Genomic DNA, 47,297 nt, shown 5'->3' with positions numbered 1-47,297 from the left:
AAAACCAAAGACCAAAAAGCGCTCAAAGAAAGCATCTAAACCAAAACGCAAATCGGCTAAAAAATCTAGAAGATAAACAAATCGCTTCTTTGCATGTTATGATTAATATGCATTGTAGGTTTAAGCTAAATATTGTCTGATGAAAAGATATCTGTAGAAATTTCTGAATTACCGAATCTTTCTAATCCTCAATTAATATGTGGATTACCTGGAAGCGGTTATGTAGGCAAGCTTGCAGTTGATTATTTGATTGACAAGCTACAGGCAAAACAATTTGCAAATATCTACTCTTCATCATTTCCACCACAAGTTTCCATTCGAGAAGATGGCACTCTTGATCTTGTAAAGAATACACTTTATTCTGCAAAAATTAATTCTCAAGAGTTAATCTTTCTTACAGGTGATGCACAGCCAGTATCTGCACAAGGTGAATATGCATTAACTGATGAAATAATTAACCTATGCAAAAAGCTTAATGTAAAAAAAATTTTTACACTAGCAGCATACATTACAGGAAAGTTTTCCAAATCTCCCAAGGTGTATGGCACTAGCACTTCTAGTGATATAATAAAACAGTTCTCAGAATATGATGTCTCTACAATGAATAGAGGAAACATCACTGGAATGAATGGTGTAATAATTGGAATTGCAAAAAGATCCTCTATCCCTGGAATTTGTCTTTTAGGGGAGACATCTGGATACGTAATTGATGCCAATGCATCTAAAGCAGTTTTAGAATCGCTTAGTAAGATTTTGAATATTACAATTGATATGTCTGAGCTAGAACAACGTGCAAAAGATACAGAAGAAATAATCAAAACCCTCCAGGCTCAGGCCGCTTCAAAGGGCAGTCAAGAACAGATTCCGCAGTTTCGGCCTTCTGATGACAAGAGCCTAGGCTACATAAGCTAAAAATGAAAAAACGCGGAATTGTAATCGGAATAATTGGGATTCTAATTTCGACAGCTTCATTTTCTATGGTTTTCTCATTTTTCCCACAATCTCAGACCGGTCTTGATGGTAACTTTATTCTGCCAGAACTTTTAGAAGACATGTTTGATGATGTCTCTGTAGAGACTGAAATCATGGCAGGACAGTCTTCTGTCTTTTCATTTTCAACTTCTGATTCTGATGTTCCTCTTCTTTGGGGTGTGCAAATAATTGATTACAAAGAAGATGATAATCTATCTATTGAGATATCAAACATATTTGGAGATTCACTTGGAGTCTTTGAGCAGCAGGGACCTGTACTCTTTGAGATCTTTTTAGCTCCTAGCAGTGAGGTGTACAATTTTGAGATTACAAACCAGGGTTCTAGGGCAGTTCTTGCTGTAATGATGTTTGCAGAAGACCCTGATAATTCAGAAGCATTTTCTAATCCTAATTCTCCATTAATGACCACATTAGTACCATTAGCAATTGCTGGAATAATTCTGATAATTGGAATAATTGTGGTAATAGCTGGCGCTATAATCACAGCATTTGATTGGAAAAAAGGACAGGATGAATCTAGATATCTCTAAGAGATAACTTCCATCTGACCAAATTTGCCTTTGGTTAGAGAAACTTCGCCTTTGAAGGAATTTGTGTAACCATTAGTAATCTTTAGCTTATTACCATCGTTTACTTTGGCAATGTCATCTCCCCACAATGTGAGTTTGATCTCTCCACCTTCAGCATCAACTAGATAAGCATCACAAACATCAATTGTTCCGCCTGCTTTCTTGTTTACTGTTCTTGGTTCGCCTTTTCGTTCTACGGTTCCTTCGATGTTTACACCGCTTCTCATGTTCTTTGCTTGTTCAGCAGTTACAGTACTCATAAAATCCAGTTTCTGCGAGGCAATTATAAAGTTTTTTTTGGAATCATAATTGATGTGTTACATATCCATTCTAAAACTCATTAAAATTTGTAAAATCTGAGTTTTTTACAAAAACGTAATTGAAAAATACAGGCTTTATGAGATCCTCATTGCAGGGGTATCGAAGCCCGGTCAACCGAGAAGGACTCAAGATCATGACAATAGGAAATCCTTTCCTTTAGGGGTTCGTGGGTTCAAATCCCACCTCCTGCACCATAATTTTCATTAATAAAAAATACCGAATATGTGAAAATTTCGTCTTATGCGACTAGAATCTTGACCTTAGAAGTAGAATGTCTTGATATCTCAGAATGCATCTTTGCATGAACCTCGTCTTTGAAAGTTAGATTGCATCTAAAACACTTCCAGGCTGACTCAGTCATGGGTATATATGTGCAATTTTACTTATAAAGATATTGCATGATTCATCCATTTTTTTCAATTTCGTGATCAGAAGATCTAAAAAGTTGAATTTATTTGAAAAATTATTATTTTTTTGAAATTTTTTCATGCCTAAATGCACTATTCCAAGGGTTTAGATGCAAAGATTGCCCACATAGTAGAAAATGGATGACTTTTTTGAAACAATTGGTGAGTTTTCCTACCTTGGAATCCTGTTTTTATTAATTGCATTAAATGCGGCTCCATTACTTATGCCGCCAACCTGGATTGTCTTATCATCATTTTATCTACTGGACCCTAACCTTGATCCAATAATTCTGGCCTTGATTGGGGCGACTGGTGCAACTATAGGAAGATTCATCCTAAAACAGATTACTGGCATGTTTAGAAGGTTTGTAGGAAAAGATCAAAAGTCCAACCTTGATGCCATTGGGGACTATCTCAACAAAAAAAGATACGGCTACACCATAGCATCTTTTCTGTTTGCAGCAACTCCACTTCCTAGTAACATGTTATTTGTTGCATATGGATTGATGCGAGCAAAAAGTATTGGATTGTACATTGGGTTTTGGTGCGGTCGTGCAATATCGTACTATATCATGATACTGTTCAGTAATATTGCACTAACACCATTTTTACAAATGTTTGAAGAAAGATACATTGGAATTCTTTTAGCAGATGCTGTTGGTGTTGGTGTGGTGATTTTATTTGCATCCATTAACTGGCAGATATTAATAACTCAAAGAAAACTAAAATTTGTCAGACCAAAACTTTGGAGATTTTAATTTGAATACACTTGATAGTTTAAAAAAAGAAGTACAAAAAAGAATGGTAAATGATTCTGCACATGACTTTGATCACATAATGCGAGTTTACAAAAATGCAGAGAAACTATGCGAAAAAGAAAAAGTCAATACTCAACTGGTACTATGTGCCGTACTGTTGCATGATGTAGTGTCCTACCCAAAATCTGATAAACGTTCTAAAACTTCCTCAATAAAAAGTGCACAGAAAGCAGAACAAATTCTCAAAAAATATAATTTTAATTTAGGAGAAATCAAAATTATCTCAGATGCAATAAGGGACCACAGTTTTTCACGCAACAAAGTACCAGAGACCATGGAAGGAAAAGTTTTGCAAGATGCAGATAGATTGGATGCTGTTGGAGCCATTGGTATTGCTAGAGTGTTTGCAGTGGGTGGTTCAGAAAAGCGACCCATCTATAACAACGAGGATCCATTCTGCTCCAAAAGAACTCCAAATGACCAAGAGTGGACACTGGATCATTTTTACAAAAAACTACTAAAACTCGAAAAAATGATGAACACAAAATCTGCAAAAATTGAAGCTAAACGACGAACCAAAATTCTCAAGAATTATCTTACTGAACTAAAAAAAGAGATTTAGTCATTATCAATTACTATGATTAGGCATGCCACAGATTACTGGGTATTGCGATATATTCCATAATATATGGTAATTCATGTCAACAATTCAAGTTTACAGAACACCAAAATTGGATTCAAACAACACACACGAATTCAATAAATCTGGACAAAATTACCCAAAATTTTGTGCATATGACATGATTGGTCTTGGATGGATAATGGAGGATGCTTCTTTTGATTAAGAATTTCATCAGTAATATCACTCGAACATTAAAAAAAGAAGGTCATCTTCAATACAATTCTGACCTACTAGAATCTTACAAATAGATTATCCATAATCAACATATCTGTCGTATCTTTTTTCTACTTCTTTATTTTCACCTTTCATAATTTTATCAATCTCAATTTTTGTTCTATTCTGAATGTATTTTTTCATTTCTTGAAACTTTTCATCATTTGGCAATTTCAGGAAAAGTGGTTCTAATTCATTAAAGTATTCTACAACCTTTTTGTGATATTCTTCCCTAGTAGGATTTTTTATTCCGTTTAGACGAAAAAAGATTACTGCCCAACTTGAGCCAACAACATGTGGCAGTAAATCAAACGCACGCTCAATCTCAAAGCGTTGTTCGTCCCTCATTTGGATTCTTGCAAAAATTTTGCAGCTTGTTTAGCAAAATATGTTACCATCATATCAGCACCTGCACGCTTTATAGAGTAAAGAATTTCGTGGATTATCTCTTTTTCAGGAACCCATCCTTGTATGGCTGCACCCTTGACTAATGCATATTCTCCTGATACGCTATAGGCTGATACGGGAACATTGAATCTTTTTTTAGTTTCTGCAATTAAATCAAGATACGCTAAAGCAGGTTTTATCATTACTATGTCTACTCCTTCATTGATGTCTGTTTCAACTTCACGTAATGCTTCTCTGGCATTAGTATATGGAACTTGGTATGATCTTCTATCGCCAAATTTAGGTGCACACTCTGCAGCATCTCTAAATGGGGAATAAAATGATGATCTATGTTTTGCTGAATGAGACATAATCCCTACATTGGTAAAACCTGCATCATCTAATGCAGCTCTAATTGCAAATACCTGTCCATCCATCATCGCTGATGGGGAAACAACATCTACTCCTGCCTTTGCTTGACTAACTGCAATATTTGCTAATGTTGCAATGCTCGAATCATTGTCAATTGAATTTCCTTTAACATGTCCACAATGACCTGATGTAGTATACTGGCATAAGCAAACATCTGCCATGATAACAATTTTTTCGCCATAATTTTTTCTTATTTGTGTAATTGCTTTTTGCACAATTGCATTTTCCCCTAGTGCACCTGTACCTGCATCGTCTTTCTTTGATGGGATTCCAAATAACATTATTGCAGGTATATTTAGATCAGAGATAGTTCCAACTTCGTCTATAACATCATCCAATGGCAATCTTTCAATATCTGGCATAGAATCTACTTTTATTCTACTTTTTAGATTCTCCTGAACAAATACCGGACATATGAAATCACTTGGCGTTAATATTGTCTCTTGCATCAAATCTCTCATTTTTTCAGTATTGCGTAATCTTCTTAGACGTCTGGTTGGAAATGACATACTAGAAACCCAATCCATTTGTTTCTTATACTTTACTTAATTCTTTTTTCGCCTTTGTAATTCTTCTAAGTATTTTTTATCTGACTGAAACAGAGTTTTTCCATTTTGAATGGTAGTTCGTATGTGCTCTAATCTTCCTAAATCCCCCAATCCTGATTTAATGAGTTGATTAACTGTGTCTAGGGTATCATCATTAGGTTCTTTTGTTGATTTTGGAATGTCGGATTCATCATTTTTTATAGTTTTATTATTTTCAGATTCATCTTCCTCAATCTTCTCTTCAACACTTTCTAGCTTCTCTTCAATTTCTGCATCTACTTCCTCAATCTTCTCTTCAATATCTTTTTGTTTTTCTTGAATTTTTTCAACATGTACTTTTATTTTTTTATCAATTTGCTCTTCAATTATCTCTTCTACTTTTTCTTCCACAGCTGGAATGATTCTTCGCTTAACTAGAAAAATGACTCTTAATATCCATTCTAACACGACAACCAAAATTATGAATTCAATTACTCTGCTAACAAAGAGGGGAAACTCTTGAAATCTCTTTTCAATATCTTCAACAGAAAAGAAATTTGTGGTATCTGAAAAGAATGCTGAACTAGTTAGAAAAACACCGAGTAGTGCAAAAGGTAGTAATTTTCCAACGTCTTTTGCAAGATCCTCTTTGTAGTATGATGTAATCCTGGTTGATGCAATTACTGATATTGCGATTAATAGGACTACTCCCATAGGCATATCTTTTGCTAAAATAAACATGAACATGGAATATATCAAAAACCAAACGTAGATGATTATTGGAAAGAGAAATACATATGATGCCACAAAAGCTGTTACTTTAAGGGGAGAAATCCTATCATTCCTGTTATATTTTTCAAAATCAATTTTGATAATTTCTCTTCTTGCAATAAATCGATAGAAATGCCATACGAAAATGGCATATACTACCATTCCAATTATGTACAGTCCAAGATCAATTACTGTAGAACCCGAAGCCAAGTTAGTAGTTATTTCATCAATATATTTTTCAGGAGAGTCAAAATCAATTTTGATTCCCTCATCTATCAAGTCACTCCAACTCTTTTTTTCATGAATTTCCTGCCCGTATGCTGTACTTACCCCCATCCCAAAAACAAAAAGTAATAGGAGAATTTTTATCATAATGAACCTAATGTAGTTTTTTAGAATTTAAGGAATGTTGTAGCATGATGCTATTTTGCATTATGAATAACTCTTTGTGGAAATGGAATCTCAATTCCAGCTTGATCTAATGCATTCTTTAAGACCTTAAGCAAACCTGGAACTACTTCTAGCAAATCATCCCTTGGGAACCAAACTTGGACTTTAATATTTACACTGTTGTCCCCCAACTCTGTCACAAAAAATTGTGGCCCTGGTTCAATCAATGCATACTGAACTTTCGCAGCTATGGCCTCCTTCATTACATTGATTGCTTTCTCGATATCATCATTATATGATATGCCAACTAAAACGTCAGTTCTTCTAATTTCTGAAAGTGCAAATGTTCTCAGTTCCGATGTAAATACTGTCTGGTTGGGAACTCTTACTAGGGTTCCATCAAATAACTGGATTTTTGTTGAAAAAATACCTATGTCTATGACTTTTCCAAGCAGATTTGAGCCTTGAATTTCAACATTTTCTTTAATTTTGATAGGTTTTTCAATTAATAGAAAAATTCCCGATACTAGGTTTGATACCACTGATTGAGTTGCAAAACCAATTACAACACCAAAAATTCCACCGGCAACAACTAGACCCGAAAGATCTATACCTTGACTTGTCGTAACTCCTAAAAGAGTAATTACAATAATTCCATAATACAAGAATTTGGTCATGTTTTTAGCAGTATGAACTGGCATTGTGGGGGCAAATTTCTTCTGAAAGATCATCCGAACAATTCTGGCAACTATGACACCGACTGCTACTGCTATTGCAGAGATCAAAATTTGCCAGACTGTGATTCCAGAATCCATAATGTCTGTGCTTAAAAATTCAAACATTGTTAATCAAACCCCTTATCCATAACAAAACTTGCTGATGAGTCAGTTCCTGCATCTGATACTTGCCAATCTTCTCCAGCTGTCTCAAAAACCGTTTTCATCAATTCCATATTTTCCCCACTGATGTCTGAATATACTCTGGCAGTTAGATCATCAATGTGGACTTCTGTTGATTTTTGTTTATAGTATACCTTATGTGCTGTTATGGGAAAAACAAACTTGCCTATTTTTACGCCTTGTTTTAATTCATTTTTTATAGTAATCCTCATCTTTGCCCAAACATATGGTTCCGGATATTTATCATAAATTTGTGAAACCTTCGAGTACATGCATAAATTCCCGCCATCCGGGACCCCATACAGTCCAAATCTTGAATGCATCGGTTCACATGTAATTACATCTAGCATATCTGCAGACAATTCTGATTTGATAAAAATTCCAATTTCTATTGGAACTTTGATGGATATTTCTACATTTGATTCTGGAGTAACCAGAATTTGTTTGTCTAGTCTCAAAAAAATCAATCCGTTGGTTTTTTTCGCTGGTAGATTAATTGGCAATACAGGTGCAATTGTTACCTGAATTGATTTCATTGATGGAATTGATTTCTCGATGGTATTTTGTTCAGAATCTTCTCGAAAATATGCGAAACCATTATCAAGTTTTTTAAATTGAATCTTTGTTCTTGGAAGTTTAATGTCAATGTCACTATCTACAGTATATGTGTCATAAAATGAGTAAGTCTCTTTCTCAACATTTGATGACATGGCTGAGCTAGGCATTTACCATATTTAATGAAATATGATCTTAGCTCTGCCTATGTTTCTTTTTTCTTATAATTGAATAGTTTACTGGCTGCATCTAAAATTTCAGGATTTCCTTGTTCAGATGCTTTTCTTAAATTATTCATTGGAGCTGAAACAATACTCTCAACTACAGCTTTTGTTAAATCTTCGATAATTTTGATCTTTTCTGAATCATTTTCGCCTAGCATCTGAAGAGCTTTTTGTAATTCTTTTTCTCTTAGGACATCTATATTTTTGAAGACGTCTTTCACAATTGGTTCTGCATCCAGTCTTTTCATAGAGGCCTCAATTACTTGTAATTCTTCATTAATTATATTTTCAACTATTTTGACTTTATCTTGTCTTTTTCGCATGTTTTTATCGACCATTTCTGCAATTTGATCCAAGTTCATCAGTTTAATGTTCCCCAGTGTTGCTACTTTTTCATCAACTGTTCTTGGATTTGACAAATCCAAAATCATCATACCTTTTTTCTTATCTTTTAATGCCTTTGCAATTCTTTCATACGTTACAAGAAAGTATGGAGCTGTTGTAGCAACAAAGATGACATCATATTTTTCAAAACCTCCGAGCACTTCTTCAAATTTTACTGCTTGACCTCCCATAGTTTCACAAAACGCTTGAGAACGTTGGAGTGTTCTACTAGTTACAGAAAACCCATAGCCTCGTCGGTTTAGTGATTTGGCAACAAGTGTGGATACTTCGCCTGTGCCAATTACAAGGATTTGTTTTGATTTTAGATCATCAATGTTTTCTTCTGCAAGCTTTACTGCCATAGAACCTACTGAAATTCCACCTTTGCTGATGCCTGTGGTGTTTCTAATACGTGTTCCAATTCTGATGGCCTTGTCAAATAATGTATTGAGTCGTTCCCCTGATGCTTTATTGATCCTTGCAGTTGTAATGGAATTTTTTATTTGACCGAGAATTTGTTCTTCGCCAACAACCATTGAATCTAAACCTGAAGTAAGTTTTAACAAATGAAGATATGCCTCATCATCTATTTCTATCTCTAAATTTTCTTTGAATGCACTTTCTTCTAATCCTGAAAGTGATGCCCAAGTCTTCTGGATTTTTTTTATGTCGCAATTTTTCCCAGTGGCAAAAATTTCTATTCTATTGCAAGTCTGCAAAATGACACACTCTTCTGATTCTGAAAACTTTCTAAATTCCAAGAGAGCATTTTTTATATCTTTGAAAGTAAATCGCTCAAGAACATGTATTGGTGAATTACGAAATGTTACCCGTGCATTTATCACATTTTGATTCATTTCCAGTCCCTCAACATTTGATTTGCTCGTTTCTGTGCAATTTCCAATTTGTTGTCTTTTATTAACTGTTTAATCTGATTATCATTAATTACTGCGTATAGGTACTTTTTTCGTTCTATCTGTGTGCTAATTTCTTTTTTGGCATTTTGACGAGCGATCTCTTGAATTTTGATTAATTCAATATCTTCTCTTGTAATGAGTTCTTTGAAGACCCTCTCAGCTTGCATCTTGACTCTTCTTGCCATTGCGGGGCTTTTTCCTTTTGTTGAGATTGCAATCTGAATTGTATCTTCAATGTTAATTACTGATGGATGTGCAAAATCACTAATCTCGGGGTCATCTGATGCATATGCTAGACAATTTAATTTTCTAGCAGCTTCAACAATTTTTCTATTAAGATTTTTGTTATCTGTTGTTGCCATAACTAAGTAGGGCTTATGTTTTGAAAGAAAATTAGTTTCATCCAATTTGGCATTTTGAAATTCAATTTTCTTAGAATCTACATATTTTTTGATTTGTGTATTAATCGAATCACTTATCAGAAGTATTTTGCAGTCTTGTGTGAGTAGTGAGTTTATTTTTTTAAGGCCTTCTGCACCTCCTCCAACAACTATCACTAAATTCCCCTTTAGATGTAAATCAACAATCAATGATCTGAAAACCTTGATTTTCTATTTATAACTATAAACTCATTTAGGAATACAACTAATCTCTCGCTACATTTTTAATTGAATGATGAAAAAATCGGTTAATAGATTATGGATGATTTAGATAAAGAAATTTTAAATGAAATTCAATGGACATTTCCATTAGTTTCTCAACCCTATCATGAAATTGCCAAAAAATTCAATGTCTCACCTGATGTGATAAAAGAACGACTCACAAATCTAAAAAAAATCGGTGTCCTGCGACAACTAAGTGCAATTTTTGACACTCGTAGATTAGGATACAAAAGCTCCCTTGTTGCGATGGAGATTGAGCCTGACAAATTAGAATATGTGGCCAATCAAATTAACCGTCATCCTGGTGTGAGTCATAATTATGAAAGAAACCATCAGTTCAATCTCTGGTTTACATTAGCTGTTCCTCCGGGCTCTGATCTTAAAACCGAAGTTGATAAATTCAAAAAAATTCCCGGCATTCTAAAAGTAAGAATGCTTCCAACAATTCAGCTCTTTAAGATTGGTGTTAAACTTGACATGGTTGAAGAAAAAAAACACGACATAAAACCTTCTGAGGAAAAAAAGAAGATTCGCGATGTCAAATTTGAACCGACCGAAGAAGACAAAGAATTCATACGACAACTACAAAAAGATCTTGAGATAGTAGATCGCCCATTTCTAAAACCTGCAACATCATTAGGGTTAACAGAAGATCAGGTGTTTGAAAAATTGCGTTATTATGAAGAGATTGGAGTAATGCGTCGTTATGCTGCAATTTTACGGCATCGTGATGTTGGTTTTACTGCAAATGGAATGATAGTGTGGAAAGTTCCAGATGAAAGAATAAAAAATGTTGGTGAATTACTAGGCGCATTCCCGCAAGTGAGTCATTGCTATCAAAGACCAGTTTACTCTGATTGGCCTTACAATGTCTTCTCAATGATTCACTGTAAATCAGAAACTGAGGCAAATGAAATGGCAAAAACGATAGAAAACCAGATTGATGTTCATGAATATAGGATATTATTTAGCTCACGTGAATTCAAAAAAACTCGTGTAGAGTATTTTGTTGAACATGATTTTTCCATAGAAGAAATTACCGCATAACCTACGCTTCATTTTCATCATGTCCAACTACATGACTAGAACAAAAGTATGCATCATTGACATTGCAATAGAATAGTGATTCTTCTCCACATTCTTTACATGATGGTTTTTTATCGTTTTCTGATAATTTCATATGATAGATTTTACTTCTGACTTTGACCTTTCCTTCTTTGTATATGCGTGTAAAATTACTAAAATAGGATCTTTCTATTTCATCTAATTGTTGACCTGATTCAATTTTTTTGATTATGGTTTTCCATTTTCCATACTCGCCAATTCTTGCAAGCTTTAATCTTTCAATAATCTCTAGGGTTTTTTTAGAGTCAAACTGTTCTGTCATGAATGTTATCATGCAGCCTGTGTGGTTGCTTTTAGCTCATATGCAGGCCATGAGTTAAACAACTCATCAATCTCTTTCATGTCTGTTTGGTTGATATAGTTACCATCTGACATGGCTGCAAAACTTTCAATCTCTTCAACACTAATTACTGTTGGAAACACTGATGCAAATCCTTTCTTTGATAAAATGAATTTAATTGCAAGCTCTGTGATGGTTAGGTCGTTTCGTTGTGCAATTGGGCGCAACTGCTCAACTTTTTGTAGTGCTGATTTTATCCATTCCCCTTTTCTTACCGAGCGATGATCTTTTTCATCAATCTTAGTTTCTGCATTGACTTTTCCTGTAAGAATTCCAGACGCATCAGGAACTCTTACCAGTATCCCTACATCCTTTTGTATTGCCATATCAAACAGCTCATTTCCTGGTGTCTGTTCCAGTATGTTGTATACTGTTTGCACTGCGCTAACATTTGTTCTATCCATTGCCTCAATTCCTTCTTGGGTCCAGCCAATGGCAGGCCCTAGTGCAATCTGATACGTGTTGATCTTTTGCTCTTCAATTAATTTATCAAGCGTTTGAAATATTGTGTCGTCTCTGATGTGGTTTAGTTTTGGATTGTGCAGACCGTACACATCTACATAGCCCGTTTGAAGTCTCTCCAAACTATTTCTTAATGCTTTGTTTGTAAAATCTGGAGCAAAGCTCTGTGGAAGCTCACTATGTCCAATTTGCTCTACTCCTTCAAAGTCATATCCATACTTTGTTGAGATGATGATTTCCTTTCTTACATCTTTGAGATATTTACCGATTAAAGTTTCACTTTTTCCTTTTCCGTACATATCTGCTGTTTCAAAAAAGTTAATTCCTAAATCATATGCTCGCTTTAGCATCTTTGCTGCTTCGTCTTCGTGAATTTCTTTTCCCCACCAATTCAGGGCTATTGTCCATGCTCCAAATCCTATCTCAGATACCTCGATTCCACTCTTGCCTAGCTTTTTGTATTTCATTTTGTAATCTCCATGAACTTTTCTAATTTTGAGTTAATCTCTGATTCTGAAAGCACTGGTTGACCGTTTTGAATTTCTTCATTTATGTTTATCCAAGATTTGCAGCCCTGATATTCTGATTTTAGCGGAATCTCTCTTTTGGGAATTCGATAAACTTTGAGAAATACTGCTTTTAGTGGTTTTTCTGGTTTCCAATTTCTTCTTTCCTGAATATACGAATCACTCCAGATGTGAAATTCAGATAATGCTTTTACTTTTTCATTATCTGATACCTCTGCTTCTCCTAATACCTCTGCATATGATGTAATTCTGTTGTGTCCTTCTCTTGGTTTGTTCTCTTTTATCTCGTTTAGTAATTTGTGAAATTCTGGTTTGATATGATGTGTCTCTTGATGTTCAAATGTTGGAAATAAAAGAAATTTCTTTGCCTCAACATTGAATCCAGACGCTGTTTCTAAAATTCCACCCTTACGCAACAAAACTGTCTGCTTTCCTGACTCTAATGCAGTAACAACCGTTGCCCATTCTTTAAGTGATTCCAACTATCCTAAGCTGGATATCAGGGAAATAATATCTTTTTTAACACAAACAATCATGGGAGTATCAACCTGCACATATTTTGAAACTTGTGTTTGTCGTAAATCCATAATTAAATTCTGAAAGTCTCGTAAATCATCACATTCAAACGCTAACATGAAATCCTCATCATGTATACCAAATGAATATGTAGTATTCAGAACTACTTGGGGATATTTTTGACCTACTGAAATATGCTCATCCATCATCTTTTGCCTTTGTTGCTCAGTAAGTAGGTACCACTCTCTAGTCTTTGTAAATGGATAAACTACAGCATATTTTTTTGGTTGATTTCCTGCAACAAATGATAATGTTAATCCCTTTTTTGCATATAACGATGGCCTAGTACATGACAAATAAGTTCTTGAAGAAACAATATACTTTCCAAACACCGTTAGATACAATTTAGAAATTACATTCTGAATTTCCTCAACTGATTCTGCTGCAAACCAAATTAGAAATTCAGCATCGTCACGTAATCCTAGAGTTGAATAGGTTCTGAATTTTATTCCCGAGTTTCTAATTACGTTTTCTACTTCTCTGGCAGATTCTTCTTTTGCAAGGTCTGCCATCCATCTCCATTTCGGATCAACTTTGAAGAAACAAAAGTCAAAAAAGTATTGCTTATCCTGACCATCTTCCATAATCCTCCGTATTATTCAACCTTATTTAAATAAGTAAACAATGATTTCTAATTTCTAGCTCAAGTTTTTAGTATCTTTAGAATTATGCTGTTTCTTTATTTTCTTCTAAAACCCAATCATAACCCCTTGTTTCTAATTCATCTGCAAGGGATGCGCTACCACTTTTTAGAACTTTGCCTCTGGCAAAAACATGAACATAATCTAATTTTTTCAAAAATTTCAAAATGCGTGCATAATGGGTAATTACTATGATGGTTGAATCCTTTCCGGATACTTCGCTAATTGCTTTTGCAACAGCTTGAACTGCATCAATATCTAATCCTGAATCTGGTTCATCAAGAATTGAAATCTTTGGTTTTAAAACAGCCATCTGTAAAACCTCTGAGCGCTTTTTCTCTCCACCTGAAAATCCTTCGTTAAGATATCTTGATAAAAATTCATCCTTCAATCCTACCTGTTTAAGATTGTCCTTGAGATACTTTTGAAATTCTCTAACTGTGATGAATACTTCTCTATTTTCTCCTTGAAGGGCTTTACTTAGAGAATTGTAAGATGTTCTAAGAAAATGTGAAAAACCTACTCCTGATACTTCGGTTGGGTATTGGAATCCTAAGAATAATCCTTTTTTTGCTCGCTCATCAGCACTAAGATCTTTGATGCTTTCTCCATCTAGTAATATGTCTCCAGATGTGATTTCATATTTTGGATGTGCAAGTAATGTATATGCCAAAGTACTCTTACCAGAACCATTTGGTCCCATAATGGCATGAACCTCACCTGGACCTGTTTTCAGATTCACTCCCTTGAGAATCTCCTTTCCTTCTCTAGTCACATGAAGATCCTTGATTTCAAGTACTGCCATGTTGCTAAATGAGTTATTTCTCTATATAATACCCACGAATTTTAGCTAATCCTAACCAATATCATGCCTAAATAAAATAGAAAAGAGGGGGATGATTATTTTTTGGCCAGTGATGGTCTTAGAGCGATTTTTAGCTTATAGCTAGTTAGAATCTCTTTGCACCTATTTCGAATGGTTACTTCGGTTACTCCAGCAATGCTTGACACATCACGCTGTAGTACATTTTGTCCAAGTAATATTGATGCAACATACAGATATGCTGCTGCAATTCCGTTTGGTGCTTTTCCATCTGCTAGGTTGTTATTCTTGGTTTTTTCAGCAATCTCAAGTGCTAATCTTTCTACACGAACTTCTGTTTTTGTTAGGTTAGCAATTTTTGAGATGTATTTGTCCATAGTAACTACTGGAGCTGTTTTGGAACCCATCTCCATTACCATGGTTCTGTAGTATCTTGCTGCAAGTTTTGTTTTAGCTTTTACGTCTTTTGGCTGACAAATACCTCTGCATATCTCTTCAAGAGATCTAACTACATCGCATTGTTTACATGCCATGTAGATGGTAGCAACTGAAATGCTTACTACTGACTTTCCTTTGACTTCTATTTGACCATCTAGATTTCTATAAATCATTGATGCCGTCTCTTGAACATTTTTAGACAAAGACAGACCTTGACATGCTTCACCAATTTTTGTTAAAACATTTGCAAGTCGTCTTTCTCTTGGAGATGATACTCGTACTCTTTGTTGCCATTTGCGTAGATTGTGCATTTGGTTAGCAACTTCGGAATTGATAGATTTTCCACTAAAGTCTTTAGAACTAATGGAAATTTCTGTTGTAATTCCCAAATCATGTTGGGAATATGTTGTCTGTCCTGTAGCTCTTGCTAACTTCATTTTGTCTTCAAGACTTGAACCTATTGCTTCTGGGCCATAATCTGCGATTTGATCTGCTACGACAATTCCGCAACCAGAACAAATCAATTCACCGTTCTGACTGTCATCAACTAATGATGATTCACATTCAGGACAGCATTGTGTTTCTAATGTATTCATTTTCTTTTTCTCCTGTATTTTTGTTTTTTTGCAGGAGCTATGTCGAGAGCAAAAACTTTCTTGCCAGTGTATTTTTTTATGCTATTTGTCAATGGAGTAGCTGATGCATATGGTTTTGCAACAGGACCAATCAACTCCATAACTTTTGCAACTTTGGTACTCTTTTCGTCACAGAGTATTTGTCCTTCACTAACAACTTTTGTTAGTTGAATAACTACCCTGCCACTACTGGCCAAGTGCATAATTTCCCCTACCTCCTGCAATTAGAAATCAAGATCATCTGATTGTTATCATATACTTCTGTCAACTTTACTTTAGCTAAAAGCTAGAATCGGTTTTATTTTGACTGCTTTGCTCTTTTGGATACTAGCTTTTCTGAAATTTTGTTAAGAATTTTTGTCTTGGAGGATTCTTTTGGCAAAACAATGTATCCTGATCTTACATAAGATCTTCTGGGAAATCTCACTTTGTCTTCTTGTTCCTTTATTTCATAACCCGCTGATTTTGCAGCTTCGATTAATTCATTTAATGAAGGATCAAAAACACATTTCTCTTTATCTAATCTTCGTCCTTTAGCTCTTGGAAGTGTTTTATTAAAATAATCTAACCAGATTACGACATGTTCGTAATCTTTCATCTCATCACTTTATGAGAATTGCATTTACTACGCCATCTTGTCCAGGTCTTGAAACAACTCTGCATTTACCTGCTTCTGTTTCAAGTATTGCACCTTTCGTGATGACACCACGTCTTTGATAATCATTGTTTGTTGAATTTTCTAATACTTTTAGAATTTTTGATTTTTTTACTTTGGCATCCCGGGTTGATAAATTTACAAAATCAATTGTCTTTAATGCGGTTTTCCTATTTTTTCCGCGAACATGCCTTGTAACTGTAACCTGTGCACCTGTAAGAGCTTCGTTAGGATATCTGTCCATCTCATATTTTCTTCTAATTCTGAGTGGATGTCTTCTTCCACCTGTTAGCTTACTGGTTGCTAAATTTTCTATTGATTTTCTCACAATAGTTCTTTAAATCACTCTAATTTATACAAAACGCAAGATTTACGCGTGAAAGGCGACTTTCCTATTTTTGAATTATTACACTTGGGATGTAATTTCCTGAGGTTTTATTGTCATTTGAGATGTTCTTCTTACTTTTTTGAATAGTTTTTCTTTTAGAGTATCTGCATCTCCATGAATTCCAAAATATTTTTGGAATTTTTCAGTGGTTGTAAAAATTTTTAATCTTCCTACATTTTGATGAGCAATAAAATCTAATTGTCTTAATTCTTTCAGATGTGAATACACCCCCGAACCTCTTGTCTCTACTAACTGCTTTGATGAAATTGGTTGCATGTATGCAATATATGATAATGTCTTTAGAGTTGCTTTTGGCAAAATTGGTTTTGATGCATATCTTCTAACAACATTACTAAACTCTGGTTTTAGTTGAAAAACATATGATCCATCTGGAAGAGTGACTACCTCTATTGCTTTGAAAGCTGATTTGGTCTTTTTCATAATTTTTTCCAGAATGTCTAGGGTTTTTGTTCTTGATTCTGTACCTGAAGCTCTGATAATCTCTTCAATCCTGAGAGGTCTCCCTGCTGAATATAGGGCTGCCTCAATTCTCGCAGTTGCCTCATCTTCGTTTTCAACCTTGTCCATTAGCCTCAAAAACTCCTAAAATCTACTTAAAACAATCCTTTGCGCATATTTGATCACGTTGTTAAGTTCTCCTCAATGAGTGTTATTTTGATATCGTCTTCAACTTGCTCAAGATCTATCTTCTTATCTCTTGCCAAAAATAGTATTGCAAAAAAGCATCTGATGGCATCTATTGATTCCAAATCTGCTACTATTGCTTGTAACATTCCGTGACCTGTGTTTCTAATTTTTCTTACTATCAAGTCTTCATATTTTCCTATGATGTTTTCAAGCGAAATAAAATAATCCTTAAAGTCTGGAGCCTCTAGGGGCTCAAAATTCATCTGACTTCCTTTCTTAGATCTTGGGTTTGCGATTGACCCAATCAAGTTTTCAAGAAGATCTAACAACTCGTCAAGTGTTACAGGATATGTTGATTCATGTCTATAGGGAATGTCAATTAATTGAATATCTACATCAGTTCGTTGAGTCATAGGTTTCTTTTCCATTGCAGCTCGTTGCAGAGCAAAAATACTTTCAACTTTCATTCTATAGATTAAAGAGGATGACAATGCTGCCATGCCAGCAATCCTAAGATCTTTTTTACCACTCTTTTGTAAAATTCGAATTAAAATATCTAATATCTGAATTAAATCAATCTCCCAAACATCCTTTTTGGATATGGTAGCTGGATTAAACAGAATATTTACAGGAGCTTGCGAAATACCTACTCTTGATTCTTCTTCACTCACAAAAAAACTCGCTTTCTATTAGATAATATCTTCACGCTCTATTTTTTTCTCCCTTCCAGTCAACTCTTATATTATAAGGAAGAAAGGAATGATTATTGAAAGCCGCTCGTATCGTTGAACCTGAAAAACCTTTACAAATATCTGAATTAGAAGCACCTAAACCTCAAGGCAGTGAAGTCATTGTAAAAGTAAAAGCTGCCGGAGTTTGTCATAGTGACTTGCATCTTTGGGAAGGTGGCTATGATTTAGGCGATGGCGTTTTTCTCAAAGTTACTGATAGGGGAGTAAAATACCCTGTTACTCCTGGTCATGAAATTGTTGGTAGTGTATTAGAAATTGGTCCTGATGTAAAAGGCGTCAAGGTGGGGGATAACGTACTTGTTTATCCTTGGCTGGGATGTGGTCAATGCGTTGCGTGTAAAGCAGGTAATGAAAATCTTTGCGACACACCAAAATCTATAGGTCTATTCCAAGATGGCGGCTATGCGGAAATTGTTAAAGTTCCACATTACAAATATTTGGCTGATATCACTGGCCTAGATCCAGATGGTGCTACATCTCTTGCATGTGCAGGACTTACAGCTTTTACTGCGGTAAAAAAAGCAAATTCAAATTCTCCAGAGTTTATTGTAATAATTGGAGCCGGTGGATTAGGATTAATGGGAATTCAAATTGCTAAAGCAGTAACAAAAGCAAAAGTGATCTGTGTTGACTTGGATGATAAAAAATTACAAACTGCAAAAGAAATGGGTGCTGATTTTGTTGTAAACTCTAATGTAATTGGTTCTGTTACAACCGGTTCTGGTAATGCTGCACAAAAAATTATTTCATTATGTAATAACAAAGGGGCAGACAGTGTTATCGATTTTGTTAACGCTCCTCAAACTGCAAAGACTGGCTTAGCAGTACTTCGAAAACGAGGCAATTTGATACTAGTTGGACTTTTTGGTGGATCTATGGAGTTATCACTTGTTACAATTCCGCTTAAAGCAATAACCATTCAAGGTGCATATACTGGAAATTACGCTAGTATGGTAGAACTAATTGAACTTGCAAAAAAAGGTGTCATCAATCCAAAAATAACTGAACGTTATGCCTTAGACGATGCAAATACCGCCCTTGAAAATCTTAAAGCACGAAAAATTAATGGGCGTGCGGTAATTAACCCCTGACTGTCTAATTTCCTTTGACCCAATATAGTAATATAAAATAAAATATTTTCAGAAACTATTGGCAGAAAAAAATCAGGAATACGATTTAGCTTTTACTCATCTTAGAAATAATCAAAATATTTCAGCCTATAACCTATTTACAAATCTGGCAGAGTCTTACAAAAAATCTGATGAACCAAAATCTGCCTTGTTGTATCTTCTTGCAGCAGAATGTAAATCTCGACAGAACAAAGATAACAATGAAGAAATTTTGATAGCTGCGAATCTTTATCAAAACTTTGCAAAAAAAGACAAGTCATATAGCTCAAAAAGTGCATATCTTTGCGCATCAAAATGCTTTCTTAAAACTGGAAAATATTCTGAGGCAAAAAAAGCATTCAACAAATCCAAAGAAATTTCTTCTGTTCAGATAAGTTTCATGCGCCCAGTAATAATTATTGAAGATAGTAAAGCCATCACAATGAAACTAGAAAAATATCTTGAGAAGCTAGGTTACTCTACGTTTTATTCATTTGAAAAGGGAAAAGATGGAATCAAAAAATGTAAAGAATTAATCTCTGAATCACAAAATCCAATTATACTTCTTGATATGGGGCTACCTGATATTGGCGGTGATGTTGTCGCATCCACTCTCTTAGAAGAAAAACTGGATCTTCAAATTATTGTTATCACTGCTGATGAAAAAACCTCAAAGCGAGTTAATAAAACAATCAGTTCTGGTGTTGCATCATTTATACAAAAACCATTTACAATTGAAGAAGTAAAAAAAGCAATTGATATTGCAGAGTCTGAATATTAATTACAATAGTAACAATGACATATTGAGCAAATTGACATTTGCAACATCAAAGTCACTCACTCTATAATCAATTACTTGTTCAGAAAACTTTTCAATAATTTTCTGCGTTGGATCTGAATCTTCAGCTTCAACTTTCATTACAATAAGAATATTCCAATCGCCTTCTAAATTTGCAATAAACAAATAGTTTGGTAATTTAATTACAAAATCTTTGATAGAATCTTTTACCGAATCTAGTGATTTTGATGGTTTTAATTTCATAAACAATGCTTCATATTCATTTGATTCCGAAACATCGGTTAGAACAGCTTTGTAACCTTTGATGATTCCACTTTTCTCTAACCTCTCGATTCTTTTTCGTATGGTTCTATCTGAAACATCATGACCAGATTTTCTTAGCTCAGTTGCTATTTCTTTTGAAGGTGTTCTTGCATTCTTGTTTAAAATCTCTATAATCTTCTGGTCAACTTTGTCTAGATTTGACCAAGGATCATTACTCATACCTTAGTGTAAATTCATGAGTTTTTGAATTTTTGGTTGTGAAAAAATTATGGTCCCAAGCGAAGGAATTGAACCTTCGACAACCCGGTTTCTGTATGCCTGATATGCTGCTATTATGTCAGCCAAAAGCCAACTACTACAGCCGGAAGCTCTACCAGGCTGAGCTAGCTTGGGACAATTTGTCGGAGCACTTTAGTATTAAATAACTATCGAACAAGAACGAGTCAAATAAGCATAATTTTGAGTAAATTTAGTGTACTATCTGTAAAATATTAAATAATCAAGCTATTGATCACTGGATCCAGTGTCAGAAACCATACTACAAACAAGTGGATATGTCTGTATTCCCTATTTGCATAGTCATAATACTATTGAACTAAAAGATACATGGGATCATTCAAAGAATATCGAAGACATGTATTTTGTCACTGCAACATTCTCTGAGGAGAGTAAGCCATACTTTTCATCATCAGCTAATCACTACATACTTGCAAAATTCAAAGATTCAAAAAAAATAATTAAAGAAATTGAAAAATTCAATCAGGACAAGCCATCTTTTATTTTCACAATGGATGAAGGATTGTTTGAACGTGAATCCCAAGGCACAATGAATTTTGTTTCAGTGTATTATTTGGAATATGGTGATTCAGAGGAAGATGTCAGTGAAGTTGCAAATCTTGTAGCTAAGCGAGAAAAAGTGGGTAAGGCAGGTGTAGGTCATATGGATCTATGTTGTACCATCCCACAAAAGTTTACTTTTCCATACAGTGGCAATATTGTTGTGTTAGAAGTTTCTAGTGATAAAAGCCATCAAAGTGTGAACAAATATTGTGAAAAAACACGACGTGATGTTGGAAGAAAAGGGATCACATTGACAAATCTTGTTAGCCTTTCCATTCTTGAAAAGCTAAAATAAAAAAGTTAAATATCGACGTATAACTGGTTCCTTCATGAGCAAGCCAGCAGATTTGGGTTCATTAAAGATCGGCTCTTACATTTTGCTACCTGTATCTGATCAACCCTCAGGTGAACCATGTAGAATCGTAGAGTATGACACCAGTAAACCTGGAAAACATGGAGCAGCAAAAGCAAGAATTGTAGGTGTTGGAATTTTTGATGACCAAAAAAGACCACATGTAGGTCCTGTTAGCATGCAAGTTCATGTTCCTTTGATTGACAAAAGAACTGGACAGATTATCTCCATTACTGGAGACATTATCCAAATAATGGATTCTGAAACCTTCGAGACAATAGACGTCACCCTGATTGATGATGAAGTTAAGGGTAAGCTAGAGAATGGACAAAACGTAGAGTACTGGAAGGTTATGGATAAAACCAAAATAATGCGTGTAAAGAGTTAAACTCGGATGCTGATGATGAGCGGAAAAGCCGTCTGAGGTGTGATGAGGATTATGAGTAATGAAGCATCCAACAATCATCATTTCTAATACTTCAAATGAAACAATATGCCAAACTATGTCATGAGACTTGCAGCACTTTTTTCTGGAGGTAAGGATAGCACATATTCTATCTACCAATCTACTTCCCAAGGCCATGAAGTGGTTTGTCTTGTTACCGTATTTCCAAAATCAGAAGAAAGTATGCTTTTACATCATCCAAATATTGAAGTGACAAAATTACTATCTACCTCAATGCGAATTCCTCAAGTGTATCTGACTTCTGATTCCAATGATACATCTAATGAAGTTAATTCTATTTTTCAAATTCTAAAAAAAGCTAAAATTGATTTTAACATAGAGGGACTAGTACATGGTGGAATTTCTAGTGAATTTCAAAAGAAAAACTTTGAAAATTTATGTAAAAAACTAGATCTCAAACTCTTTTCTCCAGTTTGGAATCTTAACCCTCATTCATATATGAAACAACTTTTAGAGAAAGGATTCTGTTTTATGATTACTAGTGTTACTTCTGAGGGATTAGACGATTCATGGTTAGGCAAGATTATCACCCATGCAGATATTGAGAACTTATCTGAGTTATCAAAAAAACATGGATTCAATCTTAATTTTGAGGGAGGCGAGGCTGAAACACTAGTTGTAGATTGCCCTTTGTATTCATATCCATTGGAGATAACAAATTTTAAAAAAATATGGGATGGTTACCGTGGAAAGTTTGAGATTATAGAGTCAAAATTAGATTATAGCAAAAAATAATGGTAATTTTTTAGTCTCGAGATAGCAGAATAGTGATTTCATGTATGTGCCTATCTTGAGGTTGTTCTTCGTGAACGATATCTGAAGAACAAAAAACGTCATATAATCTAAAAATCAATGATTTCCATTGTTAGATAATCTAAAAACAAATCTTCGAGCCGCCATTAAAAAGATTGTAAGCTCCTCAGGAATTGATGAGGAATTAATTGATGAATTATGTAAGGACGTTCAAAGAGCATTATTACAGTCAGACGTAAATGTTAGGTTAGTACTTGAAATTACAAAAAAGCTAAAAGATCGTTCATTAAACGAATCTCCACCTCCAGGACTGTCTAGAAAGGATCACATTGTAAAAATTCTATATGATGAACTTGCAAAACTGTTAGGAAATGAGACAGAATTCTCATTCAAGGCTGGTAAAATTAACAAAGTTTTGATGCTGGGAATTCAAGGAAGTGGAAAAACCACCATGTCTTCTAAACTAGCAAAATTTTTGACAAAACAAGGATACAAAGTAGGAGTAATTGGAGCAGATACTTACCGTCCTGGCGCATTGGTCCAATTAAAAACAATGTGTGAAAAGGCAAATGTCGAAGTTTATGGTGAAGAGAACAACAAAGATTCTCCACAAATTGTAGAAAAGGGTCTAAAACATTTTGAAAATTCCAATCTTGATATAATTTTGATTGATACTGCAGGACGTCATAAGGAAGAACAGGATCTACTCGATGAAATGAAACGAATTAGTAAGGTTTCAAATCCTGACCTTGCATTATTAGTGATTGATGGGACTATAGGCCAACAGTGCTTTAATCAGGCTGAAGCTTTTCACAAAACAGTTCCTGTGGGTGGAATTGTAATTACAAAATTAGATAGCTCTGCCAAGGGTGGTGGGGCAATAGCTGCCTCAGCTGCCACAGGTGCTCAAATCATGTACATCGGTACTGGTGAAAGAATTGATGACCTTGAACAATTTTCCCCTACTCGATTTGTTGGACGCCTATTGGGAATGGGTGACATTCAAGCAGTATTGGATCTTGCAAAGCGATTAGAAAGTGAAGCAGATGATGTTAGACTAAAGAGAATTTCAAGCGGTAAAATGAATATGGATGATTTTTACTATCAACTTGAAGAAGTCACTAAAGTTGGTTCACTGAGGGGTTTTCTAGATAATATGCCTGGATTATCTGGAATGGTAAAAGATGATCAGCTAGATCAGATGGAAGGTAGAGTGGAACGATGGCGTTACATCATTCAAAGTATGACAAAAGATGAAAAGGCAGACCCTGACTTGCTTAATTCATCTAGGATCAAAAGAATTGCTAGAGGCTCTGGTTGGTCTGAACATGACGTCAAAGAGCTACTAAAAAACTACAAAAATTCTAAGAGTATGATGAAAGCATCAAAGGGACGACAGATGCAAGGTGCTCTTAGACGAATGGGTTTGGGATAATTCGTATAGCTAATAACGTGTAATTATGATGTATTTGCGTGTCAAATGAAAAATTCAACCTAATAATATTAGATTCAAAAAAAATACTCAAAGAATACGATTTATGTGATGATTGCCTTGGTAGATTATTTGTCAAAAGACTAAATGGTACTTCAAACAAATTACTTGGGAAAAAAATCAGAAAAAAAATTAAGCATAAGAATTCTAAGTGTTTTATTTGTAAAAATCTATTTGATACTTTTCCTGTTATTCTTAAAAAATTAGTAGAGGCATCTAATGATTACCAGTTTTTTACTTTTCTGATTGGTGCCATACTAAAACCATCTTTCATTGATAGGGATGATGCAATTCGCTCCAAATTTAGCTTACGTGGGATTGACAGCATCAAAACCGCTGTTACAAAGGAACTCTCAAAACAATTTTCTAAAAAAACTAAATCAATATCTGATCATGACTCTCCTGATTTGACATTAACAATTAATTTTAAAAACAGTTCAACTGAAACTCGTTCTAAACCGGTATTTGTTTTTGGTAGATACACTAAGACATCTAGATCTCTATCACAAAAACAAAAATCTTGTGAAAACTGTAATGGAAAAGGCTGTTCGGTTTGTTGTTTTCATGGAATTACAAGTTTTGAGAGTATCGAGGGACAAATATCAAAATATCTTTACGATAAATTTGATGCAAAACAGGTAAAAATATCTTGGATTGGTGGAGAAGACAAATCAAGTCTTGTTTATAATCCGGGGAGACCGTTTTTTGTAAAAATCCTTGATCCAAAAAAACGTAAAGTTAAATTTTACAAAAAGATCGCTTTGAGAGAAATGAGTTTGATATCTCTAAAAATTATACCTGCATTTCCAAAAGTACCAATTCGGTTTAACTCTCTGGTTGAATTATCAATATTCACTGAAAATCCTATTCAAAAAAACTCTCTAAAAAAATTATCTCAATTACCCAAGTCGGCGGTCGCAATATATGACAAATTTGGTAAACGCATTGAAAAAGCAATACATTCTTTCAAATACAAAAAGACTGGCGACTCCTCGTTCATGGCTATTCTTAATGTGGAGAGTGGATTTCCTTTGAGGAAATTTGTAGTAGGTGAGGATGCCTTCCCTAATCTCTCTGATCTTTTAGAGAATAGGTGTAGGTGCACACAAATTGATTTCCGTGACATTGAGATGGAATGGCAACAAATAACTAGCCATCCATAACATTGCTTTTCATGCCTCTACGAAAAAAAGGAAAACATGCAAGATGGGCGGATCAAAGAGCTGATAGACGTAAGAAAAAGAAATCAAAAGCTGGAAAACCCCGTTCCAGATAACTAAATCAACATTTTTACCTGTTTACTAAACGAGTGGATTTCATGGATCCTTTATTCAAGGTCAAAGAGGCATTCAAGGCAGGAGTACTGCCTGAGAAAGTTTACTCATTAATCGAAGAACGATTCCCGATTACTGTAGAGGGTATTAACCGAGTTGAAAAAGCATCTGGAATAAACTATCCTATTGCATATGTAGACCCATCAATTATTGTAACTTCCAACGATCCAAACTCCTTCCAGTATGGAATTTTGTTTGCACGGACGATTCCGTTGGTACTAGAAGACAAACTTCAAGTTGTCATACAAATTTCTGCACCGTTAGTAGCATATGGTCTTAAAGGAACAATTCATGCGATTTTAGCGCATGAATTTTTACATTTTTTGGAGCTAATTCGCAAAGTATCAAAAATGGAGATGCTTTCTGATGAGATTTCCAGTAATTTATTTGAAAACGTGTATGCTGATGAAACTCGATTGTTTGAGCCAAAAGCAGTTTTCAAAGATCGTACATTGCTTCTCCATATCACAAAAAAATTCCCGTCTGGCTTTAGAGACTTCAAATTAGAAGATAAAGTAATCAAAAACTGGATTGAAAAAAAACTCCCCACATCTAACATTACATTGGATTCCAATATAATGAAAATATCTGCAAACTCACTTGCAAAAATTAAGATTAATCCTCAATTTGTAAAATTGATAGAAAACCTAGAAGAAAAGAGCAAGAAAATAAGAAAGAAAAAGTACTATTGATTAAACTCTGTCAAACCACATTTTCCACAAGTATGTCTATTCTTGTGCACGGACATGAAAACTCCTTTGCCACATCGTGAGCAGATTTTTCTTAATTTAGTTAGTTTGTCTTTGTCTACTTTGTAGTATTTGTACACATTTGGACTAGAGCCTTTTTTTCCTGCTTTTTTATCTGCCATTACTCAGTCTTTTCCTCTTTCTTCTCTTCAGCAGGTTTTTCAGCTGGAGCTGCTTCTGCAGCTTTCTGTGCTGCGGCCTCTTCTTCTTTTTGCTGTGCTTCTTTTTGAGCAGCGTTAACTTTGTCTAATCTTTTGAATATTGTGGGGTTTACGTGTTCTTTTGCTAATTTTTCATCTTCATAAACATAGAAAGTTCCTGTCACCATTGGTTTCCCAACGTGATTCTTGAGATTAATTGGGATGATTACTTTTCCATCCAATTTGAATTCTTTTGAGATCATATCGATTGCTTCTAATTTTTTTAATTTTCCTCCTAATCCTGCAAAATTGCAAGTAAGCTCTCTTCTTGAAAGGAATGAATTATTCACATCACTAATGGTCTCAATCGACATGTCCCAAATCCTTTCCATAGTTCATATAAATCTTGATTGAAAATCAATAAGGATTTATGAAAATCTTCTAAGGGTATACCATGGAACGATATATGCTGCATCTTCAAAATTCCGATTATACTCCAAAAGATGCAACCACTCTTTTGAGAAAAGCAAGGGAGCTAAGTCATGGAATGGATGTGACAGTTCGCGACACAAGAGTTTCAAGTAAATATCTCGAATACGACGTTTCAATAAAAAAAGAGAATCTAGATACCCTTGTTGAGAAACTATCCTCTTTGGGTAAGCTTGATCATGCAAAACATGTCACCGAGGAATCAATAAAGAAGGAAGATGCCGTAAAACAGGGAATTTTTTACTTCAATAATGAAAGATTTTGGGAATGCCATGAAGTATTGGAAGGAGTTTGGAAAAATTGTTTTGAAGGAGAAAAGGATCTAGTTCAAGGAGTAATTCTTGTTGCAGCAGGATTAGTACATTATCAAAAAAATGAAGATGAAATCTGTCTTTCTATTTTTGGACGGGCTCTTGATAAATTAAGCAAAGCAAGCGGAAAGTACTATGATATTGATGTTGACTTGATCAGAAAAAAAATATCCACAATGAAAAACTCTGGTGAAATATCTACATTTGAGATTTGATCAATTCCAAAGCCTTTGTGACCACGTCTGCACCCATAATTAATTTGATGTTGCCTTTCTTAGCATCCTTTTCTGTAACTCTTTGTGACCCGTCATTTTGAATAGAATCTTTTGAGATCATTACTGGAACTGGATCATCACTGTGGCCCTTGTTGATACATGGTGTTGAATGATCAGCTGATATCACTACCGCTACCTTACTTGTGTCAATATTATCAAGTAATGTTCCAAAAAATCTCTTATCTATCTCCTCAATGTTCTTCATCTTTCCTATTGCGTCCCCATCATGACCAAATTCGTCTGGCCCCTTCAAATGTACGTAGATTGCATTTTGAGTTTCCATCGCCTTTGCAGCTACTTTTGCCTTTTCTTCATAATCTGTCAGGCCTCCTGCTTCAAACGCTTTCATCTTTAGAACTTCCGAAATACCTAATTCAACAGGCATGTCTACAATACATGAAAAATTCATCGAGTATAGATCATTAATTGGCATAACTGCGGGATACTTGTTACCTGCATCTCGCAATAAAATACTGTTAAGTAATTTTTTGTTCTGTTGTTTTCTTTTCTTGTTGATATCACTATTCTTCATAATTTCTAATGATTGTTGAGTGAATTGATTTACCAAGTCCGCAGTAATCTTTGCATTTTCTGACTCATCTAACGGAAGACATTTGTCAATTTTTAGAAAATCCCCAACGGCTTTTGCAATTCCCATTCCATCTACGCGGGCATACGCAGGATCTGTGTTTGTAATGTTGGAAGATAATGATTTTCCTTCCATTCTAATTCTCACAGTTACTCTGTGACCTACTGTTGGGGCCACAACTACCGAAGTATTAGGATATGAAAATTTAATTTTGTTTTCAATTTCTTTTGATACTGCCTCTGCATCCTCCCGTTCGATGTTTCTTCCTGCTCTTCTATCTGTAATTACTCCATCATCATTTAGTGTGGCAAAATTTCCTCTAAGTGCCAAATCCCCATCTTTGAAATCTATTCCAACTCCGATTGCTTCTATAACTCCCCTACCTACATAATCTGCATGTTGAAATTTGTATCCTAACATATTGAATACTGCAATATCTGATTCTGGTGCAATTCCTTCTCCGACTGAAATTACTTCTCCCATCACTCCATTTTTTGCAAGCTTGTCCATGTTTGGAGTTACCGCTGCCTCAAGCGGAGTCTTTCCATGTAAATCTGGATGAGCTAGATCTCCAACTCCATCTAATAGGACGTATATCATATGAACATCCGAATTTTTGGCTATGGTTAGGACCTCACTTTTGTGAACTTTACCTGTCCACTTTAAACTTTACATAATTTTTTCCGATCTACTGATGATCTGAAAAAGTTTTAACATACGATCATTGCCAGTTCTCATATGGGTAGTATGCGTAAGGACTATGTCTCAGAAAAATTTATGATTGTTACAAAAAAAGAAGACAAAGCTTCTAATGCAAAAAAATCCCCATATGCACCTGGAAACGAATCCATGACCAATCCATCAGTGTTGTCCCTTGTTGCAAAAGATGGAATGTTGCAAAGATTACAAGATAGTGAAGATGAGTATGTCACTGATTGGTCTATCCGAGTTTTTGAAAGCAAAAATCCTGCAGTATCTATAGAATCTGAGAACACATACAGCGATAGGCCTCATTACAGTGAACCTGCATATGGTTATCATTTTGTCGTAGTGGCATCACCCAAAGAGAAAGACTCATTCTCAACTATAGGCGTTGAACAATGGTCCAACATTTTAGTTGTAATTCAGGATAGATTACGTTGGCTTTACACCCAAAAGGGAGTTACATATGTATCAATTTACGCAAATCATGGTGAAGCAGCTGGTAGTAGTAATCCACATCCTCACCTAAACATTGTAACATTTTCTACTATTCCACCAGTCATCGAAGCTGAAGCTGAGGCTTCTCATAAAATACTAAATGAAAAAGGAGTATGTCCTATGTGCCAAACAGTTAATGCAGAAACTGGCGGACCACGACAGATACTACAGACAGAAGGATTCATCGCATTTTGCCCTTGGGCACCTTCATATCCATATGAATTTTGGATATGTCCTAAAAAACATACTACGAGTTTCTCAAAAATTACTCAAAAGGAGATTAATGATTTATCTCTAATACTTCGTGCCACTTTGGGTGGATTATCTAAAAGCATTAAAGATCTTGCTTACAATTTGGTGTTTCATCTTTCACCTGAAAAGAAAAACAGTAGACAAATTCATTGGCATATAGAAATTTACCCAATAACAAATTCCTGGTCTGGCTTGGAAAGAGGATATGGTGTTTTTCTAAATAGTATCTCACCTGAAGATGCCGCAGAAAAATTGGGTGCAGCGTGTAGAAAAGAACTTGCCGGTCTTGTTGGAATAGTCTAGAATATGCATAGTTTATTTAGAATCTAATTACAAATTAACTCATGTCTGTTGAAAAATACATTGCAGGTGCTAGTCTCGGATTATTCATAATGTTTGTTGGCGAAATAATAATTTTCTATAATTTTATGATCTCATATCCTACACTTGATATTGCAGAATCTCTTGAACCTGAACCAAAAATGCTTCAGTTTATTTCAATTGGAGTAGCACCAGCAATGATTATGGCAGGCGTTTCTTTCATAATGTCAAAACGATATGGCTCTAAAAGCATTGGAATGATGATTGTAGCAGGTGGTGCAGTATTACTAGTCGGTATGGCATTTGCATACACACAATTGTCCGATATTGATTCCAAGTATCTTGTTGATGCTGTAACTATAACTCCAATTCTCTTTATGGTGGTATCAGTACCTGTAATGGTAGTCGGTGCTTTATTGTTCAAAACACGTGAAAGAAAACCAAAAAAACAATACGTCTAGATGTGGTTTACTCTCATTTCATTTGAATTTTTAAAAAAACCTAATTTTTCATAAAAGCCTTTTACGTCATCTTTGCAATCAAGAATTGTCTTATAGCACCCGGCATTTTTTGCAAAGTTGAGAGAATATTTGATTAATTTTTCTCCAATTCCTTCACCTTGATTCTGCTTTGATACTACTACATCCTCAATATGCCCCACGAGGCCTCCATTATGAATGAATTTAGGTTCAATTAACAAAGTGGTAGAGCCCACAATTCTGTTATTTAGTACTGCCACAAAGATGTGATGATTAGGATTTGAGGTTATTTTTTCAAAAACCTCGTCTGCTTTTTTCTTATCTATATCACTAGTTTTTCGGAGTGAGTCTAATGATTCTAAAAAACCCTTGAATAGGTCATCTCTTTGAATTTGTCTTATTGTTAATTCTGACATTTGTCTAGATCTTACCAAGTTTTTCTAGAAATTGTTGGTATGCTTTTCTATATGATGCCTTGTCTCCAATATCCATAAATCCTTTTTTGGTAATGTAGCTGCTAACTAATCTCTTCTTTGACATGGCCTTTTTGACTACATCGTCCATTCCATACGGCTTGCTCTCTGGGATAAAGTCAAAAGTTTGAGGTTCCATTACGTAACATCCTATGTTTATGTTGGCACTTATCTCTGGTTTTTCATTCCATGCAGTAACTTTTCCATTAGACGTAGTTTCAATAACTCCATAAGGAAGCTTTGTTTTGTATTCAAACAAACTCATGGTGATGAATGATTTTTTTCGTTTGTGCTGTGATACCATACTCCTTAACGGAAAATCGTAAATTGAATCCCCATACATACAAACAAAAGTATCGTCAATAAACTGCTGGGCAGTTTTTAGTTGACCTGCAGTTGCAAGCGGTCTATTTGCTATAGCATATTCTATGTCTACGCCAAATCTCTTTCCATCTTCAAAATAATCTTCAATAGTTTTTCTTAAGTAACTAACACAAAGAACAATTGATTTTATTCCGTTTTTTCTATTCCAATCAATAAGGTGTTCAAGCAATGGTTTTTCTCCTAAAGGAAGCATTGGTTTTGGAAGAAAAGTTGTATATGGTTGAAGTCTTGTGCCTAATCCCCCGGCTAAAATTACTGTCTTCACGGATTTGATTTGAAATAATGAGTATTTATGTTCAAGTATATTTTTAAGAATAATTTATTATTTTTAGAATATTTTACGTACTTTTTTCATGACATCACTTGGATCTGCTCCGAAAATCAAAATCATGGGCTCTTTTCCAAAATCCCCTTTATGATATATGACATCAGGCATGATTTTTGATTTTTTTATAGCATTTTCAACTCCCCACGAAATTGAGGAGCCATCTTTCTTTTTGCTTTTGGTAGGTTCTTTTTTTCTATCGTAACTTACTATCTTCAGCCCTTTCTTTGTAAGCTTTCTTAGTGAATCTTGGTCAAATTTCAGATTTATTGCAGAGCAAATATCTGGAAATTTCTTTGAAATGGTTACAAGTGCAGTTGCCACATGTTTTGAACCATTGTATTCTAGATTACCTGCAATCAAAACAGCATTCCCTGCTTTTACCAATCTTCCTTGAACTCCTAAAACATCCTTGGTCTTTTTTGGTTTTCGTTCTGAAAAAACAAAATTCGTTTGACATTCTGGAATCAATTTGTATGAATCCTTCATTGAAATAAAATTAGTTATTTCATTTTGCAATTTTTTCTTGAGTGGATCCTCTTTGCTTTTTGTTAGCGTAATGCCCTTTCCAATTTTTGTGGCATTTTTGATTGAATTTAAAGAATATCTCTTTGCAAATTTTACTGAATTTTTTAAATTATTTCCTTTTGATAATGCCACAGTTAATGCAGAAGAATAAGTGCATCCACTTCCGTGATTTATACTGTTGATTTTTTTGCTCTTAACCTGATATGACTTTGAATCCTCAAAGACTATGTCGCTTATTTTTTCTTTTTCAAATTCCATTCCAGTGATAATCACGTTGCTAATCCCAAGTTTTTGAAATTCTTTTGAGCACTCTAGTAGATCTTTTTTAGAATTGATTTTAATTTTTGTGAGAATCTCTGCTTCGTTTTTGTTGGGTGTTATTACATCACAAATTGGTAACAGAAATTTTTTCAAATCATTTAATGCATTTTTTTCCAACAATACTCCTCCTGTAGTTGATTTTATTACAGGATCAAGAATTTTTGGGACATCAAAATCTTTTAGTTTTTTATTCAAAATTTTAATGATTTCTGAATTGAATACCATTCCAATTTTGATGGCGTCGACCTTAAAATCAGAAAATATTGCATCGATTTGCGATGAGACCATTTTTGCTGAAACTGGCTCAGTTTTTTTATATTTGGAAGAATTTTGGCTGGTTATTGCAGTAATAACTGTGAATCCATGACAGCCCAAATCTGAAAATGTTTTGATATCGCTCTGTATTCCTGCTCCTGAAGATGGATCTGAGCCTCCAATTGTTAGAATATTCATACTGCCTTTTGGTTGATTTTCTATTTATCTTGAATCATCCGCAACCACATCTTACGTACACTACTTTGAATTTGCCTTGAGTCTTGACATTATGGGATAGTGGTTTTTGACATCTCCTACATTCTGTGAATCCATGATATTCTTCAATTGTTATCTTTTCCGTAGTCCATTTCTTTTCTGAGTCATCCCAAACAATCGAATCAATAATCTTGGGGGAGTCCATGACTATGATGCCTAATACTGCCATTTGAATTAACGATTTTCTATTGTTTATCAGAAAAATTTTCAATATTGATTCAATTATGAATATTAGATTCCTATACAGCGATCCTCCATCACAATTATTCCTAATTTCCTAATCTCCTTTAAGGAAATTAACTACTGTTTAAATTCGGCAATAGTGTAGTATTTGATTATGGGTACTCAAATGAGCTCCGCAAGGAGAGGTGTTGCAACCGATGAAATGAAGCTGGTTGCAAAAGATGAAGATGTCTCCCTTGATTGGCTAGTCAAACAAATTGCAAAGGGTTCGATAATAATTCCTAGTAACAATGTAAGACCTCAAAAGATCCATAATGTAGGAATTGGAAAAGGTCTAAAGACTAAAGTCAATGTGAACATTGGAACTTCTACACTTAATGTAAATCTCGATGAGGAGATTGAAAAGGCAAAAGTTGCTGTAAAGTATCATGCTGACACTATGATGGATCTTAGTGATGGAGGAGATGTAGGCTCTATAAGGCGTGCAATTATGGAAGTATCCCCAATTACATTTGGAACTGTTCCAATCTATGAGGCATACAATCACGGAGTTGAAGTTCACAAAAATCCATTAAATCTCAGTGAAGATGATTTTCTAAATGCATTTGAAAACAATGCAAAAGATGGTGTTGATTATACCACAATTCATGCTGGAATAACCAAAGATATTGCTAAACGAATTCTCAAAGTACAAAGACATGGTGGTGTAGTCAGCAAAGGTGGAACTATTACTGCAGCATGGATGCTAAAATATGATAAAGAAAATCCATACTTTGCTCATTATGATTATTTGGTTGAAATTGCAAGAAAATATGATGTTACATTTAGCCTTGGAGACGCTTTACGACCAGGCTCAATATTAGACTCACATGATGAATTACAAGTTCAAGAAATGATTAACGTTGCTCGTTTAACAAAACAGGCACATGAGAAAGATGTTCAGGTGATGGTGGAGGGTCCAGGACATGTTCCACTAAATGAAGTTGCTGCAAATGTAAGGTTAGCAAAATCGCTTATCGGTGATGTCCCTTACTATGTTTTGGGGCCTCTTGTCACTGATGTTGCATCTGGCCATGATCATATTGCTAGTGCTATAGGAGCTGCAATCTCTGCTGCAGAAGGCGTTGATCTTTTATGTTATCTGACTCCATCAGAGCACCTTGCTTTACCAAACAGTGATGATGTAAAGGCTGGACTGATTGCATATAGAATTGCTGCACACGCAGCCGATTTAGTAAAGATTAGAGAAAAAGCCATTAAGTGGGATATGAAAATGACTGAAGCTCGCCGCACTCTTGATTGGGAAACACAACTTGCTCTGTCTATAGACCCTGAAGAAGCTGCTAAAATTCATAGTCGTACCGGACAGCATCCGGGAAATAATGTTCCATGTACAATGTGTGGTGGTGCATGTGTGTATGTTATGTTGCCCCAACAAAGAAAATATGAAAAACCAAATGAAAAGTTACAACAAGTTGAATAGAACCTGTTCTAGACTTGGAACTGTTTTGTAATTGGAAATTTCATTGGGGTTAATCCACTTGTATTCTGAATTTTCCCAGTTTAGTTTTATTTCAGGATCATTTACTTCAAAAAGAAATGGAAAAATTTCCCATTCATGATTCACATATTGTGGAGACTCAATTCTTATTTCATCAATTGATTTTAATAATTTGATTTGCTCTTCTTTAATTCCAAGCTCCTCAAAGATCTCAATCTTTGCTCTCTCTAAAGGAACTTCATCTTTTTCTATGATTCCACTTATTCCTGCCCACAACCCCTTCATTGTTTTTACTTTTTCACTTCTTCGCAGGATGAGAATTTTGTCTGAATTTTTTAAAAAAGATGTTACAATTTTTGTTGAGCGCATGACTATTTTTTATCAATTACATTAACCATGGAAGTCAATTTCTTGTAGGAATTTTCTAGATTAACGTTTTCAGATAAACGCTCTTGGCATGCTTTAACATAATTGATTACTTCTTCGGATTTTGCCTCTTGGACTGCAGTTAGTAGTCTGCCGATGTCCTTCCAAAACTCCTCTGCAAATTTCCTTATCTCTGGATTAGAAATGATTGTCTCAATTAGTTCTGGTGATTCTGTAAGAATACTTTCTGCAAGAATCTTTTGTGCCTTAAATGTAGTCCCTGACATCTTTTCTGTCAAATTTATCTTATCATCTTTTGATATGATATTTGCAAAAACTAAATTCACAAGGTGTGTTAATCCTAAAATGACTGCAATTTTTTTATCATGTTCGTTAGCATCAATTGTTACGAAATTTGCTCCTTTGAATAGTGATTTAGTAACTTCGAGCTCTTTCTTTGCATCTTTAACAGGAACTGAAATGATGTTTTGATTAGCAATTTTTTTTGCTCCTGGTCCAAACATTGGATGTATGCAAATTGGGTTAATTTTAGCTGGTATCTTTAACAATGCAGAAATAGTCTTTGCTTTTTGTGATGATATTTCGATTAGAAATGTACCCCTTTTCATCTCTTTGGCTATGAGGCGAATGATTTCTGGAGTTCTTCTTGTGGGGGTACATAGCATTACATAGTCTGCACTTAAAACTGCCCCAACAAGTGAATCTGATTTTATTATGGTTTTGCCAGGAATCTTATTTTCAGAATCATGGCCTGTTACTTCAAAGTCTTGTGAGAGAAAATATTTTGAGAACCATTGCCCCATTTGACCTCCCGCACCAATTATTGTAATCTTTTTTTTCATATTTTTCCTCTTAGTCTATGATCGAGTATATCCATGCCTTCCATTAGTGTCTTTTCGTCTCTACAAGCAGAAAGTCTAATGAAGTCCTTATAATCTCCAAAACCTTGTCCTGGAGCTACTGCTAGACCTAATTCCAGTAATTCATTGGCAAATTTAATTCCATCAAAACCATCTTTTTTTACCCTGGCAAAAACATACATCGCACCATCTGGCTCTACAAACTCTAGCCCTAATTCTTTGGACTTTTTACTCAAAGCCATAATCCGTGATTTGATAATTCTTGAATTCTTACTGGTATCCTCGTTGAGTGAGCGTAAGGCTACATACTGCATAGGCTCTGAGACATTTGTAAGGGATAAAGCCTGAAGTCGCGACATTTGCTCAATGATCTCTTTACTAGCAATTGTATATCCTATTCGAAAACCTGTCATAGCATGAGATTTTGAGAATGATTGGGTTACGATACTTTTTTCATAGTTATACTCTAAAACACTTTTCCATTCTTTGTATGAATATTCTGAGTAAATTTCATCGCTAAGAACATACAAATTATTTTTCTTTGCAATTTGAATAATTTGATCCTGAATCTTGATTGGAAGAATCTTTCCCGTTGGGTTGTTTGGATAATTTAGTACAATCATTTTTGTGTTTGAATTTATGGCGTCTTCAATCTGTTTGATTGATGGCTCCCAATTGCTCTCTAACGTTGTTTTGATAGTTCTAACCTTTACTCCTGCATTGAGAGCACAATCCTTGTATGCTGGCCATGCAGGTTCCAACACAATTAACTCATCTCCTGGATTCAATAATGTACTAATTGCAAGAAAAATAGAAAATCGTGCACCTGGACTGACTAAAACATTTTCTAAAGTTATAGATTGGTTGAATTCTTTGGAATTTTTCTGAGCAATCTCTTTTCTAAATTCCGGCATTCCTTGTGCTTGTCCATATTTTACAAATCCCTTGTCGTACACTTCTTCTAATGCATTTTTAACAATTTTTGGCGGCATAAAATCTGGCTCACCAACTTCCATATGGATAATTTTTTCTCCTTTCTCTTCCATCTCTTTTGCTTTTAGAAATATCGATAGATGCGTTTGTTTGTCAGATGACTGGACTCTCACTGATTCATTTAATAAGAAATTCAGATACTTTGATGCTAATTTTTCATCCAATTGCAATTCTTTAGATAATGAAAGTACTTTTTTTCTTAGATCTCCTTCTCTACTCTCATCTGTTACGCTAATCCCTAAGCTTTTCTTGACTTGGCCAATTTCTTTTGCAATTTCGGTTCTCTTCTTTAGAAGTCCAATCATTTCTAGAGTGATCTCTTCCATTTGATTACGAAGGTTGTCGATGTCTGTCATGCTCTATAGAATTGGTTTGATGAAACCACCTTGTAATGCATGATCTGCAATGGTTAATGCAACTAAAGAATCCACAACTGGTGGTGCCCGTGGTACAACACATGGATCATGTCTTCCCTTAACTTGCAATGTAGCGGGTTTCTTTGATTTGATATCTACTGTGGGTTGTTTCATGGAAATTGATGATGCTGGTTTGAAAGCAATTCTTAGAACAATTGGCATTCCATTTGATAATCCTCCTAAAATTCCTCCAGAGTTGTTAGTTTTTGTAACTATTTTACCTCCTTTGATAGTGTAAAGATCATTATTTTTTGAACCAAAACTGGTTGCTCCTTCAAATCCTGAACCAAATTCAACGCCCTTTACTGATGGAATTGAAAACATTGCCTTGCTAATTTCTGATTCTAATGAGCTAAAGATTGGTTCTCCGATTCCTACTGGAAGGTTAGTAGTAATTGATTCTATTATTCCTCCTAATGAATCTCCTTTCTTTCTTGCTTCCAAAATTGAATTCTTCATTTTTTTAGCAATCTTTTCATCAGGACATCTGACATCATTTGAATAAATCAAACGTAACATCTTTGATGTGATTTCTTTATCGGTTTTTATCTTCCCGATTTGCACTGTAAAAGAATTTGTTTCAACCCCAAGTGAAACTTTTAGAAGCTTTCGTGCAATTGCTCCACCCATCACATGTGTTGCAGTCAACCTTCCAGAAAATCTTCCTCCTCCTCGATGATCATTGAACTTTTTGTATTTGATCATAGCTGGATAATCCGAATGACCTGGACGTAATTTTGTAACTAGATTATCATAATCTTTTGAATTCTGATCCTTATTCCAAATTATCATTGTAATTGGTGCACCTGTAGTGTATCCCCTGAAAACTCCTGAAATAATTTCCACTTGGTCTCCTTCTTTTCTTTGTGTAGTGATTATTGATTGTCCCGGTCTTCTGTAATCTAACATTTTCTGAATGTCCTTTTCTTCTAGCTCCAAACCTGCAGGACATCCGTCTAAAACTGCACCAATGCATTTACCATGACTTTCACCAAAACTTGTTAGAACTAACCTCTTTCCAATTGAGCTACCCGACAATAATTATTTGATAATTTTTGATGCTTATAATTCCTACTTGAAAATACCCCGTTATGTGTAGGGAATAATAGAAGGTACATAACTGGATTAAACTTTGAAATTTCAATGGTGTTTGAGGCAATTCTATACATTGCAGTCTTACTAATCTCAGCAAAATTATTAGGAGAATTATTGTACAGAATAAATCAACCCAGAATTATAGGAAATGTTCTTGCTGGTATCATAGTTGGGCCTGCGTTATTCTTTTTGGTTCAACCAATAGATGCTATTGAGTTATTCATCTCAATCGGTGTTTTCTTTTTGTTCTTCCTTATTGGTCTTGAAGAAATTGATCTTCCTGGATTAGTTCGGGTTATGAGAGGTCGAATCTTTGCCGGCTCTCTTGCTGGATTTTTCATTCCATTTTTTGCAGCCTCATTTTTTGGACTAAGTCTTGATATGAATTTCATTCAGGCTTTTGCTATAGGTAGTGTAATTGGTGCTTCTAGTCTTGGAGTTGCTGCCAAAGTACTAACGGATCTTGGGAAGCTGCGTTCAACAATTGGCTTGGAAATCTTTACAGTAACTGCAATCATTGAGTTTATTGCAATTATTCTTACCAGTGTTTTGATACAGATCAACACCAGTGATGCTCCAAACGTATCTGAATTCTTGTGGTTGTTTGCAAAGATGGGAATTTTCTTTGCTGTAGCTGGCCTGTTAGCTGTGTTTGCATTACCAAAAGTATTTCGAATCATCCATAGTCATTTACGTGCACAACAAGTTTACTTTGGTTTGGTAATTGGAGTTATCTTACTGGTTGCATACTTTGCTGAAATAAGTGGAATACATGGAGCAATTGGTGCACTATTGTTAGGAATTGCAGTATCTAGAATGAACAGAGAAGAATATCTTGAAATATCAAAAAATGTAAATGCAGTCGGTTATGGAATTTTTATTCCAATGTTTTTTGCTGGTATAGGATTACATTTTACTACAAAATTTGTTGAAATAGATCTTTGGATAATTGCTGGCTTTATTGGTATCATCGTGGGTGTAAAATTCATTGGATCATACATTGCAGTCAAAATCGCCAAGATGCGTCCTGCAACAACAGTTGCTTACGGTGTTATGTCTAAGGGTGCAGTTGACTTGGCTCTAATGTTGTCCTTACTCCAAGTCAATATGCTAGATGACAGTTTATTTTCTTTACTAGTTCTTGGTACGTTGATTACAATGATAATCTCAAGCGTTGAATTACAAAGAAAATTAAAGAAAATTGTCCAAGTCAAAGTTGGTAGTGTAGAAATTGGAATGCTTCCAATTTTCTTCAGAAGAACAGTTTCTGATAAACGAGCTCAGGATGCAATGTCAATAGATTTTCAAAAAACTAAACCAAATGTTAGCGTAAAGAACTTTCTTAATTCTGATATTGATCCCAAAGAAGAAACCATGGTGATTGATGATGATGGTAGATTAATTGGCATCGTCTCAAAAAAGGAGCTAAACAATGTCCATAAAAAAAGTAGAGATGTTGCTTTAATTTCAGATATCATGGAAAAGAAATTTCACACAGTCATCCCACAAGACTATATTTTCTCAGTAATTCAGAAAATGAACTCTCATCACTTTGAAATGATTCCTGTAATAGAACCTGGTTTTTCTGGAAAAATAGTTGGTATTGTTTCATCAAAAACATTATTGAATTTACTGGCAGAAACAAAACCTCCGAATCCATCTACTAAATCTTGAATAATCAGGCCTTGAGGATCTTTTCTTCTAATTTTGCTTTTGATTCGCCTTGCTTTCGATAATTTTTAATGCCTTCCTCTAAAACTAACTCAGAGATCTGTGAAAAACTCCATGCTTTTCCCGATTTCATCATCAAGAATGTTTGAAGATCTTTCATGTCATCTAAAATCTTAGGACTTAGGGTAAAGGTGACCTGAATTTTTTTCAACATGATTTCTTCACATTGTGGGTATTGTGCACCTGTTTTGTTTCTTGAAACAAACATGTTCTTTTTAAGCAAATTCAAAGTAATATTGTATGAGTTCCAGCGTATTGTTAGTGGATGACAATGAAGATCTTCTAGAATGCATTGGAAGTTTTTTGAAAATTGGTGGTTTTAATGTGCGAACTGCTCAAAACGGTTCTCAAGCCTGTATTGAATATCAAAATGCTAGACCTGACCTTGTAATTATGGATATCGTTATGGGGGGAATGGACGGATATGATACCTTTTTTCAAATTAAAGATGCAGATCCTGATGCCAAAGTGATTCTTATGACTGGTTTTCAAAAAAAGGAAAGATTCTATGAAGCAGAAAAACGAGGTTTGTTTGGTTTTATTGAAAAACCATTTACCGGAAAGCAACTACTTGATTACTTGTCAGAAAAGAATATTCTTCCTACAGCTGCAATGTGATTGAATTTCACACAACAGTTATGTCTGCGCCACAATTTTTCATTTCTTTTATGAAACTTGGAAATGAGACATCTATAGACTCTGGATCTGATATTGTGCAATTTCCAACATACATTCCAACAATACAAAATGCCATAAACAGTCTGTGATCATTTTCAGCATTCAATGAAGCACCTTTTAGTTGGTCTGCGGGTTCTAAAATTATTCCATCACTTTTTTCAATTACTTTTATTCCAATCTTTTTTAATTCTCTAGAGATTATTGCTATTCTGTCTGTTTCTTTGAACCTTGCATGCCCAACATTTACTATCTCTATTGGTTTTTGTGATTTTAATGCTAAAATGGATAATGGTGGAAGAAGGTCTGGTGTATTACTAAGATCAAATTTCCCGCCTGAGAGTCTCTCTACATTGGTTATTGAGATTGTTTCTTCATCAATAATCACTCTGACTCCTAATGCCTCCAAAATATCGATGAATGCTTCATCTCCTTGTGGGAGATCCCCCATCTCTACTTTGATCTTTACATCCTTGCCAACTAAAACTGCTGAAGACAACAATAACGCTAGACTGGAAAAATCTGATGGAACTGTAATTTCAGTTGGATGATAAATTTGTGGTGTGATTTGATAATTTTTGTAAGGAATTAACGTGTGTACTCTTACCCCAAATTTTTTCATTATTGCAATTGTAGCATCAAGGTATGGTTTTGAAACTAATTCTCCTTCAATCTTTAACTCAATACCTTCCTTCGTAAGTGGTCCTGCAATCATTAATGCAGAAACAAACTGACTTGAAATATTTCCCGCAATAGTGACTTCTCCTCCAGAAATTTTTCCATGCACTGAAACAGGAGGTTTACCGTCTGTTGATGTACATTTTGCCCCCAATGATTCTAACGCATCTAATAGTGGCTGCATAGGCCTTTTTTTGAGGCTATTGTCACCTGTAAGAGTTGTTTTGCCCTCAGATAATGCTGAAATTGCAGCTGCAATTCTAATTGTGGTTCCAGAGTTGGAAGCATCAATTTCTGTTGGATTTATCTTTCCTTTAGAATTTATTGTGATTGATTCGTTACTAATGGATATGTCTGCCCCAAATCCCTTACATGCATGAATTGTAGATTTTACATCTGCTGAATCTAATACGTTGTGTAATGTGCTCTTTCCACGTGATAGTGTTGCTAGGAAAATTGCTCTATGAGAATAACTCTTGTTTGTAGGGCAGGAAATAACTCCTGAAATTTTAGATTTTTCTACTTTACAATCCATGGACTTCTGCCTTTTTGTTGTTTACCTCAGATGTGATAATTCTTCCTTCCATTGATGAAAAAACCTTCTTTATTTTTGTTAGACTGTCTTTTTTTACTATTGCTGCAATGGATGGACCGTTTCCTGATACTGATGCACCAAGAGCTCCTTCTTCAACTAGATCGGTAATAATTTTTGGATCTGAATCTAGAATTGCCGATGTAGCTAACCCATTTAGTATCATTGCATTCCAATAATCCTTATTTTTTGCAAGATTCCAAGCCTTATCAAATACTGTATCGAGTGTTTTTAGTTTCTTCACATTTCCTCTTTTTCGTGATTTTGGGATGAAAATTACTGCAATAAGGTTTGTTGGTGCTTTTTCTGAAAGTATTGTTTTCCTTTTGTAGTTATCAGTCACTTGAAAACCTCCAAAATAACATGCTGTTGCATCATCATATGCGCCTGTGATGCTCACCTTGGTTTCTATAGATGCATCAATTCCAGCAAGAAGTATTTCAGAATCAACAATTTTTGGTTGGAAGAGCTTTGCGCATGCCAAAGCAACTGCTGATGAAATTGCACTTGAGCTCTTAAGGCCATACCCTGTTGGAATTTCAGAATCTAGTATAAGGCTTAACTTTGATTTTTCTAGCTTTTTCTTTGGTACTACTTTCTCTATTGTTCTATTTATCAATCTAGAACTGAGACTTTGATTATCTGATTCAATTGTTATTCCTGTACCTGGTGACTCTTCTACAATTGCTTCTACCTTTAATGAAATTCCTAACGTTGCTCCTTTACCTGTGGCAATTGCGTTTACTAGTGAAACTGCTCCATGTATTGTGGCCTTTGATTTACTCATCAGAAAACTCCTAGAACAGCTTTTTTCATTACCTCATAAGGTGCTTTTGTTTTATGCCAAATCTCAAACGCACGAATTGCTTGACCAAGTAGCATCTCGTATCCGTAAATTATGGTAGCTCCTTTCTCTTTTGCTCCTTTTATCAAATCTGTATTCATTGGATTGTATACTATGTCATAAACTATGGAATTTTTTCTGATACTTTTTGTAGGTATCGGACTGGACTCATTTTTTAATCCGATAGATGTTGCATTAATAATCAAGTCATAATTTGTAACATCTCTAATCTCATTTAGAAGGGATGCTTCTGTACTCATTCCAATTTTATTTGCAAATTGTGCCAAGGAATTTGCATTATCTCTTGTTCTATTTGCAATCATAATTGATTTCGCATCTTCTTTTACTAATCCTGCAATGATAGCTCTTGCTGCCCCTCCTGCTCCCAAAAGGAGAACTTGAAAATCGTTCACCTTGATATCTCTTCGATGTAATGGATCTAAAAATCCCCCCATGTCTGTATTGTAACCTTTCAAGACATTATTCTCATTTGAAATTGTATTTGCAGCACCAATCAAACTACAGTCTTCATCCACCTTGTCAATATACTTCATGACTTCAACTTTGTGTGGAATCGTGACATTGAATCCAGAAATATTTATTTTTTTTAAGGATTCAAGCCCTTCGAGTAGCTCCTCTTTAGGAATTTTGTATGCAATGTATGTGCAATCCATCTTCATCTCTTTGAATGCTGCATTGTGAATATTTGGCGAAAGAGAGTGGTCTATCGGATCTCCAATCACTGCATAAGTTTTTACCATGAATTTTTTCAATAATTGATTGATTTAAACTGTCAAGTCTGAGGATTATTTGTATACATTAGGATCCAATCCTGTCCCCTTAACTATTTCATATAGAACCTTAGAAATAACTGAGTTAATTGATGGATGCTTCTTATGCATGCCAAATATTGCAAAATTGATATTTAAGATTTCTAGGTATCTATAATTGACTTAATCTCATCCAGACTGAATTGTCCTGGTGCTACTGCTTTTCCAAGTGAGACATACGTATATGGACTTCCTAAGTATAAACACAAAACTCTGGAAATTCTTCCCAAATCTCCCATGGAGAATGCAATCAAGTTAATTTTTGATGAAATACTGTAAAGCGATAAAACTTTTGATGCGTCCTTGACTGTCTTTGCAGTTGTTACAATTTTTACGTTTTTTGATGTTTTTTTCATTTGATTCATTTTTTTCTGTAAATCATTCATGCTGGGAGTTTTTTTAAAATCATGCCAAGAAACTAAAATTGGGGTTTTTGTTTTTCTAACATAATTTAGAAGTGATCTATTTTTTCTTAAAGTGTTGTATTCTATGTCTAAAAGAAACGGTTTGTATTCTGAAATTAATTTTATAATTGATATTCTTTCTGATTCTTTTCCTGAAAATTTTCCTCCCTCTGCCTTTGGTCGCAATGTACACACTGAAAATTTGAGATATTTTTTTGATAGTTCTAATGCTTGTGGAACATGTTCAGGTTTTAAAAAATCAAAACGGATTTCAACATAGTCCGATCTTTTAAGTGCTTTTTTTATAAGCTGATTCATACGTTTGGGAGTTTTTTCTGCAATTGATACACAAGTTTTGTGTTTCATAATCTATTTTTCAAGAATGTATTCGTCTGATACTTCCATCCCGAAATGTCTTCCAGTAGCTTGCTTTGAATGTGTGAGAACCATATCTCCTTTCTTTAGATGTGTTACCGACACTAGATGTCCATTTGGTTTTACAAAGCGAATTGTTTCAGCATCCTGTGCTATAATGCCCCCAATTTCTCCGTTTACCTGAGCTTTTATCATTAGCATTGGTCTTCGTTCAATTTTTGAACGTCCAACAGTTGCTCTTCTTGCTCTTCCTTTTGAATCAAGTACTAGCACCTCAGAACCAGTTTCTACTTCTGAGAGATACCTTGTAGTTCCATCAGGTGATAATGTATAACAATGAACTGCTCCTGCATTTACTCTAAACGGTCTTGGGGATGTAAAAGAAGAGCCAACCGATTCATTATGAACCAAAAATAGGAAATTAGACCTACTTCCAATTAACATTCCTTCACCTTTGTGAAGAATTGAAGCAGTATCTACGCATACTCGTTCACCATCCCCGACTTCTTTTATCTCGATAATTTTTGCTGGCTTTAATTCAAAACTTCTAGAACCAAGATACACTGATGCCTCTCGGACCTCATTAATTGATGATGTGTTGAATATTACTCCGTCGACACCTACTTCTAAAATAGAAAACATCTTTCTAACCTCTTCTGGAGTTCTGGCAATTGCAAAAATTTTTGTGTGTATTTTGTGTAGTTTGGCAATAATGTTCTCCAAGGGAATTATTTTCCAATCTTTGACTTCAACAATTACAAAATCTAGGCCTTTTTTTGCTGACTCTAAAATTTTTTCAATGTCTTGATTGGATAATACTTTGAATCGCCTTCCAATTTTTTTACCTTTTGGTTTAGATGAATTTTCTTTTTCTAGGACAACATAATTTGCAGCGCTACTAGTGTGTACTGTAGATAACTTTGTTTTTCCAACACTTTTTGGATCTGCATACACTGTTTTGATTCCTTCATCGGATAATTGTTTTAAAAATTTTCCCAGTTGTGCTTTTGAAACTTTTGGAGAAATTATAAGCTCTCTAGATTTACTCAAGTCGTTTCGCTGCTTCCTTTGCTGATGATTTTTTAAATATTATCTCTGATAATGCTCCCACTATTTTTTGTGGATGCTTGTGTGCAAAAATATTTCTACCATAAGTAACACCTTTTGCACCAGCCTTCATTGCATCTTCTGTCATTTGTAAAATATCTAAATCAGTTTTTGCTTTTGGACCTCCTGCTATGACAATTGGAACGGGAGTACTCTTTACAATCTTTGCAAACGAATCAACATCTCCAGTGTAAACTGTTTTTACAATGTCTGCTCCACATTCTGCACCAATTCGTGCTACATGAGCAACAATTTCTGGATCATGTGGATTCTTTACATTTTCCCCTCTAGGGTACATCATAGCTAATAGTGGCATGTTCCATTTGTGGCATTCTTCAGCAGTCATTCCAAGCTGCTCTAGCATCTCTGGCTCTTCAGCTCCGCCAATGTTAATGTGAAGTGAAACTCCATCTGCACCAAGTCGTATTGCTTCTTCCACTGTTCCTGTAAGCATTTTTCTATTTGGTGATAACGAAAGAGAAGTACTACTTGAAAAGTGAACCAATAGACCAATCTTGGTTGGTTTGGGTAATGTCTTGAGAATTCCTTTGTTGATAATTACGCTTGTAAGTCCATGACCTTCGCAGTCGTAAATGACTGAGTGAGGATCTTCTAGACCTTCAATAGGTCCATTTGAAATACCATGATCCATTGGAATGCAAAGCATCTTTCCTTTTCTTAAAATTCTATTTAGTCTAATTTGATGACCTGATACCATGCGATGATCTCCTCTTTGTGCCCTACTTAAAAATAACGTGAACGATTTTTATTCATGTGCCTCTGATGTATCACTTTCATGTATTTTGAACATAGACTTTGAATTGAAATTTTCTCTCAAGGATTAAATACCAAGCAAAGAGGATTGTTTCAAGGTAATTGAGCCAGCTTACTGAACAAATTCATTCAAGTGATATTGGAGATATACTTGATCATTCTCTTAGTGGTCAACGTCCAAGCAAAGAAGAGTGCCTTCGTTTGCTAGAATCAGAAGACGTTCAGCTAATGGGATTAGTTGCAGGATATCTTACACAAAAACAGTTTGGGAAAAAGGCCTCATTTGTAAATAATATCATTCTAAATTATACCAACGTTTGTGTCACTGATTGTAAATTTTGTGCATTCTATCGCTCTCCGGGTGCAAAGGATTCCTATACTCTTTCTTTAGAGGAGATCGAAGCTAGAGTAAAGACTTCGTGGGATATGTTTAAGATTCGTCAAGTTTTGATCCAAGGCGGACATAACCCAAATCTTTCATTGGAATATTATGAAGAAGCATTTCAGATGATTCGAAAAAAATTTCCACAAGTTGGCGTGCATGGATTATCTACTTCTGAAATCGATATGATATCTAGAGTAGAAAAGTCATCCACAAAAGAAATTTTATCTCGATTAAAAGAATCTGGACTACAATCAATTCCGGGTGCTGGCGCTGAAATTCTTGTTGATACCGTTAAAGATGTAATTAGTCCAAAAAAGATTTCGAGTGATGAATGGATTAGAATTATGCATGAAGCTCATTCATTAGGCATTCCTGGTTCTGCTACGATGATGTATGGTCATGTGGAATCAAATAGAGATATTGCAGAACATTTCTCAAAAATTGTTTCTCTACAAGAAAAAACCAAGGGCTTTATGGCATTTATTCCATGGAGCTTTGAGCCAAATAACACATTGATGCAAAAAGAAAGCCTTGTTAACTTTGGTGCAGGTGGAACTCAACTATTGAAGATGATTGCCATCTCTCGATTA

At 34.9% G+C, this 47,297-nt stretch carries 60 protein-coding genes and 2 tRNA genes (1 of these 62 cut by a window edge); 22 read left to right on the top strand and 40 right to left on the bottom strand.

The window, feature by feature from the left end; genetic code table 11:
* Positions 1-132 precede the first annotated feature (132 nt).
* Together C6988_RS08405 and C6988_RS08400 are read left to right on the top strand one after the other, a co-directional pair.
* Positions 133-912 carry a proteasome assembly chaperone family protein gene (locus C6988_RS08405; protein ID WP_182134594.1) on the top strand — a complete coding sequence of 260 codons (780 nt, stop codon included), beginning with the start codon at positions 133-135 and terminating at the stop codon, positions 910-912.
* 2 nt (positions 913-914) lie between these two features.
* Complete coding sequence (locus tag C6988_RS08400) at positions 915-1,523, top strand: hypothetical protein (RefSeq protein ID WP_182134593.1); 609 nt, start codon at positions 915-917, stop codon at positions 1,521-1,523.
* Here C6988_RS08400 and C6988_RS08395 read toward each other — a convergent pair.
* A complete protein-coding gene (locus tag C6988_RS08395) occupies positions 1,520-1,822 on the bottom strand; it encodes a single stranded DNA-binding domain-containing protein (RefSeq protein WP_182134592.1) in 303 nt (100 codons plus the stop codon). The two genes, C6988_RS08400 and C6988_RS08395, sit on opposite strands and share 4 nt — an antisense overlap.
* 151 nt (positions 1,823-1,973) lie before the next feature.
* Between C6988_RS08395 and C6988_RS08390 the strand changes: the two genes are divergently transcribed.
* Positions 1,974-2,077 (top strand) — tRNA-Leu (locus C6988_RS08390).
* 44 nt (positions 2,078-2,121) lie between these two features.
* On the opposite strand, the gene C6988_RS11100 is transcribed toward C6988_RS08390, so the two are convergent.
* Positions 2,122-2,244 (bottom strand): hypothetical protein, encoded by a 123-nt coding sequence (locus tag C6988_RS11100; protein WP_255464443.1) that lies wholly within the window; start codon positions 2,242-2,244, stop codon positions 2,122-2,124.
* Between the two features lie 183 nt (positions 2,245-2,427).
* On the opposite strand from C6988_RS11100, the gene C6988_RS08385 reads away from it, so the two are divergent.
* The 3 genes from C6988_RS08385 (at position 2,428) to C6988_RS08375 (ending at position 3,893) form a co-directional block, all read left to right on the top strand.
* Positions 2,428-3,048, top strand: a complete 621-nt coding sequence (locus C6988_RS08385) for a hypothetical protein (protein ID WP_182134591.1) — start codon at positions 2,428-2,430, stop codon at positions 3,046-3,048.
* Between the two features lies 1 nt (position 3,049).
* Positions 3,050-3,670: an HD domain-containing protein gene (locus tag C6988_RS08380; RefSeq protein ID WP_182134590.1), complete on the top strand. Its 621-nt coding sequence runs from the start codon at positions 3,050-3,052 to the stop codon at positions 3,668-3,670.
* A 76-nt stretch (positions 3,671-3,746) separates the two neighbouring features.
* Entirely contained in the window at positions 3,747-3,893 is a 147-nt protein-coding gene (locus C6988_RS08375) for a hypothetical protein (protein WP_182134589.1), read from the top strand.
* Positions 3,894-3,979: 86 nt separating this feature from the next.
* On the opposite strand, the gene C6988_RS08370 is transcribed toward C6988_RS08375, so the two are convergent.
* The 7 genes from C6988_RS08370 to C6988_RS08340 form a co-directional block, all read right to left on the bottom strand.
* Complete coding sequence (locus tag C6988_RS08370; RefSeq protein WP_182134588.1) at positions 3,980-4,291, bottom strand: hypothetical protein; 312 nt, start codon at positions 4,289-4,291, stop codon at positions 3,980-3,982.
* Positions 4,288-5,271: a porphobilinogen synthase gene (gene hemB, locus C6988_RS08365; protein ID WP_182134587.1), complete on the bottom strand. Its 984-nt coding sequence runs from the start codon at positions 5,269-5,271 to the stop codon at positions 4,288-4,290. The genes C6988_RS08370 and hemB overlap by 4 nt, the downstream gene beginning before the upstream one ends.
* 36 nt (positions 5,272-5,307) lie before the next feature.
* Positions 5,308-6,396, bottom strand: a complete 1,089-nt coding sequence (locus C6988_RS08360; RefSeq protein WP_182134586.1) for a hypothetical protein — start codon at positions 6,394-6,396, stop codon at positions 5,308-5,310.
* Between the two features lie 86 nt (positions 6,397-6,482).
* Positions 6,483-7,292: a mechanosensitive ion channel family protein gene (locus C6988_RS08355; RefSeq protein ID WP_182134585.1), complete on the bottom strand. Its 810-nt coding sequence runs from the start codon at positions 7,290-7,292 to the stop codon at positions 6,483-6,485.
* A gap of 2 nt (positions 7,293-7,294) precedes the next feature.
* A complete protein-coding gene (locus C6988_RS08350) occupies positions 7,295-8,059 on the bottom strand; it encodes a DUF432 domain-containing protein (protein WP_182134584.1) in 765 nt (254 codons plus the stop codon).
* A gap of 50 nt (positions 8,060-8,109) precedes the next feature.
* Positions 8,110-9,369 (bottom strand): glutamyl-tRNA reductase, encoded by a 1,260-nt coding sequence (gene hemA, locus C6988_RS08345; RefSeq protein WP_182134583.1) that lies wholly within the window; start codon positions 9,367-9,369, stop codon positions 8,110-8,112.
* Positions 9,366-10,019, bottom strand: a complete 654-nt coding sequence (locus C6988_RS08340; RefSeq protein WP_182134582.1) for a precorrin-2 dehydrogenase/sirohydrochlorin ferrochelatase family protein — start codon at positions 10,017-10,019, stop codon at positions 9,366-9,368. Before C6988_RS08340 ends, hemA begins: the two co-directional genes overlap by 4 nt.
* A gap of 108 nt (positions 10,020-10,127) precedes the next feature.
* Between C6988_RS08340 and C6988_RS08335 the strand changes: the two genes are divergently transcribed.
* The gene (locus C6988_RS08335) at positions 10,128-11,138 is read left to right on the top strand and encodes a siroheme decarboxylase subunit alpha (RefSeq protein ID WP_182134581.1); all 1,011 of its coding nucleotides are present in this window, start codon (positions 10,128-10,130) and stop codon (positions 11,136-11,138) included.
* Position 11,139: 1 nt separating this feature from the next.
* Here the strand turns inward: C6988_RS08335 and C6988_RS08330 are convergent, their stop codons facing one another.
* The 11 genes from C6988_RS08330 to C6988_RS08280 form a co-directional block, all read right to left on the bottom strand.
* Positions 11,140-11,478 carry a hypothetical protein gene (locus tag C6988_RS08330; RefSeq protein ID WP_182134580.1) on the bottom strand — a complete coding sequence of 113 codons (339 nt, stop codon included), beginning with the start codon at positions 11,476-11,478 and terminating at the stop codon, positions 11,140-11,142.
* A gap of 8 nt (positions 11,479-11,486) precedes the next feature.
* The gene (locus C6988_RS08325; protein ID WP_182134579.1) at positions 11,487-12,485 is read right to left on the bottom strand and encodes an aldo/keto reductase; all 999 of its coding nucleotides are present in this window, start codon (positions 12,483-12,485) and stop codon (positions 11,487-11,489) included.
* On the bottom strand, positions 12,482-13,027 hold the full coding sequence (locus C6988_RS08320; RefSeq protein WP_182134578.1) for a DUF1802 family protein: 546 nt from the start codon (positions 13,025-13,027) through the stop codon (positions 12,482-12,484). Before C6988_RS08320 ends, C6988_RS08325 begins: the two co-directional genes overlap by 4 nt.
* The gene (locus C6988_RS08315) at positions 13,028-13,705 is read right to left on the bottom strand and encodes a chlorite dismutase family protein (RefSeq protein WP_182134577.1); all 678 of its coding nucleotides are present in this window, start codon (positions 13,703-13,705) and stop codon (positions 13,028-13,030) included.
* Positions 13,706-13,787: 82 nt separating this feature from the next.
* Complete coding sequence (gene sufC, locus C6988_RS08310; protein WP_182134576.1) at positions 13,788-14,567, bottom strand: Fe-S cluster assembly ATPase SufC; 780 nt, start codon at positions 14,565-14,567, stop codon at positions 13,788-13,790.
* Between the two features lie 95 nt (positions 14,568-14,662).
* Positions 14,663-15,619: a transcription initiation factor IIB gene (locus C6988_RS08305; protein ID WP_182134575.1), complete on the bottom strand. Its 957-nt coding sequence runs from the start codon at positions 15,617-15,619 to the stop codon at positions 14,663-14,665.
* On the bottom strand, positions 15,616-15,882 hold the full coding sequence (locus tag C6988_RS08300; protein WP_182134574.1) for an H/ACA ribonucleoprotein complex subunit GAR1: 267 nt from the start codon (positions 15,880-15,882) through the stop codon (positions 15,616-15,618). Before C6988_RS08300 ends, C6988_RS08305 begins: the two co-directional genes overlap by 4 nt.
* A 74-nt stretch (positions 15,883-15,956) precedes the next feature.
* Positions 15,957-16,256, bottom strand: coding sequence for a signal recognition particle subunit SRP19/SEC65 family protein (locus C6988_RS08295; RefSeq protein WP_182134573.1), 300 nt, complete (start codon positions 16,254-16,256; stop codon positions 15,957-15,959).
* Positions 16,257-16,260: 4 nt separating this feature from the next.
* Entirely contained in the window at positions 16,261-16,641 is a 381-nt protein-coding gene (locus tag C6988_RS08290) for a 30S ribosomal protein S8e (protein ID WP_182134572.1), read from the bottom strand.
* Positions 16,642-16,719: 78 nt separating this feature from the next.
* On the bottom strand, positions 16,720-17,289 hold the full coding sequence (locus tag C6988_RS08285; protein WP_182134571.1) for an SMC-Scp complex subunit ScpB: 570 nt from the start codon (positions 17,287-17,289) through the stop codon (positions 16,720-16,722).
* A 53-nt stretch (positions 17,290-17,342) separates the two neighbouring features.
* Positions 17,343-18,020, bottom strand: a complete 678-nt coding sequence (locus C6988_RS08280) for a chromosome segregation protein ScpA (protein WP_182134570.1) — start codon at positions 18,018-18,020, stop codon at positions 17,343-17,345.
* Between the two features lie 95 nt (positions 18,021-18,115).
* Between C6988_RS08280 and C6988_RS08275 the strand changes: the two genes are divergently transcribed.
* Both C6988_RS08275 and C6988_RS08270 read left to right on the top strand, forming a co-directional pair.
* A complete protein-coding gene (locus tag C6988_RS08275) occupies positions 18,116-19,192 on the top strand; it encodes an alcohol dehydrogenase (protein WP_182134569.1) in 1,077 nt (358 codons plus the stop codon).
* Between the two features lie 58 nt (positions 19,193-19,250).
* Positions 19,251-19,991: a response regulator gene (locus C6988_RS08270; RefSeq protein WP_182134568.1), complete on the top strand. Its 741-nt coding sequence runs from the start codon at positions 19,251-19,253 to the stop codon at positions 19,989-19,991.
* On the opposite strand, the gene C6988_RS08265 is transcribed toward C6988_RS08270, so the two are convergent.
* Both C6988_RS08265 and C6988_RS08260 read right to left on the bottom strand, forming a co-directional pair.
* Complete coding sequence (locus tag C6988_RS08265) at positions 19,992-20,492, bottom strand: Lrp/AsnC family transcriptional regulator (protein ID WP_182134567.1); 501 nt, start codon at positions 20,490-20,492, stop codon at positions 19,992-19,994. It abuts the gene before it with no gap.
* Between the two features lie 50 nt (positions 20,493-20,542).
* Positions 20,543-20,666 (bottom strand) — tRNA-Tyr (locus C6988_RS08260).
* Positions 20,667-20,796: 130 nt separating this feature from the next.
* On the opposite strand from C6988_RS08260, the gene C6988_RS08255 reads away from it, so the two are divergent.
* The 6 genes from C6988_RS08255 (at position 20,797) to C6988_RS08230 (ending at position 26,202) form a co-directional block, all read left to right on the top strand.
* Positions 20,797-21,408, top strand: a complete 612-nt coding sequence (locus C6988_RS08255; protein WP_182134566.1) for a hypothetical protein — start codon at positions 20,797-20,799, stop codon at positions 21,406-21,408.
* Positions 21,409-21,442: 34 nt separating this feature from the next.
* Entirely contained in the window at positions 21,443-21,853 is a 411-nt protein-coding gene (locus C6988_RS08250; RefSeq protein ID WP_182134565.1) for a translation initiation factor IF-5A, read from the top strand.
* Between the two features lie 120 nt (positions 21,854-21,973).
* On the top strand, positions 21,974-22,666 hold the full coding sequence (locus C6988_RS08245; RefSeq protein ID WP_182134564.1) for a diphthine--ammonia ligase: 693 nt from the start codon (positions 21,974-21,976) through the stop codon (positions 22,664-22,666).
* Between the two features lie 127 nt (positions 22,667-22,793).
* Positions 22,794-24,119, top strand: a complete 1,326-nt coding sequence (locus C6988_RS08240; protein ID WP_182134563.1) for a signal recognition particle receptor subunit alpha — start codon at positions 22,794-22,796, stop codon at positions 24,117-24,119.
* 38 nt (positions 24,120-24,157) lie between these two features.
* Positions 24,158-25,339, top strand: a complete 1,182-nt coding sequence (locus C6988_RS08235) for a pseudouridine synthase (protein WP_255464441.1) — start codon at positions 24,158-24,160, stop codon at positions 25,337-25,339.
* A 155-nt stretch (positions 25,340-25,494) separates the two neighbouring features.
* Positions 25,495-26,202 (top strand): hypothetical protein, encoded by a 708-nt coding sequence (locus C6988_RS08230; RefSeq protein ID WP_182134562.1) that lies wholly within the window; start codon positions 25,495-25,497, stop codon positions 26,200-26,202.
* On the opposite strand, the gene C6988_RS08225 is transcribed toward C6988_RS08230, so the two are convergent.
* Together C6988_RS08225 and C6988_RS08220 are read right to left on the bottom strand one after the other, a co-directional pair.
* On the bottom strand, positions 26,196-26,381 hold the full coding sequence (locus C6988_RS08225; protein WP_182134561.1) for a 30S ribosomal protein S27ae: 186 nt from the start codon (positions 26,379-26,381) through the stop codon (positions 26,196-26,198). The genes C6988_RS08230 and C6988_RS08225 overlap by 7 nt on opposite strands.
* Positions 26,381-26,773 (bottom strand): 30S ribosomal protein S24e, encoded by a 393-nt coding sequence (locus tag C6988_RS08220; protein ID WP_182134560.1) that lies wholly within the window; start codon positions 26,771-26,773, stop codon positions 26,381-26,383. Before C6988_RS08220 ends, C6988_RS08225 begins: the two co-directional genes overlap by 1 nt.
* Before the next feature lie 80 nt (positions 26,774-26,853).
* Here C6988_RS08220 and C6988_RS08215 point away from each other — a divergent pair, with 80 nt between their 5' ends.
* Positions 26,854-27,414, top strand: coding sequence for a DUF309 domain-containing protein (locus tag C6988_RS08215; RefSeq protein WP_182134559.1), 561 nt, complete (start codon positions 26,854-26,856; stop codon positions 27,412-27,414).
* Here the strand turns inward: C6988_RS08215 and C6988_RS08210 are convergent.
* Complete coding sequence (locus C6988_RS08210) at positions 27,398-28,663, bottom strand: BPG-independent phosphoglycerate mutase family protein (protein WP_182134558.1); 1,266 nt, start codon at positions 28,661-28,663, stop codon at positions 27,398-27,400. The genes C6988_RS08215 and C6988_RS08210 overlap by 17 nt on opposite strands.
* A 138-nt stretch (positions 28,664-28,801) precedes the next feature.
* Between C6988_RS08210 and C6988_RS08205 the strand changes: the two genes are divergently transcribed.
* On the top strand, positions 28,802-29,818 hold the full coding sequence (locus C6988_RS08205) for a galactose-1-phosphate uridylyltransferase (RefSeq protein WP_182134557.1): 1,017 nt from the start codon (positions 28,802-28,804) through the stop codon (positions 29,816-29,818).
* A gap of 41 nt (positions 29,819-29,859) precedes the next feature.
* Entirely contained in the window at positions 29,860-30,297 is a 438-nt protein-coding gene (locus C6988_RS08200; RefSeq protein ID WP_182134556.1) for a hypothetical protein, read from the top strand.
* Here C6988_RS08200 and C6988_RS08195 read toward each other — a convergent pair.
* The 4 genes from C6988_RS08195 to C6988_RS08180 form a co-directional block, all read right to left on the bottom strand.
* A complete protein-coding gene (locus tag C6988_RS08195; RefSeq protein ID WP_182134555.1) occupies positions 30,294-30,731 on the bottom strand; it encodes a GNAT family N-acetyltransferase in 438 nt (145 codons plus the stop codon). The genes C6988_RS08200 and C6988_RS08195 overlap by 4 nt on opposite strands.
* Positions 30,732-30,735: 4 nt before the next feature.
* On the bottom strand, positions 30,736-31,437 hold the full coding sequence (locus C6988_RS08190; RefSeq protein WP_182134554.1) for a nucleotidyltransferase family protein: 702 nt from the start codon (positions 31,435-31,437) through the stop codon (positions 30,736-30,738).
* Positions 31,438-31,500: 63 nt separating this feature from the next.
* Positions 31,501-32,799, bottom strand: coding sequence for a bifunctional hydroxymethylpyrimidine kinase/phosphomethylpyrimidine kinase (gene thiD, locus C6988_RS08185; protein WP_182134553.1), 1,299 nt, complete (start codon positions 32,797-32,799; stop codon positions 31,501-31,503).
* Between the two features lie 34 nt (positions 32,800-32,833).
* Positions 32,834-33,046 carry a hypothetical protein gene (locus C6988_RS08180; RefSeq protein WP_255464440.1) on the bottom strand — a complete coding sequence of 71 codons (213 nt, stop codon included), beginning with the start codon at positions 33,044-33,046 and terminating at the stop codon, positions 32,834-32,836.
* Between the two features lie 168 nt (positions 33,047-33,214).
* Between C6988_RS08180 and thiC the strand changes: the two genes are divergently transcribed.
* The gene (gene thiC / locus C6988_RS08175; RefSeq protein ID WP_182134552.1) at positions 33,215-34,543 is read left to right on the top strand and encodes a phosphomethylpyrimidine synthase ThiC; all 1,329 of its coding nucleotides are present in this window, start codon (positions 33,215-33,217) and stop codon (positions 34,541-34,543) included.
* Here thiC and C6988_RS08170 read toward each other — a convergent pair.
* From C6988_RS08170 to aroC, 4 genes are read right to left on the bottom strand one after another with little or no spacing between them, the layout of a single operon-like run.
* Positions 34,526-34,930: an NUDIX domain-containing protein gene (locus C6988_RS08170; RefSeq protein WP_182134551.1), complete on the bottom strand. Its 405-nt coding sequence runs from the start codon at positions 34,928-34,930 to the stop codon at positions 34,526-34,528. The genes thiC and C6988_RS08170 overlap by 18 nt on opposite strands.
* A gap of 2 nt (positions 34,931-34,932) precedes the next feature.
* On the bottom strand, positions 34,933-35,790 hold the full coding sequence (locus tag C6988_RS08165; protein ID WP_182134550.1) for a prephenate dehydrogenase/arogenate dehydrogenase family protein: 858 nt from the start codon (positions 35,788-35,790) through the stop codon (positions 34,933-34,935).
* Positions 35,787-37,157 carry an aminotransferase class I/II-fold pyridoxal phosphate-dependent enzyme gene (locus C6988_RS08160; protein WP_182134549.1) on the bottom strand — a complete coding sequence of 457 codons (1,371 nt, stop codon included), beginning with the start codon at positions 37,155-37,157 and terminating at the stop codon, positions 35,787-35,789. Before C6988_RS08160 ends, C6988_RS08165 begins: the two co-directional genes overlap by 4 nt.
* Before the next feature lie 3 nt (positions 37,158-37,160).
* A complete protein-coding gene (gene aroC / locus C6988_RS08155) occupies positions 37,161-38,255 on the bottom strand; it encodes a chorismate synthase (protein WP_182134548.1) in 1,095 nt (364 codons plus the stop codon).
* Positions 38,256-38,360: 105 nt separating this feature from the next.
* Here aroC and C6988_RS08150 point away from each other — a divergent pair, with 105 nt between their 5' ends.
* Positions 38,361-39,986 (top strand): cation:proton antiporter domain-containing protein, encoded by a 1,626-nt coding sequence (locus tag C6988_RS08150; RefSeq protein WP_182134547.1) that lies wholly within the window; start codon positions 38,361-38,363, stop codon positions 39,984-39,986.
* A gap of 4 nt (positions 39,987-39,990) precedes the next feature.
* Here the strand turns inward: C6988_RS08150 and C6988_RS08145 are convergent, their stop codons facing one another.
* Entirely contained in the window at positions 39,991-40,251 is a 261-nt protein-coding gene (locus tag C6988_RS08145; RefSeq protein ID WP_182134546.1) for a hypothetical protein, read from the bottom strand.
* Positions 40,252-40,283: 32 nt separating this feature from the next.
* Here C6988_RS08145 and C6988_RS08140 point away from each other — a divergent pair, with 32 nt between their 5' ends.
* A complete protein-coding gene (locus tag C6988_RS08140; RefSeq protein ID WP_182134545.1) occupies positions 40,284-40,661 on the top strand; it encodes a response regulator in 378 nt (125 codons plus the stop codon).
* 7 nt (positions 40,662-40,668) lie between these two features.
* Here C6988_RS08140 and aroA read toward each other — a convergent pair whose 3' ends face one another.
* The 6 genes from aroA to C6988_RS08110 all read right to left on the bottom strand — a co-directional run bounded on the left by aroA (position 40,669) and on the right by C6988_RS08110 (position 46,266).
* The gene (gene aroA, locus C6988_RS08135) at positions 40,669-41,931 is read right to left on the bottom strand and encodes a 3-phosphoshikimate 1-carboxyvinyltransferase (protein ID WP_182134544.1); all 1,263 of its coding nucleotides are present in this window, start codon (positions 41,929-41,931) and stop codon (positions 40,669-40,671) included.
* On the bottom strand, positions 41,921-42,775 hold the full coding sequence (locus C6988_RS08130; RefSeq protein ID WP_182134543.1) for a shikimate kinase: 855 nt from the start codon (positions 42,773-42,775) through the stop codon (positions 41,921-41,923). The genes aroA and C6988_RS08130 overlap by 11 nt, the downstream gene beginning before the upstream one ends.
* Positions 42,775-43,593 (bottom strand): shikimate dehydrogenase, encoded by an 819-nt coding sequence (gene aroE / locus C6988_RS08125; protein WP_182134542.1) that lies wholly within the window; start codon positions 43,591-43,593, stop codon positions 42,775-42,777. The genes C6988_RS08130 and aroE overlap by 1 nt, the downstream gene beginning before the upstream one ends.
* Positions 43,594-43,766: 173 nt before the next feature.
* The gene (gene aroD / locus C6988_RS08120) at positions 43,767-44,432 is read right to left on the bottom strand and encodes a type I 3-dehydroquinate dehydratase (RefSeq protein WP_182134541.1); all 666 of its coding nucleotides are present in this window, start codon (positions 44,430-44,432) and stop codon (positions 43,767-43,769) included.
* 3 nt (positions 44,433-44,435) lie between these two features.
* The gene (locus tag C6988_RS08115; protein ID WP_182134540.1) at positions 44,436-45,491 is read right to left on the bottom strand and encodes a 3-dehydroquinate synthase II domain-containing protein; all 1,056 of its coding nucleotides are present in this window, start codon (positions 45,489-45,491) and stop codon (positions 44,436-44,438) included.
* Entirely contained in the window at positions 45,484-46,266 is a 783-nt protein-coding gene (locus tag C6988_RS08110; RefSeq protein WP_182134539.1) for a 2-amino-3,7-dideoxy-D-threo-hept-6-ulosonate synthase, read from the bottom strand. The genes C6988_RS08115 and C6988_RS08110 overlap by 8 nt, the downstream gene beginning before the upstream one ends.
* A gap of 158 nt (positions 46,267-46,424) precedes the next feature.
* Here C6988_RS08110 and mqnC point away from each other — a divergent pair, with 158 nt between their 5' ends.
* Positions 46,425-47,297 carry the 5' portion of a cyclic dehypoxanthinyl futalosine synthase gene (mqnC, locus tag C6988_RS08105; protein ID WP_182134538.1) on the top strand. 246 nt of this gene lie beyond the right edge of the window, so only the first 873 of its 1,119 coding nucleotides appear in the window; its start codon is at positions 46,425-46,427; its stop codon lies beyond the right edge, outside the window.

Origin of the sequence: Nitrosopumilus sp. b1 (assembly GCF_014078545.1) — an archaeon.
GTDB lineage: Archaea > Thermoproteota > Nitrososphaeria > Nitrososphaerales > Nitrosopumilaceae > PXYB01.
This window is presented reverse-complemented; position numbering and strand designations above follow the sequence as displayed.

Bases quoted from the DNA above. Each gene is read 5' to 3' on its own strand.
- C6988_RS08400 (WP_182134593.1), top strand. From the start codon at position 915: ATGAAAAAACGCGGAATTGTAATCGGAATAATTGGGATTCTAATTTCG.
- C6988_RS08395 (WP_182134592.1), bottom strand. From the start codon at position 1,822: ATGAGTACTGTAACTGCTGAACAAGCAAAGAACATGAGAAGCGGTGTA.
- C6988_RS11100 (WP_255464443.1), bottom strand. From the start codon at position 2,244: ATGACTGAGTCAGCCTGGAAGTGTTTTAGATGCAATCTAACTTTCAAA.
- C6988_RS08385 (WP_182134591.1), top strand. From the start codon at position 2,428: ATGGATGACTTTTTTGAAACAATTGGTGAGTTTTCCTACCTTGGAATC.
- C6988_RS08375 (WP_182134589.1), top strand. From the start codon at position 3,747: ATGTCAACAATTCAAGTTTACAGAACACCAAAATTGGATTCAAACAAC.
- C6988_RS08370 (WP_182134588.1), bottom strand. From the start codon at position 4,291: ATGAGGGACGAACAACGCTTTGAGATTGAGCGTGCGTTTGATTTACTG.
- hemB (WP_182134587.1), bottom strand. From the start codon at position 5,271: ATGTCATTTCCAACCAGACGTCTAAGAAGATTACGCAATACTGAAAAA.
- C6988_RS08360 (WP_182134586.1), bottom strand. From the start codon at position 6,396: ATGGGGGTAAGTACAGCATACGGGCAGGAAATTCATGAAAAAAAGAGT.
- C6988_RS08355 (WP_182134585.1), bottom strand. From the start codon at position 7,292: ATGTTTGAATTTTTAAGCACAGACATTATGGATTCTGGAATCACAGTC.
- C6988_RS08350 (WP_182134584.1), bottom strand. From the start codon at position 8,059: ATGTCATCAAATGTTGAGAAAGAGACTTACTCATTTTATGACACATAT.
- hemA (WP_182134583.1), bottom strand. From the start codon at position 9,369: ATGAATCAAAATGTGATAAATGCACGGGTAACATTTCGTAATTCACCA.
- C6988_RS08335 (WP_182134581.1), top strand. From the start codon at position 10,128: ATGGATGATTTAGATAAAGAAATTTTAAATGAAATTCAATGGACATTT.
- C6988_RS08330 (WP_182134580.1), bottom strand. From the start codon at position 11,478: ATGACAGAACAGTTTGACTCTAAAAAAACCCTAGAGATTATTGAAAGA.
- C6988_RS08325 (WP_182134579.1), bottom strand. From the start codon at position 12,485: ATGAAATACAAAAAGCTAGGCAAGAGTGGAATCGAGGTATCTGAGATA.
- C6988_RS08315 (WP_182134577.1), bottom strand. From the start codon at position 13,705: ATGGAAGATGGTCAGGATAAGCAATACTTTTTTGACTTTTGTTTCTTC.
- sufC (WP_182134576.1), bottom strand. From the start codon at position 14,567: ATGGCAGTACTTGAAATCAAGGATCTTCATGTGACTAGAGAAGGAAAG.
- C6988_RS08305 (WP_182134575.1), bottom strand. From the start codon at position 15,619: ATGAATACATTAGAAACACAATGCTGTCCTGAATGTGAATCATCATTA.
- C6988_RS08295 (WP_182134573.1), bottom strand. From the start codon at position 16,256: ATGAAAGATTACGAACATGTCGTAATCTGGTTAGATTATTTTAATAAA.
- C6988_RS08285 (WP_182134571.1), bottom strand. From the start codon at position 17,289: ATGGACAAGGTTGAAAACGAAGATGAGGCAACTGCGAGAATTGAGGCA.
- C6988_RS08265 (WP_182134567.1), bottom strand. From the start codon at position 20,492: ATGAGTAATGATCCTTGGTCAAATCTAGACAAAGTTGACCAGAAGATT.
- C6988_RS08250 (WP_182134565.1), top strand. From the start codon at position 21,443: ATGAGCAAGCCAGCAGATTTGGGTTCATTAAAGATCGGCTCTTACATT.
- C6988_RS08245 (WP_182134564.1), top strand. From the start codon at position 21,974: ATGAGACTTGCAGCACTTTTTTCTGGAGGTAAGGATAGCACATATTCT.
- C6988_RS08230 (WP_182134562.1), top strand. From the start codon at position 25,495: ATGGATCCTTTATTCAAGGTCAAAGAGGCATTCAAGGCAGGAGTACTG.
- C6988_RS08225 (WP_182134561.1), bottom strand. From the start codon at position 26,381: ATGGCAGATAAAAAAGCAGGAAAAAAAGGCTCTAGTCCAAATGTGTAC.
- C6988_RS08220 (WP_182134560.1), bottom strand. From the start codon at position 26,773: ATGTCGATTGAGACCATTAGTGATGTGAATAATTCATTCCTTTCAAGA.
- C6988_RS08215 (WP_182134559.1), top strand. From the start codon at position 26,854: ATGGAACGATATATGCTGCATCTTCAAAATTCCGATTATACTCCAAAA.
- C6988_RS08210 (WP_182134558.1), bottom strand. From the start codon at position 28,663: ATGATATACGTCCTATTAGATGGAGTTGGAGATCTAGCTCATCCAGAT.
- C6988_RS08205 (WP_182134557.1), top strand. From the start codon at position 28,802: ATGGGTAGTATGCGTAAGGACTATGTCTCAGAAAAATTTATGATTGTT.
- C6988_RS08200 (WP_182134556.1), top strand. From the start codon at position 29,860: ATGTCTGTTGAAAAATACATTGCAGGTGCTAGTCTCGGATTATTCATA.
- C6988_RS08195 (WP_182134555.1), bottom strand. From the start codon at position 30,731: ATGTCAGAATTAACAATAAGACAAATTCAAAGAGATGACCTATTCAAG.
- thiD (WP_182134553.1), bottom strand. From the start codon at position 32,799: ATGAATATTCTAACAATTGGAGGCTCAGATCCATCTTCAGGAGCAGGA.
- C6988_RS08180 (WP_255464440.1), bottom strand. From the start codon at position 33,046: ATGGCAGTATTAGGCATCATAGTCATGGACTCCCCCAAGATTATTGAT.
- thiC (WP_182134552.1), top strand. From the start codon at position 33,215: ATGGGTACTCAAATGAGCTCCGCAAGGAGAGGTGTTGCAACCGATGAA.
- C6988_RS08170 (WP_182134551.1), bottom strand. From the start codon at position 34,930: ATGCGCTCAACAAAAATTGTAACATCTTTTTTAAAAAATTCAGACAAA.
- C6988_RS08165 (WP_182134550.1), bottom strand. From the start codon at position 35,790: ATGAAAAAAAAGATTACAATAATTGGTGCGGGAGGTCAAATGGGGCAA.
- C6988_RS08160 (WP_182134549.1), bottom strand. From the start codon at position 37,157: ATGACAGACATCGACAACCTTCGTAATCAAATGGAAGAGATCACTCTA.
- C6988_RS08150 (WP_182134547.1), top strand. From the start codon at position 38,361: ATGGTGTTTGAGGCAATTCTATACATTGCAGTCTTACTAATCTCAGCA.
- C6988_RS08145 (WP_182134546.1), bottom strand. From the start codon at position 40,251: ATGTTTGTTTCAAGAAACAAAACAGGTGCACAATACCCACAATGTGAA.
- C6988_RS08140 (WP_182134545.1), top strand. From the start codon at position 40,284: ATGAGTTCCAGCGTATTGTTAGTGGATGACAATGAAGATCTTCTAGAA.
- aroA (WP_182134544.1), bottom strand. From the start codon at position 41,931: ATGGATTGTAAAGTAGAAAAATCTAAAATTTCAGGAGTTATTTCCTGC.
- C6988_RS08130 (WP_182134543.1), bottom strand. From the start codon at position 42,775: ATGAGTAAATCAAAGGCCACAATACATGGAGCAGTTTCACTAGTAAAC.
- aroE (WP_182134542.1), bottom strand. From the start codon at position 43,593: ATGGTAAAAACTTATGCAGTGATTGGAGATCCGATAGACCACTCTCTT.
- aroD (WP_182134541.1), bottom strand. From the start codon at position 44,432: ATGAAACACAAAACTTGTGTATCAATTGCAGAAAAAACTCCCAAACGT.
- C6988_RS08110 (WP_182134539.1), bottom strand. From the start codon at position 46,266: ATGGTATCAGGTCATCAAATTAGACTAAATAGAATTTTAAGAAAAGGA.